The following is a 57,068-nucleotide window of genomic DNA, read 5'->3' as shown; positions in this document are numbered from 1 at the left end:
CTTTTGCCCGTTGCCTGTGTGGGCTTGAGAAACGGGCAAGAGGCTTGTTCTCGTTCGGAAGTAAAACATACAGCAACCGGCAGCGGCTGAAAATCTGCTATCTGGTTATGCAGGATGTCAATCATCAGCTTTTTACAGAAAGCGTTGAAGATGAAATCTCCATAAGCGTGGAACATACGGACGATGCTCAGCGTGAAGAAATAGTTGATGAGATCCTGCATGATATGGATTTAACTGCATTAAAAAGTATCCATCCCCTTTCGTTATCTGGCGGGCAAAAACAGCGCGTGGCGATTGGAAGTGCCATTGCATCAAAAAAAGAAATTATGGTTTTTGATGAGCCGACAAGCGGTTTGGACTATCGGCATATGTTGGAGGTTTCAAATTGCCTCAAGAAATTAAGCGCCATAGGGAAAACATCGCTGATTATTACCCATGACCCGGAATTGATTGCAGAATGCTGTGACTATTTCATTTTTATTGAGGATGGGACTGTGAAATGGTATGGGCCGTTTGATACACAGAACGGACAGCATGTTCAACAATTTTTCGGTTCTGAGGAAGGAGGGGCTTTATGAAGCAGAAAGAAGATAATCCAATAAAAACTCTTTTTGAGTTTTCCGGCGATGCCAAGGGAAAGATGCCGCTGTCTGTAATTTTGACAGTTCTGTCAGAGTTATTTGGTATGCTCCCCTATTTGACCGCCGCCATGCTTGCCAACGAAGTTTTCGCAGGTACAGCAACGATACATAGTACACTGATTTGGGCCGGAATTGCCGCAGCAGGTATCATTCTCAAAACTCTGCTCGGTATTGTTGCATCCAGCCGCAGCCATAAGATTGCATTTACCATTTTGTGCAATATTCGGTGTGCGATTGCAGAAAAAATGCGAAAGGTTCCAATGGGTGTCATGCTGGAAACGCCATCCGGCGTATATAAAAATCTCATCGTAGATAATGTTGCAAAATTAGAAGATGCGATAGCGCATTTTATCCCCGAAATCCCTTCAAATATCGCAGCTCCGGCAGCCTGCATTGTTTTGCTGTTTGCGTTGGACTGGCGCATGGGATTGGCGTCACTCATTACAATTCCTCTTTGCATCCCTTTCATTTTCGGGATGCTTCGCGGATATGGTGAGAAAATGGAAACCTATCTGCGTAGCGGAAACGAAATGAACGCAGCGCTGGTTGAATATGTTGGAGGCATCCAGGTCATAAAAGCCTTTGGCCGTACAGGAGCATCTTTTGGTAAGTTTTCTAATTCAGTGAACTTTTTCCATGACAGTACGCTTGATTGGTGGCGGCAATGCTGGTTTTGGATGGCTGCGGTAAAAGCAATTCTTCCATCGACAATGCTGGGAAGTCTGCCCATTGGTGCATACCTCTATATGAACCAGCAGATTTCACTTCCGATCCTTGTTGCGTGCATTATCATCCCCATTGGTGCGATTGCGCCTTTGATGAAGCTGGCAAGTGCCGGCGAAATGCTGACAACGATTACCGCTAATCTGAAGCCCGTCAAAGATTTCCTCGCAACGCCAGAACAAAAACGCCCGGATGCGAAAGTTGAATTTGACGGAAGTGCATATTCTTTTGAGAATGTTTCATTTTCCTATAACGATACCAAAGAAGTGCTTCATGGCATATCTTTCCAGACAAAACCAGGAACTATGACCGCTATCGTTGGGGCTTCCGGCTCTGGCAAATCAACGATTGCAAAGCTGATGGCTGGATTTTGGGATGCGACTTCCGGTATCGTTCGCTATGGTGGAAAGGACATAAAAGACATTCCATTCGATCAGTTGATGCAGGAAATCAGCTATGTGGCGCAGGACAACTTTTTGTTTAATAAGTCTATTCGAGAGAATATTCGCATGGGAAACCCACAAGCGTCTGATCAGGAAGTAGAGGCTGCGGCCAAAGCCGCAAACTGCCATGACTTTATTATGAAATTGCCGCAAGGGTATGATACCTTTGCCGGTGACGCGGGAGATCGGCTTTCAGGGGGCGAACGCCAGCGCATTACGATTGCAAGGGCTATGCTGAAACAGTCAAACCTTATCATTTTGGACGAGGCAACTGCCTACGCTGATCCCGAAAGCGAGGCTCAAATCCAAGAGGCTGTTGGGCGTCTTGTTCACGGCAAAACTCTTGTGGTTGTCGCCCACAGGCTTTCCACTATTCAAAATGCGGAGCAAATTCTTGTCGTTGATAAGGGAAATATTATTGCCAGAGGAACACAGAAAGAATTACTGGAACAGTGTCCACTGTATCATCGAATGTGGCAGCAGTATGTCGGAGCATCAAATCTGGAAAAGAAGGAGGGATAGGCAATGATTGCTATGATTAAAAGAATACTCAATCTGGCGGGAAAGCATAAATCAAAAATCTTGCTGGGCATCCTCTTTAATTTCCTGAAAAGCGTATGTATGGCAATGGTTTTATGGGCGGTTTATATTGTTGCCTCTGATCTGGACAGCCTGACAATGGATGTGATCTGGAAAGCTCTTGCTGTCTTGTGTATCAGTGTGTTGGGCCGTTTCTTTTTTCAGTGGCTTATGGATATTTCCATGAGTGCTAAGGGCTTTGATATATTCCGTGATTACAGACTTCATGTTGGCGCCCTCATGCGAAAAGCACCTATGGGATATTTTTCCGAGCAGCGTTTGGGAAGTATTCAGAATGTACTTACAACGACAGTAACAGAGTTGGAACAATATTCCATGATGGCGGTCACTGATCTGACCAGCGGAGCGTTGATGGCGCTGGTAATGATCGTATTCTTCCTATTTTCCGTTCCTGTTTTTGCAGTAATCACCCTTGCAGGTTCCCTTGTCGGCATCCTAATTCTTCATGCTATTGGACAAGTTGCAAGGGAACACGCACCGAAAGTATTGGCGGCGCAAGAAGATATGACGACTCAGGCGTTGGAATATATCCGGGGAATTGCGGTGCTTCGTGCCTTTTCCCAAGCGGATGGTAGCGAAAATGCCGTTTATGCCTCTTTTCGCAAAAAGAAAGAAGCTGATCTTGCACAGGAACACGCTTCTATGGCTTTGATGAAATGGTACTCTGCTGTTTACAAGATAACCGGCAGTGTTTTGATGTTAGCCGCCGTTCTTTTGTATCTGGCGGGAAGTTTATCGTTGCCGTGGTGCCTCATGGTGATTGTCAGTGCCTTTATCATTTTTTCCGAAATGGAGCAGATGGGAAATGGTGCGTTTCTTTCCCGTGTCGTCACCGCTGGCTTAAACCGCCTGGAAGAAGTTACGAACATCCCGCAGATGGACACAACATCAAATAAACTTGTCCCGAAACGGTTTGATATTGAGCTTCGGGATGTATCTTTTGGATATGAAAAGTCCAGAAAAATTATCGACCATGTTTCTCTGCTTATCCCACAGGGAACCACCTGCGCGATTGTGGGGCCATCGGGATCGGGTAAAACAACCCTTTGCAACCTGATTGCCCGCTTTTGGGATGTTCAAGAAGGTCAGGCTCTTGTGGACGGGCAGGATGTAAAAAATTACACTGCGGATAGCCTTATGCAATATATCAGCATGGTCTTTCAAAGCGTCTACCTTTTCAATGATACCATTGAGAATAATATTCGCTTTGGCAATCCTGATGCAAGCCATGAGCAAATCGTGGAGGCAGCAAAAAAGGCTCAATGCCATGACTTTATCGTATCTTTGCCCGAAGGATATAACACAAAGGTGGGTGAAGGTGGCTCTACTTTGTCTGGCGGTGAAAAGCAGCGTGTTTCCATAGCGAGAGCCATTTTGAAAGATGCTCCAATCATTATCCTGGATGAAGCAACATCCAGCGTTGACCCGGAGAATGAACATGAACTGTTGGCAGCGATTGAACAACTTACAAAGGGAAAAACACTGATTTCCATTGCACATCGCTTATCAACAGTAAAAAATGCCAATCAGATTGTCGTTATATCGGATGGCAAAGTGGCGCAAAAAGGAACACACGCAGAACTGATTTCTCAAGATGGAATTTATAGTCGTTTTTGGAAACAGCGTGAACTGGCAAGTGGCTGGAAACTAAAGTGATTTCTTTTGCATAAACATCAGAACCTATTATTCTTGAAAGGGGGCGTGCCAAGGTGTTTTCTTTGATTATTCGTGAAGCATGGGAAGAATTGCAACAAAAACAGGCAAAGGAGCGCAAAGAGTTTATGAAGCCCGTAATAACTCCGTCCGGGGAGGACTACCTGGAAACCATCCTTGTTCTCCAAAAGAAACTCGGTATGGTGCGCTCCGTAGATGTGGCCCGGCACATGGAGGTGTCAAAGCCCAGCGTGTGCCATGCAGTGGCTACCTTGCGGGACGGCGGCTTTCTTACAATGGACGAAGATCACTTTCTCCATCTGACCGATGTGGGCCGCGAGGTTGCTGAAAAAATCTATGAGCGCCATTGCTTTTTTACCGAGCAGCTTATCGCCGCAGGCGTTGACCCCAGGACTGCGGAGGCCGACGCTTGCCGGATTGAACACATTATCAGCGATGAGAGCTTTTCGCGGCTGAAAGAGGCAGCCGCACAAGAGCAAGAATAAAACGAATAAGACAAGCTATCCTGCCCCGCTAAACGGGGAAAGAAAAAACCGTTGCAGGGCAGGTAGCTTTGTGCGCCCATAATGGATTTTCAGGGTACTGCGGCGGTTTTGAGTAACATCAAGGCCGCCGTTCCTTATGCCCTCAACAAAGGAGTGACGCCTATACGCTGACACGGCGGCTTTAGGAGGGAGCCGCCATGAAACAAAGAGCGTTTCGACATAATGCGACAGGGCGCAGGCTATCAAAAAAGCCGCTTGCTGTTCATCGTGGCTTTACGCCCTTCACACTGAACTATCATGCCATGATTTACACGAACTAAAAAGAAACGCACTTGCTGTTGGGGCTGTTGTCTCATTCTGCAGGTGCGTTTTTCTATATAGAGGAACCCCATCATTTCCACGTTGTAGGGGGCCGCCTGACCAGTCTGAATTTCTCGCAATTCAGACTGATCGGAGGTAAAACAGCGTGGACGCTAATAAAAAAAGAATATGGATTCGCGGCCAATTTGTCGAGGTCACGGATGAAGTGTACCGGGCCTATATGCAGGGCGACCGGAAAATGCGCTATTTTGAGAACGATTTGAAAACCGAGCGATTCGTTCTCGGAAAGGAGGGCCAAGTGGTGCAGATCATCCCCAGCCGCGAAGATTCTTTGGACCGGCTGGTGGATGAAAATGCCCAGCAATTCTCCGATGAGCAGGAAAGTGTGGAGAGCGTGGTGCTTCACAAGCTGGAAGTGGACAGGCTACATACCGCGCTTTCCCTGCTGACTCCAGAGGAACGTGCGCTGATCCAGGCACTGTTCTTTGAGGAAAAGACAGAACGGCAATATGCAGACGAGCTTGGCGTGTTTCGTAATGCTGTTCACGTTCGGAAAATGAAGGTCCTCAAAAAGTTGAAGCTCTTATTGGAGAGTTAAATCTAATGCCCCTCGCCTGGATATTGTTGGGTGAGGGGCATTTTTGACTTTCTCAAATAGAAACAGCCTGTCATACAATCTCGTGCTATGAGGATATACAAAATTCAAACTCGCACACTTTTTCTGGCAACACAGTTCAGGTATAATATGAATAGAGAGGTTTTTCAAAAAAGGCCCCCTTCTCCACCTAAACTCCACCTTTGTATGTTACACTACCTTTGGAGGTGCAAGCGATGTCAAAAATGATTTTGATTATAGAGGATGAAGAATCCATTCAGAATATTATCAAGGCGTTCCTGGAGGACGCAGGCTATACGGTGGTTCTGGCTGCTGATGGCCTGGAAGGAATTGAACAGTTCCGGGTAAACAAGCCCGACCTGGTGCTTCTGGATTTAATGCTCCCGAAAATTGATGGCTTTGCCGTATGTGAGATTCTGCGGAAGGAGAGCCGGGTTCCCATCATCATGCTCACCGCATTGGATGATGAGGATAGCCAGATGAAGGGCTTTGACGCTCTGGCAGATGATTATATCACCAAGCCCTTTTCCATGCCGGTTGTGATGAAGCATATCGAAGCGGTGCTGCGTCGGGCTGAACAGGGCGGCGCTGCGCCCAATACCGTGATCCGCTATAAGGAAATCACGGTGGACACGGACAGCCTTACCGTCCTTGTTGGAACAGAAAGCGTTTCCCTGACCACCAGGGAATTTGAGATTTTGAAGCTCCTTCTGGAGAACCAGGGCCGGGTGGTGTCCAGGGAAAGGCTGCTGGACACGGTTTGGGGCTACGACTATATTGGCGATGAAAAAATCGTGAATACCCACATCAAGAACATCCGTAAAAAGCTGGGTGTGGACTACATAGAAACCATGAGAGGGGCGGGATATAAAATTGAGAAGGAAGATTAGTCAAAGCATTCAGGCCAAAACCTTCCTCAGTATGCTGGCGCTGCTGGTGGTCTGCTGCATTATCATTTACGGCATGGTGATGATTTTCCTGCCGAGGAATTACCATACGGAGCTGGAAGGCCAAGTCACTTCCGATTTTTATGACTTGGTGGCGGTTTTGGAGCGAAACGGCTGGGAGGCCAGTTCGGACAGTCTGATGGAATTTTCCATGACGAACAACGCCTCGGTGGAAATCAACGATGATTATGGGAATAATTTGTTCTCCGTGAATTTTGCCGATATGGAGAACATGGACACTTCTGCCCCCTCTATGAGCTGTTCCGCTACATTCCAGCAAGGCGGGCAGACCTACCATGTATTTGCCAATGCCGCCCTGGTTGCGGTGGCGCAGTCCTATGACATCCTGTTGAAGCTCATCCCCTTTATTGCCGTTGTGATTCTATTGATCTCCGTCATTGGGGCGGTAGTTTGTTCCCGGTACTACTCTAAGCCGCTGGTCAATATCAGCAACGTGGCAAAGCGGATGACCACCCTGGACATGACCTGGAAGTGTGAAGTCAACCGAAAAGACGAGATCGGTGTGCTGGCCACCAGCCTGAATGAGATGGCGGAGCAGCTCAGCAATGCGCTGGCCAGCCTGCGGTCAGCGAACTGGCAGTTGAAGAAAGATATTGAGCGGGAGCGTGAGCAGGAAAAGCAGCGCGTGGAATTTTTCACCGCCGTCTCTCATGAGCTGAAAACTCCCATTGCCATCATCAAGGGGCAACTGGAGGGCATGATCTATCAGGTTGGCGAATACAAAGACCGCGATACTTACCTGCGCCGGTGTATGAAAACCACCAATGACATGGAGGCGCTGGTAAAGGAGATTCTATCGGCGGCCCGGATGGGCGGCAGCGATTTCCACCTGGAGCGCACTGACCTGGACATCAGCCAAATGCTGCGAAAGGTCTGCCAGCAGTTCCGTGGCCGGATGGAGGATAAGCAGATCGAGCTTCGCATGGACATCCAGCCGGAATACCACTACCAGGGGGACCGGCGGCTTATGGAGAAAGTGTTCACCAATGTGATCGGAAATGCCGTGACCTATTCGCCGGTGGGGGCGGTGATTACTGTCACCCAAAAAGACGAGGTGTTTTCCGTGGAGAATACCGGCGTCCACATTGCTGAGGAAGATTTGGAGCGTATCTTCACTCCCTTCTATCGGGTGGACAAATCCCGGAACCGGAACAGCGGCGGCAGCGGCCTGGGGCTGTATATCACTAAAACCATCCTGGATCACCACGAAATTATCTATAACATGGTTAATACGGAAAACGGTGTGAAGTTTACAGCATTTTTGTGGTGATGGCACTATAAACTCTTATGAAAAAAAGCGTTGGGTGTGTAGCTAACAGTTACCATGCCCAACGTTTTATGGATTTCCCTACAGATTTAGAAGCGCTCTCTGGCGAGGATTAGATAATCTGTCCTGCCTTGCCCATCGACCATGCCGGGAAACCCCGAAATAGCGGGCTTTTCAGTGGCTTAAATGCGTAGACAGGCATAGTTTTCCGTTTAATTTTACGTATAGATATTCTATGCAATGGTTGACACTATGTAGTTCCAATGCTATAATAGAATAAACTACACAGCATCAATCAAAGGAGGCGCTTTATGGAGCAGCAACTTTCTATTTCAGAGTCAGAGTGGCGAGTAATGAAGATTGTTTGGAGTAATTCTCCACAAACACTTCCCGAAATATTAGACAGGTTAAAAGAAACAGGTTGGAGCAAGACGACTATTCAAACATACCTTGCCCGTTTGGTAAAAAAAGGAGCATTGACTACAAAACGTCAAGGAAAGGGATACTTATATTATCCAGCAGTATCAGAAAGTGAATGCCAGCTTGCGGAAAGCCGCAGTTTTCTAAGCCGCGTATATGATGGTTCCCTGTCTAAGATGGTAATGGGATTTGTCAAAAACGGCAATCTTTCGTCTGATGAATTGCATGAGCTAAAGAGCTTGATCGAGCAGCAGGAGAAAACAGATGCAGATACTCGGTAACATTTTCAATGCGATTATTTTTGTATCTGCTATTGGCGGTATATTTTGTGTTTTATCTCTTTTTATCAATCACATTCTGCGTTGTACGCTGCCGCTATGGTTTCCGCTTTGCGGTATGATCCTTTTTTGCGTTCCATTCCTTTCACCGGATGTGTTTCTCATATCACCAGAAACACAGGAATGGTTAAATGGATTTTATATTGCCTGTTGGGTATGGGTGTGTGGGTGCGGTATTCTTTTCGTCTATGATACGATACGCTCTATAATGGCAAAGCGGGCATTGAAAGGATACCAGATATGTAGCACTGAGCGTCTAAATGCTCTTTGCTTACAATGTGCGGAAATTGTCGGCTTAAAAAAAGTGCCTGCACTATATTGGGGGACTTTGGATAACCCCATTTGCGTTACCGGCGCAATCCGCCCAGCAATTATCATGAGCAAAACAGTTATAGAAAAGCTGACCGATGGCGAATTATCCGCTGTCTTTATCCATGAGTTGACCCATATTAAGCGGAAACATATTCTTTTGGAGCGTATCTATGATTATGTTTGCATATTAAACTGGCTCAACCCTTTTGCGTGGATTGCTAAAGGAGATTTTTCACTACATTGTGAAACGGATTGCGATTGCAATGCCTTAAAATTTTCGCAGGGAAAAGTCACAGAAACAGAATATGCTGCGGCTATTATCCGACTGCTGGAACTGTCTACGGTTCAAGCTACAAAACCCGGTAAAGGGATTGGCGCACTCAGTTTTGTGTTGACAAAACGTAGAATCAAACGGATCACCACAAAATCATCAAAGATCAGGGACAGGATGATAACGGCTATTCTGGCTGTTTCTCTGATACTTACGGTTGCTTTTTCCGTACAATTTAGCAGAGAACATTTCTATCCTTATCCGGCCTATAATACTGGTACAGAATATGGTGCGGGTTACAATGAGTAACCCGTATCATTAAAGCCTATAAATCTACGAATGTAGTTAAATGGAGGAGCGTATGAATACAAACATTGAGATTAGTCACATTACTAAAAAATACAAGAACGGCGTTACCGCCCTTGATGATGTCAGCTTTCGTGTTGGCAGCGGTGTTTTTGGCCTGTTGGGACACAATGGTGCTGGAAAAACTACGCTGATGAAGGCATTGGTTACGGTATTAACCCCATCAGCAGGCACAATCCGCATTTGCGGTTTTGATACCGTGAAACAGGGAAATGAGGTCAGAGCAAGAGTTGGATATTTGCCACAGGAACTTGCCATGTACCCCTCTCTTTCTGTATTTGACTTTGTAAATTACATGGCAGAACTCAAAGGCATTCATAACAAAAAAGCTGTCAGCAATGTGTTGGAACAGGTTGAAATGTTGGAATTTTCCAAACGCAAAATAGGTCAGCTTTCAGGCGGCATGAAACGGAGGGTTGGCATCGCGCAGGCGCTAATTGGCAATCCTCAAATTCTTGTTGTTGACGAACCGACAGCCGGTCTTGATCCAGAAGAACGGGTGAGGTTCCGCGGCCTATTGTCAAGATATGCAAGAGAGGGCCGCACCGTTTTGCTTTCTACACATATTGTCGAAGATATTCACCAGCTATGCGAAGAACTTGCTGTTCTGCGGAAAGGGCATCTATTTTATGCTGGCACATCTGCCACCTTATTGGAACGGGTAAAAGATAAGGTAAAAATCCTACATTTAGAAAATGAAAACCAGCTTATCGAGCTTCAAAAGAAATCGGTAGTATTATCGACGACATATGAGAGCCACGGATTGACTGCGCGAATAATGGACGAAAGCGGGCTTTTCTTACAGGCCACACCTGTCACGGCGACTTTGGAAGATGCTTATGTGTATTGTATGGGAGGGAAAGCCCATGCGTAAAATGTTTTCTGTTCTCCATTATGAATATAAAATGCAGTTCAAGCGTCTGGTTACATGGGGTGTACTTCTTGTAGCGACGGCACTTTCTTTACTTGACAATTTCCCCTCTGCTGGGAATTTAGCTCGGTTGGAGTTTTTGAATGAGCCAGCATACTTTGTTTATCGGATTGTGAGCCTCGACAGCCTTGTTTTATTGTTCGGTCTGATGTTCTTATTGGCAGGACGTATTCCGATAGATACTAAGACAGGAATGAAATCTTTGCTGATGTCATCGGCCTTACGAAAATGGCAATATGTGTTGGGAAAGCTGTTGGGCGGATTTCTATATGTTTTCTCCATGCAGTGTATTTTTCTTTTACTTAACACGACAATTTATTTTATTGCTGCGCCATTTGAAATTTCCCTGATTGAATGTATTGCCCCGTTGATAAAAGCAATCTTTGTTTCTTTAGTTCCAACGAGTTTATTTGTCAGCTTTTGCTCGATTGCCTTACCGGGGATGATTGACATTCGCTTATTCTATATTCTGGCCGCAATATTGTTTGGGTTTAATGCCACCTATGTAGGCTCGGCAGAGGCAATGCCATTTTACTTGATTACTTCCGGCGATTTAGTCCGTTTGATATGAGTGCATCCGAGATGGCCGTTTGTTGATATGGGGAGCGTTATTGCAAATGGATTTTTCCTTGTAGGAAGCGGTCTTGTGTTTGGCAGCCTGCTGTTTTTGAAACACAAGTTTTGGAGGTCAGAATGAAAGCGCGAATTGAAAGCGAAGTAAAAATTTTCGGGATAAATTTCTTTATCGTATCAGCGGCCTTTACGGTTGCTATGATTGTTCTTTCTATCATAGCCGGAAATCTGCTTGATTTTTATCCGGTCAGCTTTGAAGTGGTATTCCCGTTTTTTGTCACAATCGTTGTTGGTGAATGGGGAAAGACGAGAGCAGACAGTAATTTTGATATTATTGCCGCACAAAGCAAATCTCTTTTCAAATGGGTATTGTTACGTTATATAATCGCTTTTGCAATATCCAGTTTATTCGCGGTTTTTAGCATGGCAGGCGCGTCAGTTATGCGATACGAAATGCCAATATGGGAATTGATTGTGCTGTATTTCCCACCAACATTCTTTTTATCATCGCTGTGTGCCTTGTTAGGGATTATATGTAGGCAAGAACATATAGCAACATTAGTCTGTGGGGTTATATGGCTGATAATCTTATTGACGCGAAGCCTATTAAGATTTCCGGGGTTAGAATATGTCTATTTGTTTATCCGATTTGCCGGAGATCAAAATAATATTTGGCTATGGAACAAAGGAATTATTACTTTGGCAGGTCTATTTTTATGGTGTACCATTTACTGGAAATGCAAAAGAGTTGATTGAGATGTAAAAAAACGAATATCGCTTTAATCTGCCCCGCCAGACGGCAAAAGAAAAAAGCCGTTGCTCAGCAGGTAATCGTCACGTCCTACGTTTGACTATACGGCGGCTTTGAACCAATCAAGGCCGCCGATTTTTTACACCTTATCGCCAGCTCCACCAAAAAAATATCTCCACTCCACCTCAACTCCACCTTCGTAGTGTACCATAAGGGTGTTCCCGGCAGACGGGGACACCACCGGAGCGGGAAAAGCCCCGGCGAAAAACTACGTTAGGAGGTACACAAGTGAACCCACTGGTTTTACGACAAGGAAATGAGGTGGCCGTGAGATGAACCTGTGCAAACGAGCCTGCCTGTATTCCGTCCGCAAAAAGGGCAAGACCCTCACACTGCTGGCGTTTCTGCTGGTCATGGCTACGCTGATGCTGACCTGCCTTTCCATCCAATCGGCTACGGAAACGGCCAACGCCAATATCAAAAAAGCCCTGCTGGGCTATTTCACCATCAACGCCAAGACGCTGGAAAACGGCATCCCGGAGGATACGGTAAGCCAAATTCTTGCTATGGATGGCTTGAGTGGCAGGTACACCCTGCGCTCCTACACCTATGCTACTTATTTTGACGCAGACGGGAACCTTCTGGAGATCAACACCGAGGGTGCTGCCCAGGTGCCGGAGGGCTATGAGAACGCCGGACGGGTGGTGGCCAACTCCAATTCCCAGGAGGACAGCTATTTCACCGATGGCGGCTTTGAGATGGTGGAGGGCAACCCCATCACCACCGAAACCGGCAGCCAAGTGCTGGTCCATGAGAAATTCGCCCAGCGCAACGGCTTGTCTGTGGGCGACACCATGCTGCTGGGGAATGTGGAGGACAAAGATAAGACCATCCCCGTGACGGTGGCCGGGATCTTCACCAATACGGAAGAACAGGATTCCATCGGCATGGCCCCGTCCTATGACCTTTACGATAACATCGTTTTCACCGACCTCTCCACCGCCTCTTTCCTGCTCTACGGCACGGAGGGAACCACCAATGTCCAGTACGGGGATTTCTATGTGAACGACCCGGACGAGCTGGAGCGCATTATGACCGATGTGCAGGAATTGGATGGCGTGGATTGGGAGAGCTGCACCCTGACCCGCTACGACAACGACTATCAGAACGCCAAGGAATCCTTGGAGGGCTTGCAGAACATCGTCTTTATCGCCATTGCGGTGGTATCGGTGATTTGTTTCCTGGTGCTGGCCTTGTTCTTGACGCTGCGGCTCCGTGGGCGAGTCCATGAAACCGGCGTCTATCTGGCTATGGGCATTTCCAAAGGCTCGGTACTGCTGCAATACCTGCTGGAAGTGATTCTTGTGGCGGCCATCGCCCTTGTGATCTCCTTCGGCACCAGCACAGCCATTTCCCATCAGATCGGGAGCAGCTTGCTCTCTCAGGTGACAAGCGAAACCTATGAAACGGTGGACTTGACCGGGGAAAGCGAAGCGGCCCAAGAACCCACCGAGGATTTGGACCTTGCCGAGATCGAGGTGGCTGTTTCCGCCGAGGATTACGCACTGGTGTGGGCTTTCGGCATGGTGCTGTGTGTGGCTTCTACCGCACTGGCGGCCTATCCCATTATGAAGATGAAGCCCAAGAGTATTTTGTCGCAAATGAGTTAAGGAGGTGCAGGCGATATGAATTTAGGAATACGAGCGATTTTATATAGCGCACGAAAGTGGAAAAAGACACTGCTGGTGTTCTGTTTGCTCCTGGCCATTACCACTTTGGTGCTGTCCGGCCTTGCCATAGCTGACGCACAGGAAGAACAGGCTGAGGAAGTCCGGGGAACCACCGGGGCCAGCTTCACGGTGGAGCGAGACATCTCTACGGGCGGCTGGAACGGTAATTACAGCACACAGGAATTTATGTCCGAGGACATGATCCAGCAGATTGCCGCAGTGGATGGCATTGCGGGGTATGACGCCACTTTGATTACCCTGCCCCGTATCTTCAATGATAAGGGCGAGGAACTGGCCCATGAGAATTACAGCTTCTACAACTACGGCTCCTACAATTCCCAATACCATGAGCTGTTTCTGTCGGGCCGGTTTGAACTGGTGGAAGGCACCCACATCACCGATGATATGACCAATAGCATTATTATCAGCCGGGAACTAGCTGAGTGGAACGGGCTGAAGGTTGGGGACACCTTGACAGGCGTTTACTACCCGGAGAATAACACCCCGGAAGTGGATATGGAGATTGTGGGTATCTTCGATGTGGTGGCGGATAAGAACGACCAAGTGAATATGTATGATGATGCGTCCTATTACGCCTATTCCAGCTATGTTTTTTGCAGCATGGACGCAGCCGAGGGCCTGATTAAGGGCTGGGGCGAAGATGGCGAGGGCATTTCCGAAGCCTACTACTATGTCACGGACGCCGCCCAATTAGAGAATGTGATTCAGGAAGTGCAGAGCATTTCCTCGATCAACTGGAACAACTACAAGATCACCGCCAATGACGAGGTGTATCAGAATATCTCCAGCGCCCTTTCCGACACCGGGACTCTGATTACCACTCTCATCATTGTCATTACCGCTGTGAGCATGGTTTTGATAATTCTCATCCTCTCCATGTCCATCCGCAGCCGGAAACGGGAAACCGGAATTTTACTGGCGGTGGGTATCGCCAAGCCTGCGGTGATTCTCCAGTATGTGCTGGAAACCCTGCTGATCGCAGTGGTGGCATTCCCACTGGCCTACCTCTCCAGCAAGCAAGTAGCTGGCACACTGGGTACGCTGTTCGGCAAGGCGGCGGAGAATGTCATCGTCACGCCGGAACACTTTATGCTGGTAGCTATCGTGGGCGGCATTTTGCTGGTGGCGGCAGTGCTGGTGTCCAGTATCTCGACTATGCGGTTGAAACCCAAGCAAATCTTAGCGCAGATGGAGTAAAGGAGGACGCAATATGAATTTAGGAATACGAGCGATTTTATACAGCGCACGGAAGTGGAAAAAGACGCTACTGGTGTTCTTCCTGCTCCTGGCTATTACCACCCTGGTGCTGTCCGGGCTGGCGATTGCCGACGCCCAGGAGGAGCAGGCTGAGGAACTGCGGGGTGTGACGGGAACCAGTTTTACTGTGGAACGAAATCTATCTACTGGAGGCTGGACAAGCGGCAATGGCGGTTCATATAGTACGCAGGAATTTATTTCAGATGAAATGCTTCAGGAGATTGCCTCAGTAGACGGGATTGCCGGATATGATGCTTCGATTGTTTCCATGCCTTATTACTTCAAGGAAACGGGCGACAGCGTGGTTACAACGGGATACACCAACAGTTTTTATACCTATGGCTCTATCAATACGGAGTATAACGATTTATTCGTATCAGGACGATTTGAATTGGTTGAAGGGTCCCATATCACAGAGGATATGACCAATGGCCTTATCATCAGCCGGGAACGTGCTGAACAGAATGGATTGAAAGTCGGCAGCAAAGTTGTTGGAATCAATGACCCTTATACCGATGATCCCGAAGTGGATATGGAAATTGTGGGGATTTTTGAAGTGGTGGCTGACAAGAACGATGAGGCCACAATGTACGATGCGTCTACCATGTGGGATTTTTCTAACTATGCCTTTTGTAGCAAAACTGCGATGGAGGCAATGTGTGTAAATTATGGTGATGGCAACAAAATTCAAGAGGCAGATTTCTATGTAACTGACGCAGCACAGTTAGAGAGCGTGATAAACGAAGTACAGAGCATTTCTTCTATCAACTGGAACAACTTTATTGTTACAGCCAATGATGAAGTGTATCAGAACATTTCAAGTTCTCTCTCTGACACAACCGCTTTGGTTACGACGCTGATTATTGTCATTACTGCTGTGAGCATGGTTTTGATAATTCTCATTCTCTCCATGTCTATCCGCAGCCGGAAACGGGAAACAGGCATTTTGCTGGCGGTGGGTATCGCCAAGCCTGCGGTCATTCTCCAGTATGTGCTGGAAAGCCTGCTGATTGCGGTGGTGGCCTTCCCGCTGGCCTACCTCTCCAGCAAGCAAGTGGCTGGCACCCTGGGTACGCTGTTCGGTAAGGCGGCGGAGAATGTCATCGTCACGCCGGAGCATTTCATGCTGGTGGCTATCGTGGGCGGCATTTTGCTGGTGGCGGCGGTGCTGGTGTCCAGTATCTCCACCATGCGGCTGAAGCCCAAGCAGATTTTGTCGCAGATGGAATAAGACCATCCACCCCCTAAAATAACGAAATGAGGTAATCACTATGAGTATCATGGAAATCAAGCAAGTGGGATATTCCTACGATAATAAAAAGAAAGTCTTAAAAGGCGTCAACGCCGAAATGGAACAGGGCAAACTCTACGCCATCCTGGGGCCTTCCGGCTGCGGCAAAACCACCCTGCTCTCCCTGATCGGCGGCTTGGACAGCCCCGGTAGCGGCCAGATTTACTTTGACGGGCAGGATATTGCCAAGACGGGCCTTTCCGACCATCGGAAAAACCATGTGGCGTTTATCTTCCAAGCATACAACCTCATCGACTACTTGACTCCCACGGAGAATGTGTCGCTGACTTCCAAGCTGCCGCCGCTGCCCATTTTGGAGCGGCTGGGCCTGACGAAAGAAGAATCGAAGCGCAATGTACTGAAACTCTCCGGTGGCCAACAGCAGCGTGTGGCCATCGCCCGTGCCCTGGCAAGTGAGGCCCCAGTGATCCTGGCGGACGAGCCTACCGGCAATCTGGACGAGGACACCGCCCAGGACATCACGGATATTCTCAAAGAGAGCGCCCACAAGATGAACAAGTGTGTGGTGGTCGTTACCCACTCCAATGAACTTGCGAAGCAGGCCGATGTGGTGTTCCGGCTGAGAAAGGGTGAGCTGCAGGTGCTAGAGCGCGTTCAAGATGGAGCCGCCCAGCCTCAATCCCGCAGAAACAACGCTCCCCGCAGTGAAAGGAGGGCGCATTGATGGAGATGGACAGCAATCCAATCACAAAGCCCTCGAAAAAAGGGACTATCCTTTCCGTTGCATTTTATGTTCTTGCGGCGGTGCTGCTGATTACGGCTTTTGTTTCCCTGGTAGCCTGCCACCAAAATATCTCCCGGCAGCTTGAGCAGGGCGTTCCTGTGCAGGGAAATGAACTGGCCATTGTGAATCTCTATCTTACAAGCTGTGTGCAGTATTTCGCCTTTGCCGCCGCCATGGTGTTTTGCGGCAAGGCAGCCCCCAAGGTGCTGGCGCTCAAGAACGAGATGCCGGTACAGGTCACGCCCTATATGCTCAACGCCTCGACAGAGGCCCCTGACTCCACCTTTATGGAAGAGGTGGAGCCGGAGGAAGACGATACGGATTTTGAGGCTTGGGGATTCCGGGAAAAGGAAGAATAAATAAAAAAGACACGCCGGCGGGCTTGCAGAGCAGCAAGCCCTCGGCCATGTCTTGAAAACAGGAGAATGGAGGTGATTCCCATGCAGCAAACAGAGTGGGTTTATTGTCCCGTCTGCGGGAATAAAACCCGTGATCGAATCAGGGAGGATACGGTTTTAATCAATTATCCTCTCTACTGCCCAAAGTGCAAACGAGAGAGCTTAATCCAGGCGAAACAATTACATATCGTTGTCATCAAAGAGCCAGACGCATAGACGCAGAGCCGATGAACCTGTGAGAATTTCCCACGGGCATCGGCTCTTTTTCACTCTCTGGGCTGGCTGTCCAAGGCCGCCCTAACTGTCGCCTTGATGATCTGCATAGAACGCTCATCGCAGTTATACAGCATACGGACAAGGTTTTCCATTTCGGAATCCTCAATCTGCTTTTCTGGGAAGAAAATCTGATCGGGTAAAATGGACAGTTCCCGAATCAGCTTGTAGAGAATGTCGTAGCTGGGCTTTTTGCCTTCGTTCTCGATACGATATATAAATCTCTCGCCTACTCCGACCTTGGCGGCCAGATCTTCGACTGTAATATCTGCTTTTATGCGGGCATTCTTGATGATCTCACCAAGCGTTTCATGTTTAATCTGCACCTACAGTTCACCTCTCTTTCTATTTTACAGATTTATGCTAGATTTATAATGGCATAGCAGTTCAAATTTTAGAGAACTGACAGTGCATAGAAAAGTGAACTGACCCGAATCGTATAGATGGTCCTGCCAATAAAAAAAACGAGGTTTTGGCAGGGTGCTTTGTCATGCCCATCCCTCCAGACCACGTTTTTGGCCTGGAGGGATATTTCATGCGTTGGTCATCCTGCGCACCGCTGCTCATTAGAAGCAGCGAGTATGATTCTATGTCGTAGGCCGCCTGTTTGACGGTGTACGGTCAAAAAAACTTCCCGTTTTTCAACGGGATATTATGCCCTTCACACTGAACCATCATGCCATGATTTACACGAACTAAAAAGAAACGCACTTGCTGTTTGGGTTGTTGTCCCATTCTGCAGGTGCGTTTTTCTATATAGCGGAACCCCATCATTTCCACGTTGTAGGGGGCCGCCTGACCAGTCTGAATTTCTCGCAATTCAGACTGATCGGAGGTAAAACAGCGTGGACGCTGATAAAAAGAGAATATGGATTCGCGGCCAATATGTTGAGGTCACGGATGAAGTGTACCGGGCCTATATGCAGGGCGACCGGAAAATGCGCTATTTTGAGAACGATTTGAAAACCGAGCGGTTCGTTCTCGGAAGGGAGGGCCAAGTGGTGCAGATCATCCCCAGCCGCGAAGATTCTTTGGACCGGCTGGTGGATGAAAATGCCCAGCAATTCTCCGACGAGCAGGAAAGTGTGGAGAGCGTGGTGCTTCACAAGCTGGAAGTGGACAGGCTACATACCGCGCTTTCCCTGCTGACTCCAGAGGAACGTGCGCTGATCCAGGCGCTGTTCTTTGAGGAAAAGACAGAACGGCAATATGCAGACGAGCTTGGCGTGTACCGCAATGCTGTTCATGTTCGGAAAATGAAGGTCCTTAAAAAGTTGAAGCTCTTATTGGAGGGCTAAATTAAACCAAATGAGGAACCTCTTGCTTTGATAACGCAAGAGGTTCCTTTTATATCGTTTATACTTATTTTTCATATTCTTATTTAGGCGTTCATGTTTCTTGGCTTGTATTCTTCGAAAGAGCGAAGTATAATAGGTGCTGGAGGTATGTGCAATGGATTATATGACTTTAAGAGAAGCCGGCGAGAAATGGGGAATTTCTCCACGGCAGATCAATTATTATTGCTCCGAGGGACGCATTCCGGGAGCTGAAAAAATGGGAACGGTTTGGCTAATCCCCAAAGATGCCAAAAAGCCGGTGGACGGCAGGACGAAACAAGGGAGGGCCTTGAAACATGAATAGTGTTTTGATTATAGACGATGACAAGGAACTTTGTGCCTTGATGAAAAAATGCGTGGAACAGGAAAATTTGTCTGCGGTGGTGGCGTATGGCGGTTTAGAGGGCCTGCGGCTGCTGGAAGAAAACAAGGATGCCTGTTCTCTGATTATTCTGGATGTAATGATGCCGGATATGGACGGCTTTCAGGTATTGCAGAAGATCCGGGAGAAACATAATGTGCCGGTGCTGATGCTGACCGCCAAAAGCGATGAGGAAGATAAAGTTTCTGGCCTGCGGCTGGGGGCGGACGATTACCTGACAAAACCTTTCAGCATTAACGAGCTGATGGCTCGCGTCAATTCCCTGATCCGGCGCTATACCACCTTAAATCCCGTGGCCGGGAACGAGGCCGCCACTATGCTGCTGAAAGATATGGTGATTGATAAAGTCAATCGGACGGTGACAGTTCAAAATCTCCCGGTAGAGCTGACCGGCAAGGAATTTGACCTGCTTCTGTTTCTGGCGTCCAACAAAGGCCGGGTGTTTACCAAGAAGCAGATTTACACGCAGGTATGGGCGGAGGAATATGCCTTTGACGACAGCAACATCATGTCTTTTATCAGCAAACTGCGGAAGAAAATTGAGCCAAATCCAGAACAGCCGTTTTATATCCAGACTGTCCGGGGTGTGGGGTATCGGTTCAATAAGGAGGCATGAGCATGGAGCTGAACATTTATCTGCTGCTGGCCTTATTGATTGCCCTGCTGGTGATTGCTTACCTTTTGGCAAAACTTCACCGCGTCCGGGGCCAGCTTTCCCTTATTAAAGATGCCCTGACGGATATAAAGAACGGAAACCTGAACCGCCGTGTGCTGGCGCGGGAAAGTGACCTGACAAAGCAAATCTGTTATGACATCAACGAAATTGCTATGAGCAGCCAATCCCGGCTGATCCAGCAAAAGCAATCCGAGCAGGCTTATAAACGACTTATGACAAGCCTTTCCCATGATGTAAAAACGCCGCTTGCCTCTCTGGTGGGCTATTTGGAGGCCGTGGAAAGCAAGATCGTAACAGGGGCCGAGCAGGAAGAATATATTCGGGTGGCTACGGAAAAAGCCCATCACCTGAAAGACTTTGTGACCGCCCTGTTTGAATGGGTGAAGCTGGATGCTGGGGAGCAGATTTTTCATTTTGAAGTCTGCGACCTGAACGAGCTTTCCCGCAACATTATGGCTGACTGGGTGCCGCTGCTGGAAAATCACAATCTTTCCTATGAGATAGAGATACCCGAAACAGAATACATGACAAGGGTTGATCCCACCGCCTACACCCGTATTCTCAATAACCTGCTGCAAAATATCCTGACGCACAGCGACGCAAGGCAAGTGTCCCTGACCATAACCGAAACGGAGCAGCAGGCAAAAATCATGGTGGCCGATAACGGGAAAGGGATTTCCGCCGCTGACATCCCCCATATCTTTGAACGAATGTATCAATGCGACCACTCCCGATCTGCCAAAGGGAACGGGCTGGGCCTCTCCATTGCGAAGGAACTGGTAAGCGTCCATAAAGGAACCATCACGGCAGCCAGTGTCCCCGGAGCTGGTACAACCTTTACCATCATACTTCCGAAAGCCCTGTGACCGCGCAGGGCTTTCTTGCGTTCAAAGCAAGGTTAAAACAAGATTTCGGCAAGGTTATGGCAAGGTTCGTCCCTTATAATGGGAACCATGAAAGGAGGAAACCGCATGACGATCATTGCAACTGAAATCCAGAAATGGAAGCGGAATAAGATTGTCTGGTGTATTTTGGCCCTGACGCTGCTGTTTGGGGCGTTTGCGATTGAGCGGGCTTGCAGCATTGCAAGGAGCAGCCCCTACATGGATAGCTTTGGCGACCTCTACACACTGGCGTTTAAGAACCTGTCCAGCCTGTTCCTGCCGATTGTGCTGGGAATGTTCGCCACAACCTTATTTTTTGACGAACACAAGAACGACACGCTGAAAGAACTGCTCATCATTCCTATCACAAAAGCGCAGCTATACTTTTCAAAAGTTGCTGTGGTGATCCTGATGTCCGTGGGACTGTGCCTGATTACCTTTCTTTTATGTGTTGTCGGCGGGCTGATTGCTGGGGGCTTTCCCGATCTGAATGCCCAAACACTAATGGTTGCTGGCCTTTTGTATCTGACGGGCGGGCTTCTGATCCCCATAGCCATGCTTCCGATTGTGTTTCTTGCCACGCTGTCAAAAGGATATATCCTGCCTATTGGCGCAACGCTGCTTTATCTGGTTCCCGTAGTCATTGCCCCTGCCTATCTTACGGGAATACACCCGCTGGCAAGCGTGATGGGGATTTATCCCCATATTTCCGAAGCAGCCGCAGCTATGGTAGAAAGCCTGATGCAAGGCGTTTTGCCCCATACTTCGCCGCTTGTCTGTGCAGGTTCGCTGCTTCTGATCGGTGCCGCATTTGCCGCCGCATCCGTTGTGGCTCTAAAAAAGCAATCTTATTGAAAGGAAAGACCTATGAAACGATTGATTAGTTTATTCCTCTGTGTTCTGTTCGCTTTTTCGCTTTGCGCCTGCCAGCAGGCCGCCCCATCTTCCAGCGAAGCCCCCGACCAGCAGGCCATTACAGAGGAAGCTACCGAATACTTTAACCAGATGATGGATGGAGATTTTGAAACTTTCTTCAATGCGCTGCCGCAGGGCGTACAGGACAATACTTCTGCGGAGGCGATACAGGAAACATGGAAGGAAGAAGCCGATAAGCTGGGCGGGCTGCCGGAGAACGCTTCCCCGGAGGTGTCCTGTTATGTGCCGGAACACTCCGACCAAATCCGTGTTGAATTTGTCATTCCCTGTGAAAAGGGCGATTTCAAAGTGTTCATCAACTATTCCCCGGATGGCAGCCTTTACAACTATGTCATTTGGAAAAATGAAGCAGAATAAGAAAGAGAGGCATCTTTATGAGTGACTTTGTGATTGAAACCAAAAAGCTGACGAAGATTTACGGCGAGCAAACCGCCGTCAGCTCTGTGGATATTCATGTGAAGCCGGGCCGGATTTACGGGCTTTTGGGCCGAAATGGAGCCGGTAAGACCACCATTATGAAAATGATTTTGGGCCTTACGCCAATCACTTCCGGCGAAGTGGATGTGTTCGGCCAGAACATCAAAGGCCATGAGAAGCGCATTTATCCCCGCATTGGGGCTATCATCGAAACTCCCGGCTTTTACCCGAACCTGACCGGCACAGAAAACCTTGAAATCTTTGCGAAGCTACGCGGGACGCCCCGGCCCAACGCCGTCAAGAACGCACTGGAAGTCGTGGGGCTTCCTTACCGGGACAAAAAGCTGTTCAGCAAGTATTCTCTCGGTATGAAGCAGCGTCTCGGCATTGCCAACGCCATCCTGCATGACCCGGAGCTTTTGATCCTGGATGAACCGACCAACGGGCTTGACCCCATCGGCATTGCCGAAGTGCGGAATTTTATCAAGGATTTAAGCGTGGATCGCGGCAAAACCATCCTGATTTCCAGCCACATTCTTTCCGAAATCGCACTTCTGGCGGATGATATTGGCATCATCGACCACGGCGTACTGCTGGAAGAAAGCAGCATGGAGGATTTGGAAAAGAAAAATCGGAAATACATCCAGCTTCAGGTGTCGGATGTCCCCAAAGCCTCACTGATTTTGGAACGGCAGTTCCATGTGACGGATTATGCGGTGCAGGACGAACATAACCTGCGACTCTATGACACCGCACTGGATATGGCGGCAATCAACAAGGCCCTTGTGGTGCAGGATGTGGCTGTTATCAGCTCCCAAATCTGCAATGATACCCTTGAGGACTATTTCAAGCAGATTACGGGGGGAGAGGGCATTGCTTAAACTGATACAGATTGAATTTCTAAAGCTGCGCCGGAGAAAGTTTATCTGGCTCATGCTGCTGGCAGCTCTGTTTATGCCGCTGGCCGCCGTGTTCTACTTCGCAAGCGTTAAGGGAACCGGCGTGGAACCCATCGAGTTTTACAAGTGGACGGCGTTCAGCTATACCCCGTGGATTATCCTGCCGGTGGTGCTGGGGATGCTGTGTACCATGCTGATGTATAACGAAAACCAATATGATATGCTCAAACAGCTCTGGATTGTGCCGGTCAATAAGATGGCGTACTTTTTCAGCAAATTTGCTGTGGTGCTGGTGTACTCGGTCTGCTTCATGCTGATTACCGCAGCCGCGTCCATCCTTACCGGCGTCCTGCCCGGCTATATTGCCTTTGACAGCGGGAGCGTCCTTTATCTTCTGCGGAAGTGTATGGAAATCTCTCTGCTGACCGCCTTTGCGGTGCTGCCAATACTGGCGGCTGCCGCAGCGCAGAAGGGGTATATTCTTCCCGTCTGCCTGACGCTGGTTTATACATTCCTCGGCTTTATCCTCTTGATGGTGAATATGTACCTGCATCCGCTGTCCAGCATGACCGCCATTGTTATGCGGGATATTCCGGGTGTCGTAATTACCCAGCCACTCAATATTCCGGGGGCATTCCTCTGCATAGGCGTGTGGGGCGTTGCTTCTGTCCTGCTGGCTGGGGCTGCTTTGAAAAAGAGAAAGTGAGGTGCATTTGAAATGGAACTTTTACTTTGGGCGGAGCGCCGGAAACTCCGCCGTTCCAAAATCTTGTGGATTGCCGGTTTTGCAACGGTCATGGTGGCGTTGATTGTCTTTGCACAGGGTCAGTTCACGTTCTATGAAAGCCGCTATATTGACGGTGCCGGATGGTTTATGACAGCGGCCCAATCCCTTGCCACCTTTTATGTGCTGCCTGCGGTCATTGCCCTGCTGGGAAGCTATATGATCTGCCGGGAGGAACAGGAGGACACCCTGAAATCCCTGCGGCTCATTCCCGTGGATGAAGTGAAGCTGACGCTCTCCAAAATGGTGCTTGCTCTGGTGTTCAGCGTCGTAATCTATCTTCTGCTTTTTGCGATTACCTTTCTCGTTGAGGCCGTTTTGCACTTTGAAGCTCTTTCAATTGGCCTTGTTTTGGGAAACCTGAAAACATATCTTCTGGACGGGATCGGCGTGTTCTTTGCCATTTCTCCGATTATCGCTTTGGTGGCCCGGATGAAAAAAGGTTACTGGCTGGCGCTGGTATTTGCAGAAATTTATTCGTTTGCTGGGCTGTTCGCAAGTATGTCCGAACAGCTAAAGACGGTATATCCCATGACGGCCGTTTTCAATATCTCCGGCTATTACGATGCAAGCATGGTTCAGGTCTTAATTGGTATCATAGTTCTGCTGGCCTGTCTGTTCTGGCGCTGTTCATTCTGAAAGGGCTGAACAGGAAAGTAAAATAATTCTGATTTTCTAACCACCAATCAGATAAGAACATAATAAGGAGCTGATAGAAGGGGGAAGTTAATGAGAAAATTGCTTGTCATAGACGACAATTTGGGTTTTTTAGGTTTTTTGACCTCTGCTTTAGAAAAATATTTTGAGGTTTATACAGCAACAGGGGTAAAAGATGCGTTGCGATTGCTGGAACATCAAAAAGTCGAAGCAATCTGTTCTGATTATAATATGCGGGATGGCACAGGACTGGATTTGCTCGAAGAAATTCGTCAAAAAGGGATCACTGTCCCTTTCCTGCTTATGTCTGGCGACGATGATTTCCTGATTGAACAACAGACAAAATTTTATGGCGGCGTTTTCTGCTGCAAAACCGACTGTGATTTCATTGCGAAAGTAAAGGCATTAGTAAATCCTGAACCTAAAACATAATATTTTCATTATCTGCCGGACGATGGCAAAAGAAAAAAAGCCGTCGTGCAGCAGACTTATTGACACGCCCATATTACTTTTTCGGCGGCTTTGAGAAAATCAAGGCCGCCGTTCTTTATGCCCTCATACTGACGACGCCCTGACGCTGGCGGGATCGGCGGCTTACGGAGGGAGCCGCCATGGAGGAAAAAGCGTTTCGACATAATGCGACAGAGCGCAGGCTGTCAAAAAATCGCTTGCTGTTCACCGTGGCTTTACGCCTTTCATACTGAACCATCATGCCATGATTTACACGAACTAAAAGGAAACGCACTTGCTGTTGGGGCTGTTGTCCCATTCTGCAGGTGCGTTTTTCAATATAGAGGAACCCCATTCCCACGTTGTAGGGGGCCGCCCGACCAGTCTGAATTTCTCGCAATTCAGACTGATCGGAGGTAAAACAGCGTGGACGCTGATAAAAAAAGAATATGGATTCGCGGCCAATATGTTGAGGTTACGGATGAAGTGTACCGGGCCTATATGCAGGGCGACCGGAAAATGCGCTATTTTGAGAACGATTTGAAAACCGAGCGGTTCGTTCTCGGAAAGGAGGGCCAAGTGGTGCAGATCATCCCAAGCCGCGAAGATTCTTTGGATCGGCTGGTGGATGAAAATGCCCAGCAATTCTCTGATGAGCAGGAAAGCGTGGAGAGCGTGGTGCTTCACAAGCTGGAAGTGGACAGGCTACATACCGCGCTTTCCCTGCTTACCCCAGAAGAACGTGCGCTGATCCAAGCGCTGTTCTTTGAGGAAAAGACAGAACGGCAATATGCAGACGAGCTTGGCGTGTACCGCAATGCTGTTCATGTTCGGAAAATGAAGGCCCTCAAAAAACTTAAAAAAATTTTGGAATAATCGTTGTGCAACCTCTCACCCTCAACGGCAAATAGGGTGAGAGGTTCTTTTTATGGCCTCACGGCACCTTGAAAACTGCATACCCATTCATCAAGCACATTCCCGCTGTTTTGGCGAAAGCCAAAGCCCAGGTAGCGGCTGCGCGGTGATCTGCCGGGAGAAAACAACGAGACACCACCGAAAAAAGAAATTGTAGGTCTTTGGTTTGTTCTTCCCAGCAAGGAGCGAGAAACAGCAGGCTGCCAGTACCGGGCGGCTCCCGGTACGGCCATGACCAGCAGCGGAGCGATACTCCCGTCCAGCCTAACGTCCGAGCGTTGAAGCGGTTTGCTGCCGTGATCCGTCGCAGGCAATGGGGGCGGTTGCGTGAGAACCACGCGAGGGGTGAGATTCCCCGTGGAGCTGGTGAGCTGCCAGCCGTTTGATGACTTCCCGCAGTGTTCCGGGGTGTCGAGGACAAATAGGAACGCTTTGAAATATGAGCCGTACAGCAGGACGGGCCAATGAAAACAAGAGGATTGTTTTATCTCTCCCCGGTCTTCATTCTGTTCTGCTGTCCGGTTCTACATAGGCGGCAGCAGCCGCCTGCATTTCAAAGGGAGGTCATAAAGCATGAACAGAACATATCATCGCGGCGATATGTACTATGCCGATTTGGGCCGGGGAATCGGCTCCGAGCAGGAAGGTTATCGCCCGGTCCTGATTATTCAGAATGATACTGGAAACAAGCACAGCCCCACGGTCATTGTGGCAGCCATATCCAGCAAAGTGGACGCCAAGGCCAAGCTGCCTACCCATTACCTTCTCAAAGCAGAGAACGGCCTGGAGCTGCCTTCTCTGGTGCTGATGGAGCAGCTCCGCACCATTGATAAAAGGCGGCTGGAAACGTACATCGGACATCTGGAGGAACAGCATATTCGCCGGCTCAACCGCGCCCTGGCTGTCAGCGTGGGATTGATCGAAGAAACACCCCCAAATTTAATCATGTGCCTTTGTCCGGCCTGTGCCAACAACTTCTACGGCACAGGCTCTTATTATTTGCGCAGGGTTCACCCTGGCCGGGTGGAAAAGGACATCTGCACTTACTGCGGCCAGCGGCCCGGTTTTGACTATGAAGTGGTCAAGAGGCACCAATGAGTAGGGGGCAGCCTATGGAGATCGTATTCCATACCGGGAAAGACAGCGAGCAATCCCTGCGCCAGTTCGCTGAAAAACGCGCCGAGTTCCTCGTTCGTGAATTGAGGGACTTTAGCGCAGAAGAATTAAAAGCATTGCTTTCTACATTGAAAGAAGATAATCGCACCTTTGAGCAAAAATGAGGACGTTCCTATAATAATGGAGAAAAGGGCGGTTTTCTCACCGTCCTGGAAAGGAGGATATTTGAATATGAAACGCAAAGCAAGAATCCAGATGGGAATTGATGATAGATTGGTGGCCATATATGCGAGAAAATCCCGCATTACAAATAAGGGAGATAGCATTGGTGTTCAGTTTAAGCAAAGTGCCGACTATGCTATCAACCAGCTTTCTCTATCGGAAGATTACGAATTTGCCCGGTATGAGGACAAAGGCTTAAGTGGTTACTATTCCGACCGCCCAGATTTTCAAAGGCTACTCCGGGACATTGAGATGGGGAAAATCAAGGCTGTGGCCTGTTACAAATTAGACCGAATCAGCCGTAAAACTTCCGACCTCATGCGGCTTCTGGAATACTTTGAGCGTCACGATGTGACGCTTTTGGTCTGCTCCAACAATATCAATACGCGGATCAGCACATCCAAAATCATCATCCAGGTGCTGGCCATTATCGCAGAATTTGAACGCGATATTCTAACTGAACGTATCCAGGATAACTTGATGGAGCTGGCAAAAGATGGGCGCTGGCTGGGAGGCAAAACACCGACCGGCTTTTCTTCCCAACGTGTGACAACGGGAAGTGGAAAAAATAAGAGTGCCATTAGCTTTCTCGTCCCTGTGCAGGAAGAAAAAGAGATTGTATTGGAAATCTACAGCACCTTCTGGGAGACACGTTCTCTCTTGCAGACGGCAAATATCATCAGTGAGAAATATGAAACGAAGCATGGCGCGAAGTTTACCACATCCACCATCCGGCTGATTCTGCGGAATCCAATCTACTGCGTGGCAGATGAATATTCCTACAACTATTTTCTGGAGCATGACGGGAACCTGTTTGGAGAACCGTCCGACTTTGATGGTCAGCATGGGCTTACTGCTTATAATAAGACCGACCAGATGAAAGTTGAGGATGAGGATTCCACCTTTTTCAATCCCAAATTCTCACAGCTTCTTACCAGGAAACCCATTAGTGAATGGATTGTTTCTGTGGGTCGCCATGAGGGATTTATCAGCTCCCGGAAATGGGTGGAAACACAAAATATGCTGGATGAGATTGCAGAAAAGTATAACCGGCCCCATAGAAAAACCAATGCTTTGTTGTCCGGCTTAATGTATTGCCCTATTTGCGGAAAACGGCTGCGTGTACTGCCAGAATCCAATCGCTGGACGAATGGCAAGCCCCGCTTCAAGTATGCCTGCCCTGGGGTGAGGGCAAAGGAATGTACCTTCAAAGGGGTTGAGGGTGTAACGCTTGATGAATTTGTTATCCACTCACTCTCCAGCCTGCAAGAAGAACATTCCGACTATTACCGGCAACTTTTGGAGAACAGGGTTGCCAGCATGATCCGTACTGACCAAAGCGAGAAAGAGTACCAGGAAACCAAAAAGGCTATTGAACGCTTAAATGCGGATATTGCCGCACAGGTACGAAATCTGCGTGAGGCAGATGACGCCCTTAAACGCTTCATCCAGGATGATATAAAGGAATTGACGGACGAGCTGGCAAAGTGCGAAGCTGCGCTGCGCCGAATGGAGGATACTCAATCTGAAAATCAGTATCTCGTCCATGAACTGAATGGCATGAAAAAAAGGCTGCTGTCCTTTGAGGAGTTTGCAAAGGACGCACAGCCTGAAGCTCTGTTTACTTTAGTTCATTCGATTGTTGACCGAATTTATATTACTACTGATGGCACCAAACAGAAATGCCAGGTATATATCAAAGGCTGCGCCACGGAGGATTATTCCGACGTACTCGGCGCAGCCGGGTACATAGAGGAAGAACCCCTGTTGCCGGTGGTGTCGTATATGCCGCCAATGTGTGATTTAGATTACTATAGCATTTACCATATAGTCATCTACTCCAGCATAAAACCCTTTTTGTTTAGAAGAAAGATCATCCAATGCTGTAATAAACAGAATTGGCACATTCGGATTCTGTTGACGGATTTCGCTAGCAAAATCGAACCCGTTAATCTTCGGCATCATAATATCGGAAATAATCAGGTCATAGCTTTCTGCAAAAAGCAGGTCATACGCCTCCACAGGGTTACAGCAGCCTTTCGCATTATAATTATTTTTCGTAAGATAGGTACAGATAATCTGGTTCAATTTTTCGTCATCTTCCACTACAAGTATGTTAATCATAAGGCCCTCCTATCGTTTTCCTTTAAGGTTTAAGCGGGTCAATATCTGCTCCGGGGATTTCTTCTTTTAAAATGCTAAGATATTTTTCATAAGCTTTCGTACAGGCTGTTATTTCGTCCATGCTTAGCCTGGACATAGCTCTTTGTTCCGCCGTAAAAATTGGAAGAACAATACTTTCACCGTACTTTCTTCCTGTATCTGTAAGCCGGATTACTTTTCGGTTACGTGTGCCGGGAACCGCTTCCAAAACCGCATAACCTTTTTTAACCATTTGGGAAACAATTCTGTTTACGGTCTGCTTTGAAAGAGACCATGCAGAACATATACTCTGCTGAGATTGCTCGCCCTCCACAACGATTAGGGAATACCATATCCAAAATTCGTTATCGGTGACTTCCGTATGAGCGATAGCGGTATGGTAAAGGGCGGATATCGCATTGATCTGGCGATAGATGGTTTCAATTTGTTCTTTGGCTGTATGCCTCATAAAGCTTCTCCTTCAAAATAGGTAATCCAATATAGATACAGACCAAATTGAATTTACAAAGACAATAGAAAGTAGTTGCTCATTATCTTCACAAAGAATCCCATTTGGTACTTTTCAAGTATAGTCTCAAATGGGACTCTTGTCAATGGCGCAATAAAAACAATGAGTACAAACTGGTTATTAGGAATTCACGATACTACCGGCAAGCAATGCAATCTTCCGTAAGATTGCGTATTTTAGGCAGGAAACCGTTCCCGGTATTCCTGCCTAAAATGCTTGTTGGTGACATATCCCCAAACCCCTGAGATCATCGCCTGCGGCGATGGCTGCGCGTTCCGCTGGAACGCTGAAACCGAAAGCAGAAGGAAACTATTGTCGCGATTTCTGCATATCCCGCTGTGGTTCCTGTCCGGCGGGAAATTCCAGAAGATAATCCACATTGGCCTTGACATTATGAAGTTCCTTCATTTCTGCTCTGGCCTGCTTATAGGCAGCATAGGTTTTCCGCTTCTGTTCCAGAAGTCCGGCATATTCCTCCCGTAAGGACTTGACTGAGGGCAGCTTTGTAATTCCCAGGCTGTCAAAATGCTTCTTAGCCGCCTGGTGCAGAAGGATTTCCGCCTCGTGCTCAGAACGGAATTTTTTGCTGTAACCGGCCTTGCGGTATTCGATATAGACCGCCCGTGTTTTCACATAGTTCACGATCTGTTTCTGCAATTCGCCGTTGGCCGTCATCCGTGATTCCATGTCTTTAATCTGTGTGGACAGTGCGTTAAAACGGTCAGTAACCGCAGATGTTCTTTCCTGCAAATCCTCATAACTCATATTGCCATGCTCTTTGAGATAGATTACCGCCTGGGATAGCTGTTTCAGATTAAACACCTTCGCCCAGCGTTCATATCCCGGACCTTTGCCGGCCCGGATTGCCGCCTCAATATCCACCAGCAGACCGACTTTGGAAACCGGTTTTGTGGGAGCAGTACGCCGGGGCTTTACAGTACGGGTTCCGGCAATCCGTTCTTTTATGGCCTGCTCGGTATAATCTCCTTTGAGCGTATCGCACCGGGTATATTTCTCCTGACCCGGTACACGGAAACGGAGATGCTTTCGTTCCCGGTTAATTTCAATACCGACAGCTTCCAGCTTTTTCAAAAGTTCTTCAAAATCCTTCGGCTTTTCTTCCATGGCCGCGTCGATTGCCCGGCGTATCTGCTCCTGGAAGGAGGGTTGGTTTTCACTGCCCAGCCATGTGCCATAGTGGGTCCGGCTCGGTTTCGGGTCCTCTACAATCGATAAGCCATGTTCCAGACAGAGCTTGTCATTCATGCGCCGGATTGCCCAGGTGGAGCCCCAGAAGTTGCGGAATTTCTTCTGACAGTCCAGCGTCGTAGAATTGATTATGATGTGGTTATGAACATGGTGTTTATCGATATGGGTGCAGACGACAAATGCGTGATTGCCTTTTGTGAGCTTCAACGCAAGCTCCCGCCCAATCTGATTCGCTTCTTCCGGCGTGACCTCGCCGGGTTTGAACGCCTGCCGGAGATGGTAGGCAATCACATCGTCCGCGCCCTGACTCCTTCCGGTCTGGTTAAAATACTGTCGCTTGGAAAGAAGAAATTCCGCATCCGCAATCCTGGTATCGCACTCATACCCATAAATGAATTTTCCAAAATCCGTTTTCTGCGGATTTTCCACATAATCAATGACGTCTGCAATGGCCGTGGAAATATCCCGGCCTTTTCCAATATGCAGTGGCATCAGCCGTGTGGTCGCCATCCCATCACCCCCTTAATCAAATTTCAACGGTCATCGTTCCGGCTGTCTGTGCGGTTTCGGTTTATCGCTGTACGCCTTCTGCCTGCTGCCCCTGTTCAGACTGTCACGGACAGAAGTTTTCTTCTCCTGGGCCTGTGCATACTCCCGTCTGGCCTGTGTGAGAAATAAATCCGTAAGCCCTGGGTGGCTGCGGTCCACCACAAAGTAAATATTACTGTCACGGACAGAGCTGCCCGGATTTTCATAAACCGGAATCGTTTTCGCCCAGGCTTTATTATCACGGGAAATGCGCCCGTCCCAATCTTTTTGCCGGACTGTGACCGCAAGCACATAAAACATCCGGTCATAACCAAACTGTTCCAAGACCTGATGTACTGCCTCCGTGCCGAGGCGGTTATCATGGTAGTGAGCGGCAATGGCCTGCTCGATTGCCTCCTTGCAGGCGATATTGGCTCTATAGGAAACGCGGTACTGATCCAACTCCCCATGCTCACGCGCATAAGACGCAGAATAAGGATAGATAGCTGTATTGTCTTTCAATCTGATACCTCCGAATATAAGAAAAGGGCGGGACACCGAAATGTCCCGCCGCAAAAGTTTATGAAAAAATGAAATCCTTGAGCGCGTAGTTTATGCCGCCGATTTTTCCAGTCAGCCAGGCCGCCGCCATCGGCAGACCGTAGGGGCTGATCAGAAATGCAATTACCAGCCAAGAAAGCCCCGCCCACAGGCCCGCAGCAAAGAACAGAACCAGCGACGCCAGAAAAACAATGCCGGACAGGATTCCCAACACCGCCCCGGATGTAATTACCAGAAATTTGCACACCAGATAGAGGATTCCCGTAACCAGGACAAAGGGTAACGCTAATATTTTGAACACCAGCCGCATAAGCCAAGCCTCCTTTCGTGGGAACATGATCTGTTCCTCTATCAAAATTTTACTGTGGCCGGTTCGGAAAAGCAACGGTTTTTCTTTCTGTTTATGAAATGTTCGCAAATCCCCGAAGCAGCTTTTCCATACCATCCCACAGGCCGTCCAGTCTGGCGCACAAATCCTCCACATCGGCGGCATAGACGCTGCCGGTCTCATTGGCCCGCCGGGTGTACTGGTTTAAGTTATTGGAGCAGATACGAAGGAGCCGTATCATTTCCTGAATATCGCTCATATCCAGATGGATGATATAGCCGTCCACCGCCATCTTGCGCAGATATGCGGAAAGATTTGTAATTCCCAGCTCCGCCATGCGCTCTTTTATGAGAACCGCCTCCTGCTCGGTAACGACAAATTCTACCCGTACCGAGTGCTTGTCACGCTTGCCTGTCATCGTTCCGGCCCGTTCTTGTGGCGGGTAGTTTTATGAGAGACAGCAGACGGTTGCAGCTCCTTCAACTGACCGCGCACAGTGCCTTTCTGCAAGCCGTCAATATACTCTTTTATATTTCCGGGCTTTGCATGGTAGGAACGCTTAAACCGCTCCCGTTTCAGAATCATGGCAAGCTCCTGCTCACTTCCGGGGCTGTAGAGCATAAATTTGGGATTCCCATGCTCCGGCGAAAGCTCATTGATAAATCGTCTGCGTGTCTCATACGGCATGGTAACAACAGCGCCATCCTCGAAAGTAACCGTTACCTTTTCAATCGGGCAGGTCAGCAGCTTTACACGCTCCACATGGTCGGGATAATCCAGCGGATAAAGATTCCCCATCACTTTGCCGTCCTGAATCCCTTTTATGGAGAGGGCAAAGGCAAGAACCGGGTCTTTGGTCTGCTCATGGTAAAATTTCCATACATTATTTTCATAGCTGCCATCCAGATAGACTTCCCGCTCCCGCAGGGTATAGGTGCCGCAGGGCCTTGACATCCAGAGAAGGCGCCTGTCCTCCGGGTCCGCTGATTCTGCCAATTTGGGGATCAGTTCTTTATCCATATCAAAGTCATCTTTATAGTGCTGTGTATGCAACTCCATAATCTGACCTAAAGCATCCAATATATCTATATTCTCGAATTTTACTCCCATTTATCACCGTTCCCTTTCCAAATCAGGCGGTACGATCTGCCTGGCATCGCGCTCCGGGCGGTCCGCTTTCAGGCGTTCCATAAGGGACGGTTTATCCCCCGGCAAAGTCTCTGGGGCAAGCTCTTTTATTTCCTCATAAGTCTGTCCGTCCGTCAGGTCGGGACGGACAGGGGGCTCATTGTTCAGCCTGCCGTCCAGCATATTATAATTTCCCGTCTGGCCTTCCTCGTAAAGCTCCGCATTACGCAGATAGCTTTCGGGCGGCTGGAAGGGCTGCCCCGCAAACAGGATTTCCCTGCTTAGCGTAAACTGCGACAGCACTCCGTCCCGAAGTCTGGCAAATTCTTCATACTGCCGCATGGTAAGTCCCCGGTTCAGCATTTCGTCCTGGGTATGCACCCACCCCTCGCCATAAAGAAAATAATACATATCCGGCTGGTCGCAGACAAAGCACAAGGAACCGTCCTGATTGTCATAATAGGAGGGCTGCATATCCTCATAGTGGCAGCGTTCCTCTTTTCCCAGATATACTCGGTTATCCGCTCCCATCATAGCGACCATGCCCGCATAATTGCTGTGTACCGCAGACCGGATTTCCACCAGCGGGTCCGGCTCCGCTATAATCTGCCTGCCGGGAATCTCATTTTGTTTTTCCGCTGCTTCATTCCGCGGCGTGGTTTCAGCGTGAGCGCGGGCATCCAAATCCGGCTGAGCGGCACGCTTTTTCACCGCGCCGGGTTCCGGCTCTTTGTTCCTCACATAGTAATGCACATTGGCCGTTGTCCTGCTGCTCATTTCTCTGGCATAGGTTTCGGCAGCCTCACGGCTGTCAAATTCCAAAGGCTTGCCGTCCTCCTTGCACCAGCTTTCCGCATGTCCAAAGATAGAGGCGGCGCTTCGCACCGCCCATACACCGTATGTCTGTTCCATATTGCATCCTCCTGTTATCGTTCCTGCTGCCGGCCCGGTTTTACATGACCGGACGGTTCTACGGATTTGGTTTCCTTCAAGTGCTGCCGGACAGAGGGTTTCCGCTCTGTCTCTGGCTTGGAATCGGTGATATTGACATACTCGCCAATGATACAAAGCGCCTCTCCATAGCTGCCGGAAGCAAACACCCGGTCTGTCATTTCCTTTGCCTGATCCTTCCGGCCATATTCCCGGAGAGTACGGGCGGCAATTCCTACCAGGTTAAAAATATTCCCGTCCTGTCCGATCAGAGCGCAATCCGGTTTCTCCGGTTCCGGCGAAGGTTCTCCGATAAAGCCGCCCAAACGGTTGGGTACAAAATCAGACAGCCATGTGCCGCCAAAATTCTCATGGGTCTGCAAACGCCACATGGCAAGTTTTCCAATATCCAGATTCACGCCCTCAAAAGGATAGAGCAGACAAGTCATGCCGTCATACTGGAAAGCGGAAACATCCTCAAACCTGCTGCCGCCTTTCAAAATCCCCGATTCCGTGAACATCTCATTGATTCCGTCCACCCATTCCTGTAAGTCTCCGCCGCAGCCCATCAAAATCAGACCTTCTTTGCTTTCCATGCAGAGCAAATCATCTGTTGTAATCGTGCTGATACTCAAAAAATCGCCTCCTATCGTTCCTGTTGATTTTCCTTATTCTGCCGGGCAGCTTTCCTTTCCGGCATTTTCTTTAGCTGTTCCCGGACAGAGGGTTTCCGCTCCGCCTCCCGGCAATCCGTGAGAATATCGGATAGAGGCTGCTCCCAGCGGTTCCCGAATCCGCGTATGACCGTCCCCGCCAGCGCGCCGTTGTCCCGAAACATCTCCAATGTGTCAAAAGCCCGTTCAAACAGCTTTATGTTCCTCGCGTCCACACAAGGGGCAAAATGAATGATTCCCTTTGGATAGTCCCCGCCAGTGCCAATCCAGCCGCGGATAAAATGATCAAAATTCTTTGTAATCCCGGCGCCGGCCAGCTCTGCCGCATGACTGGAATTCACAAGGTCCGTTTCCGCATACTGCCGGCCTAAAATCAATATCCCTGTATCTGGGTCGAACATAAAACGTCGGTTATCAATCTGCTGCATATCAACGGTCTGCGTCCCTGTATCAATCCGCATAATATCTGCTGTAATCGGTATTTTTTCTATAAGCATCCCTCCTGACTGTGTTTGACAGCGGCACAGCCGCGCAGCCGTTCCCGAAGGGGACGATCTGCCAGACCTGCAAAGGTCTGGCGTCATCCCTGGGAAGACAAAAAAATAAGCGCCTCCCAAAGCGCCTTTGTCCGCAGCTTAGCCCCATTTCAGAGACCATGAGTATTCTAATATAGGCGCCTGTCAAACCGGCTCTCGAAAGCCTTACAAATCAAGCCCTTTTTTCATTAAGTTGCGGACACATTACCCTGATTCTGCCGCTTTCTGCGCTTGCGTTCCCGCTCGGATTTCCGTCTCGCAAAAGTGCGGCAGGCATCGGAACAATATGCCTGGCTGGTTGTCGGAAGATAAGCCTTCCCGCAGACCGGGCATATTTTCTGTTTCATAGATGTGTCCTCGCCCGTAATGGCAGATTCTAAAGACGGATCGGTTGGAAGCACCGCCTTACGGAAGTACCGGCACAGTGAGCCGGTCCACCATTTATTCAGCATATAGCAGGAACAGTCTAAGGGTAGGCAGAGCTTATCCCGGTCATCATAGTTGGCACAGAAATATGTTACCAGCCTTCGGATTGCCGCGCGTTCAGACCGTGTTAGTTCACGGCAGGGCGGCCCGCTCACTTTTTGCCGCCTTTTCTCGCCGGAAATTCCAGCTTGAAATTGACATATTTACCGCCGGTATCGTCCAGAATTACCTCCGCATCATAGTTTCTTCCGGTCTTTTCACTGTAAAGCCCGGATATGGAAACGCGGCCTTCTTTCAGAAGTGCAGCCGCCACAGATTTTGTAATGGTCTTTTTCTTACTGGAAAAAAACCTGTTATCCTTCCAGAGCGCAAAAGAACAATCCCGGTTATCGCAGAAAAATCCCTTTTTGCCCTCATACACGGTTCCTCCGCAGCGAGGGCAGGTCCCGACAGCCTCACGTCCATTTCCTTTCGCATCCGGGAACAATCCGGCAAACCGTTCCTCCGGCGCAGTATGTTTTTTTACAAGCGCACGGCTCATATCCGCAATCCCCTCCATAAAAGCCTCCGCAGAAACTTCGCCGCGCTCCACCTGTTTCAGCATGGACTCCCATTCCGCAGTAAGCATAGGCGATTTGATATTGTCTGGCAGGACCAGAATCAGATTCGTACCTTTTTCCGTGGGAATAAGCTGTTTTTTCTTCCTCTGCACGAAACCGGCAGAAACCAGTTTTTCCAGCGTGGCCGCACGGGTGGCCGGCGTACCTAAGCCCTTACGCTCGGCATCCTCCGGCATATCCCCGGCGCCTGCCGTTTCCATAGCTGCCAGTAGGGAATCTTCGGTATAATGCTTCGGCGGGGAAGTTTTGCCTTCCCGGACGCCCGCAGATACCTTTTCAAAGGTCTGGCCCTCCTGCAGCGGAGGCAGAGCAGCGTCCTCGTCCTCTTTTTCTTCTGCCTTATCCTGTTTCAAGCCCATGCGGTAAAGGCGTTCCACCTCCTTCCATCCGGCCTGCAATATGGTCTTTCCCTTTGCCGTAAAGAAATAGCCTTCACAGTCCAACACAGCCGTTACCGTTTCAAACTGGTTGGCCTTGGCTGTTGCGCAAAGAAGCCTTGCAGCAATCAGCGTCAGTACATTCCGCTCCCCGGAAGGAAGCTCCGACAGATCTGTCCGGGCAATCTCCACCGTAGGAATGATAGCGTGATGGTCGGTAACTTTGCTGCCATCGGTCACGCGGTCAATATCCGGTTCTCCGGCACAGCCTTTTCCAAAAGGCATATGTTCCCGCAGCCAGAGGATCAGGGAAGCAGCGGTGGCCTGCATATCCTCAGTCAAATACTGGCTGTCCGTCCGGGGATAGGTCGCCAGCTTTTTCTCATAAAGAAACTGTATATAGTCAAGGGTCTGCTGGGCCGTATATCCATAAATGCGGTTACATTCCCGCTGTAAGGTCGTCAGATCGTAGAGGCGGGGAGGCTGGACTGTTTTGACCTGTTTTTCCACGGACAGCACCGCAGCGTCCTTCCCGTCACATGCTATACGGATTTCTTCAGCTTCATTTTTCCCGGACAGCTTTTCGCCAGAAGCTGTAAATCCGCCGCAGGTAATTTCCGGTATATAAAAGGGCTTGCTCGTAAATGCCTGAATCTCCGCCTCCCGCTGTACCAGAAGGGCCAGCGTAGGGGACATGACGCGCCCAACATTGAGCGTGACGCCATACAGGACAGAAAAAAGGCGAGTGGCGTTAATGCCGATCAGCCAGTCAGCCCCGGCCCGGCACACAGCGGCATCATACAGCCGGTCATACTCATGGCCGGGACGCAAATGCTCAAAACCGTCCCGGATTGCCGCATCCTCCATACTGGAAATCCAAAGGCGTTCCATCGGTTTGCCGCACCCGGCATACTCATACACCAGCCGGAAGATCAGCTCACCCTCGCGTCCGGCGTCAGTGGCGCATACAACCGAATCCACCCGTTTGTCCTTCATCAGCCGGCAGAGAAGGCCAAGCTGCTTTTTCTTATCCTTCGGTACTTCATACTTCCATTCCTCCGGCAGAATCGGCAAATCTCCATAGCGCCATTTGGCATATTGTTCTCCGTAGGCTTCTGGCTGTGCCAGCTCCAGAAGATGGCCGACACACCAGCTTACCAGATACCCGCCGCCTTCCATGTAGCCGTCCTTTTTCTCATTCGCACCCAACACCGCCGCCAGCGACATAGCGACAGAGGGCTTTTCCGCAATTACCAACTTCATTCTCGTAACCTCCATTTCTTGAAAACAAAAGGGCAGCCGGATAGCTGCCCTTTACAAACATGGTTCCTGTTTCACAGTACGCCTTTCTTCCGGCATCTTTGCCGCCATTTCCCGGACCTGCGCTTTGTTTTCGGAAAGACGTTCCAAAAGCCCTTTTTCCTGTTTCCGTCCCAGGGTTTTTGCTGCCCGGTCATAATACTGTACCTTATCCGAAAGTAAATCCTCCGGCGCCACCTGAGTAGCATTAACCTCCCGAACCATATCCTCCAGCTCTTTTGCCTGCGTATTTCCATTTTCCGGTACGATCAGCACCTCATGGACAGACGAAGGGAGGACATAGAAATTCTTTCCGACCAATTCACCGATTTTATCCAGTACCCCGTCCCGCGCAATTACCCCAGCGCCATCCTGCCTGCCAGGATTTGTCAAGACATACATGGGTGTAAAATCGGTATCTACAGGCTCCGGGCTGTCAAAAAGGTTTTTCGGCTCAACGGAAAACATAAGCTCTGACATTAAATCCTCCATGCTGTAAAACATAACAGGATTTTTGGCATTTTCCGCATGAACTGTATCACGATGAAGCTGCTCCGGCGTAATCCCCCACAAATTCAGCATACTGTCCGTTACTGCGACAGAAGCGACTCCTTCCTCGTTCTCCATGACCTGAATCCGGTAAGTTGCCGCCAATTCCCCGCAGATGGTATAGGGCTTTCCTTTGAGATATTCCTTGTTCTTTTCCGGGTCACACAAGCGGATCATAAGCATAGGTCTGACTATTTCATAATCTTTCAGGTCATCCACATGAAAGAGTTTTCCCACACTATTTTCCATTCTGATTTCTGCAATCTGCCGCATTATATCATCCAACGGACGACCTTTTTTGTTTTCTGCCTCAAAAGGTTCCAGATAGATTGTCGGGACAGTCATTTCCCCGCCTTTTCGGATGATAAGTCCGGTAAGTGTCCGGTCATTTCCCTTCGTAACTTCTTCCAGGGTTATATCCGCGTCATTATAATCCTGAGACAGATATTCCCGGATATGGCTTTTGATATATTCTGCAAATTCCTGATTCATTCCATGTTCCTCCTATCCAGTTCCTCCATCTGTTCGTCAGCCTGCTTTCCGGCCTGCAAAAGACACATCAGTACAACGCCGGCAGACATTCCCCCTGCAAAAGTCAGAAAGTGTGTTATCAGGTTCCACATAAAAAATCCCTCCTTTTCGGCATAAGAAAACGCCCACTATCAAGTGAGCGTCAATAAAAGTTACCATGATTTAATTCTACAGTCTTGGTACGCGGATTTCTCCCACAGGAATCTCCCGCAATTCCTTCTTCATATTATGGGTAAGTCGAATCGTATTTACCGTTCCACCTTTTTCCCGCCCGTCATAGACGGCGATCACCCGGTCAGAGTGTTCCACCATGTACCGGTTGCGCTTGGCGTAGACATTGGGCCTGTATTCCTCCTGAATGACAACGACATCCGCGCAAGCATGAAGCAGCGCCTTTGTCTGCTCTCTGGACTCTAAGCTGTCCATCCGTTTCCGATAGGGAAGCACCGCAATCAGACGCAGGTTGGGAAAATCCTCTTGCAGCTTTACGACCATTTCCGCAAAGTATTGGTCCGCGCCATCCGCAAAACCGGTCATAAACCCGGTATAGCCATCCGAAACCGCCTTTATAATTTCACGCCGCAAAGCATATTTTACGGTATCTATCTGTTCAGCCGGTATATCTCTGTGTCCTGTAACACAACAAGTCTTTTCTGCCATCTCTTTTCTTCCTCCGATAGATTGAAACTTTTATCCCACTCATTTTAATAGATTTATTTTAGCAAGTCAACCGAAACGCCCTCTTGTATTTTGCGAATAAAGGAGAGGTGTGAGGTAAAATCTATTACAGAATGGGAGGTGATGTTGATGTACGAAGATTTTGTCCCGGAACGGCTGGCAAAGCTGAGGACGCAAAAGGGTGTATCTGCACGCGACATGTCGCTGTCGTTGGGGCAAGCGAACAACTACATCAATAACATTGAGAACAAAAAATCACTTCCCTCCATGCAGTCTTTTTTCTACATCTGCGAATATCTCGGCGTAACCCCTTTGGAATTCTTTGACGAAGGAAACGCATACCCGGAAACCCTGCAAGAGTTCGTTGCAGAGGCAAAGCGGCTCGATCCTAAGTCAATGGCCTATATTCTCGGCATTATGAAAGAGCTGAACAACAGGAAGTAAAGCGGTCATTATTGGCCGCTTTTTTTAGCTTGGATTGGCCTACAGAGATTGAAAACCTCCTGCTTCCAGCATATCCCAGGGAACATCCTTCTATACCGGCAATAAAGTAAGATCATTCGCCGGTACTTCCAAAATTACCGGTTCCACGCTCTGCTCCCAACTCCGAAACAAAATCCGCAATCACAACCGGGGTAATCACAAGTTGTCCTACACGCATACCTTTGAAAAGTTCCTGGGTTTTATTGCTTACATTACTGATAATCGCATGGATTTCACCGCGATAGCCGGAATCTACCGGAGGCAGCTCGCAGACCAGCCCCTTTGCCGCCATGCTGCTTCGTGGGAACACATATCCTGCATATCCGTCCGGCACCTCAATCCCAAAACCCAGCGGAACCTTTGCAATCTCGCCCGGCTGCAATGTACAGTCGTAGGGCATATACACATCTGCGCCGGCATCGTTCCCATGTGGCCGATAAGGTCTCCGGTTTTCCGGCACGCCAAAATCAATCAGCTTAATCTTCATAGGGGCCGCCTCCCGTAAGCAGCGGATAATCTGCCGCCAAAATCTCGCCGGGTGTCATACCGCCCGCAATCTTTCTTCCGCAGGTCATTTTCCCCTCCAGGCATTTGTCCCTTTGACAGAATGGACCGGCAAGAGCAGGGGCGAACAGCGCCGGGCTCAATATATAAAGCTCTCGCCAGATTTTCAAAAGCACGATCCTGGTTTCGTCCGTATTACGCCGGCACACCCTCTGGCCGATGATATGTTTCCATTGAAAGGCGGTGGCGCTGATAATCAGCACATTCCTAAGGCCCTGGGGCGTGGCATACCCGGCTGCATCGTGTCCAATCCCGGCTGCGCACAGTTCTTCATAACAATCCATATCAGATTTACAGCTTTTCAGGTACATTTCCTGGATTTCTTTCGGCGCAGCCAGAACTTCATAGGGGATGGCAAAATCCGCCTGCCCTGTGTAATTGCTGTACTGTAAGGATGCGCTCATAAACTTTACTTCATTTTGGTGCCTTGTGATCTGCGCCAGAAAGCGCCGGCTTGCTCCCACAACCGCAACGGTGATTACCGCAAATTTCTGTACTGTAGGGTGCGGAAGGCTGCCGATAGCCGCCACAGTATCAGCGCTAAATGACTTTTCATAGAGGGCCGTCAGGTCATCCATTGTAGTAATCCGGTGGCCCCTTTGGGTAAGCCTGGCAGCAAAGACCATATGTTTTTCGGTCTCCTGTACCGCCTGGCAGTTCAAAATCTTCACTTCAATTCTGTTGATTGGTATGTCCCTCCTTTACAATGGCTTTCAGTAAAAACAGATAATTAAGACTGTCTGTAATCTTTTCATCCCATGTGTCCATGCCAAAGCTAACGTCATCGGCAAAACACATATCATACAGGGAAATAATGTGCTTTGCCAGCATCCCGGCAAGGGCCCGTTCCGGCGAACAGTGCTGCAAAGCAGCCGCAGCCTTGAACGCTCCCAGGCGGTCCGTATCATCCCCGGTATATTCTTTGGTTTTCTTTTGCAGGATGTCGGCACAGCGGCGCACCTGCTCGTCAAATACGGCATTGACTTCATTTTGTGTAATATGGCATCCCTCCCTTGAAATAAAAAACCAGCTATCCTAAGCAATTTTAGAATAGCTGGCAATATAATCTGTGCGCTTAAAGTGTATTGATTTCTTTTTCCAGAATCTTGACGGCCTCCATAACGGTTCCAAAATCCGGTACATCGCCATAGAGCATATCCCTCATTGATTCATAATCCGCCTCCAGTGCTGCGAACCGATATTCCGGAGGAATCAGTTTCAACGTGCCCGGCACAGCTTCCGGGTACTTCGCCCATGTTCTCGGATAAAACTTCATTTTGAAGTCCACGACTTTCTTCAGCAGGTCGAGCCGGGTAAAGGCCATCTCTTTAACCGAAGTCATAGACATACGGTACAAATCATAATAATGCCTGGAATAACGCTGCGGCATTTCCAGATGTTCCGGCCTGTTCGCCTCATGGTGCAGAATCGTGGCTTTCTCCCAAAAGGTACGTTCCGGCGCCACAGTCAAAATGTTTGTACTTTTCTGCGTAAAGACATCCGGGTAATATTCTGCTGCATACGGAACAATTTCAGCCGCTGTCGCCGGCGTCCATGCTGCCAAAGCGCCAATCTCCAGACGGATTACCTGCAAAGTGCCTGCATTACTGAACAATTTTGGATAGGCAAAAATGACTGTCTGCTTTTCTTCGCCATCCATGTGGATGTCTGCATCACAACCAAGCTCCTGAGATAATCCTTCTTTAATTGCCGGACAGAAGGTTTCTGCTAAAAAGACCTCCGCCCGTGCATTAGCTTCTTTATTGAAAGCGTCCTGCTTTGTGTTAGAGCGTTTCTCCCAGGGTTCATCCTTGCCATATCCCAATATACGCCAATCCAGAATCAGGTCTATATCCTCTGAAAACCGGCTGATTAAGTTAAAGGCTTTTGATAAGCTGGTACCGCCCTTGAATGTAATGGCATCTTTCCAGGGTGAGCGGTGAAAGAGATAATCCAACGTAAAGCATACCCAAAAATCTTTTTCTACAATCGCATCGTTCAAGCCCATTTTATCTGCTGTATTTCTAAACAGCCGCCGCTTATCATTATCTGAAAATCTTGCAACCTGTATCATTTCTCTCGTACCTCCCCAGCAATCTGCCGTATCGTATCATAGACCCAATCTGTAGATTCTGCTGCCTCCTTTAACATAGCCGCCTTATCACTTTCACTTAATCGTGATTGCAGCGCCTGGATCGTTTTGGAAGTCACATTCGATTTACCCAAAGTTTTCAATGCCTGAATAACAAGTATCGTCATGTAGGAAAGCCCGGTGATTTCTTTATTGGTCCTATGCTTAAATTGCAGCTTTGTGGCGTTCCATTCATAGGTTTTATACGGTCCGTCACTGATGTAGGACCATACCGCCGTTACCTGCGTAGATAAGCCAAGCAGATTCAACGCTGTATTCCCACATGGGGCAATGGTCCAGTGATAACTTCGGGCCAGCGCCTTTGCTACAGCGTCCGGGTCTGCCGCTACATATTCTTTCAGCATCTCGCTGTATTCCGGCTTTTCATAAATGCCTTTCAAAATCCGGCGTAAAACACCGTCCTCTACAAGCCGGTACAGGGCTGAGCGTATCGTATTCGCATCAGCAATATCCGCAAAATCCGAAGCGGCAAAAACACTCCCGTCAGCCGCAGCCGCAACCCTTTTTCGTACTTCTTGAATATATCCTTTTGCCATTTGGAATCTGCCTCCTTTGCAACGAATATTATATATTATTCGTTGCATTTTTTCAACTGTCCAAAGAGTCTTATTTTTGGTATTTCCAAATGTCTGCCAGATTATTCAAGCCAAAGGGCCTTCGGCCATGTTATTTGCAACGAAATTTATATACTATTCGTTGCATTTTACGCACTCGGCAGATAAATCCAGTCGTGCATCAGGCACACGCTCGGTTCGTCCTCCCTGGGAACCAGCCGGTAAGTACATTCTCCGTACACCGTCCGTTTGTCCTCGATCTCCATTCCATACGCCTTGTAGAAACGGTATTCAAGGTTGGAAATGATACACCGCAGCGTTTGCAGCGCCTCCCGCTGGGAGGTCACGATCAAATCCCGGTCAACGCTGCGCTTCATAAACAGCAGCGACTTGTAAAGCTGTACCTCCGTCCGGTAAGGGCGGCAGTCCATCGTCTCCAGCCAATGGCAGAAGGCAACAGGCCCGCTCTGGATCAGCTCACGTTGCGGGTGGTAATACTCGTAGCAGTCCAGGTTGGCCGTATTCAAAAGATACAGCATTTCCCTGACCTCATTTTCCGGCATATCATAGAACCGGAGAAGGGAGCGGTACAGATGAACATAACCAGGTATCGAAACAATGGCATTTACCATAAAAATCCTCCTAAATAGCAGGTGCGGGAGCATATGCCCCCGCACCGTTTTTTTGATTTGTTCAGTTGTTTACTTCCACCAGCTTTGCCATGACAATAAACCTGCTGGCTCCGCCCGGCGTACAGGTGGAAAGGGTAAGCACCTTATCACTGGAAGTCACGGTAACATCCGTTTCTATGACAGAGCGGTCCGCCATTGCAGACAGCCATGTGGTATAGGCCCCGTCATCCTTCCAGCCAAGCCTCCAGGGAGAAGTATCGCTGCCAGATTCGGAAGGCTTTGCTACAAATGCCGTGAAAATCTCGCAGAGATAACCGCCATCCGGGGTCACAAGATACATCTGCGGGTGCTCGTCAAAATAGCTCTGCTCATTATACTCATTCAGCGCGGCAAACATGGAACCATCCCGCATATTGTGACCGTAGATAATGGTATTGCGGTCTGAAAAATCTGCCTGGTTCTCATAGTCCGCAAACAGGCAGCCCGTCTTATTATAGGTACCGTCATACAGATGGCGCAGGTAATATTCGTTGTCCTCAGCCTGCGTAACCGGATAATTGATAACCGTATCGGGAAGGTTGAGCCATCCGATAATGTCCGGTCCGGTCTCCCAAAGAGTTTCAAAGTCTACCACTGGGAGGACGATAGAAGGGTCCTGCCCGGCAGCTTCCGGTTCATCTGGAACCGCCTCGGTTTCACCGTCCTCCGGCAGCTCTACAAGGGAAGCAATGTCGTCATAGGCTCCGGCGCTCTCCTGGTACTGGCAGATGTCCCGTACCATCAGAAAACCGCTGCACAGGGCCAGCGCCGCGCAGAGGGAAACGACTGTAATGCCGGCAGCCTTTGTCTTAGGTGTCCTTCTGCTGTATTTTCCCTTTTTGAAATAGGAAACAGCGAACAGCCCTCCGCCAATCACAGACAGCGCCAAAAGACCCCCATACAGGAAAATGAAGTTGTCATCCCCGGTCTGCGGTACAGCCTTATCAGGATTCGACGGCGTGGAAGGAGTGGAAGGCGTAGACGGCGTGGTCGGGTTTTCCGGATTCTCCGGTTCCTCCGGTTTCTCATTGAAGAACTGGACCGTAGCTGTTTGATCCGCCTTGATTTCCACCGTGGCTGCGTCAGGAATGATATAATCCTTGCTGGCACGGTTCGCTACCTCTGTTACCGTATAAATACCGGCACGCAGCCCCTTAACCTCAATCACGCCGGATTTTGGAGTGGTAAAGGTTTCGCAATAGGAGCCGTCTGCGCTCTTGACCTCAATGGCGAACCCATCCTTGCGTCCGTCACTGGAATCCTTTGTGATCTTCAGGTTGCCGCGGTACGCCTCGTTGGTAAAGCCGCGTCCAGCCTCCCCATTTTCCACAACTACCGTCTGGCCGTCCTCGGTAATTTCAAAGTAGTAAGCATTTTCGTCAAGCTGATAACCCTCCGGCGCTTTGCTTTCCTTCACAAAATAGCCCTTTGCCAGAAGATTTTCCGCCGTATGGAATCCGGCGTCCGTCTCCGTAAGCGTTCCCAGCAGCTTATCCTCACTGTCAAACTCTTTGTTGCCGTTGGCGTCCTCATACAGTTCAAATTCCGCGCCGGAGAGGAACCGCATAAAGGTATTATTATCCTCGTCCTCTTTCTCCACGGAAGAAGGCTCGTCAACCGCTTCGGTCTTTTTGACCTGTACGTTGCCGCGGATCAGGGTATCATCCACACGGATTTCAATACTCTGGCCGTCCGCACCGATATAGATATGATGTTCTTCCGGGCTGACGGTATAAAGCACCGGAGCGGAGATTTCTTTTACGATCCAGTGGCCGTAAGGGATATTCTCAAAGGCAAAGCTGCCATCCTCGCCGGTAGCAACGGTAAGCAGCGCGTTTTCCTCGGTAAATTCCTCCGTGTCAGGCTGAAACAGGCCCATGACCGCACCGGCCAGCTTTACCGCCTCGCCGCCGTCTGCGTCCTCACCGTATTTCACACCGTCTACACGCCCGCGGAGCAGGTCGTTGGAAATGGCCTCGCCGTCATTCACAAGAATCTGTACCAGCGCCGTCTCCTGGCCCGCGTATTCAAATACTACCGGATATTCGGTATCAGAAAGAACATAGGCGCTGTTTGTGGTGCGCTCCTTCACAAAATAGCTGCCAAAAGGCAGGTCAGAGGCAAAAGAAGCGTCATAACCACCTGCCTCATTTGCGGAAACGGAAACTACTTCCAGAAGCCCGCCCGCCGGAATCACGCTGCCATCCGCAGCCGTCAGGTCAGCAGAAGCATAAAGGCCAAAGGAAATATCCTTGTATTCTTCGCCAAAACCAATGCCAAAGCGTTCATCTGTTTCCAGAGCTTTGAAATAGGGTAACATCGACCTTCTGGCGCTCGTCATAAAGACCGAGGGCGGTCTGCGTGATTTCCACCGTCTCACCCGCATAGGTAAGCTCCGCATATTCCGGGGTAGTATTTATGACACAGCCCTGCGGCGCCTGGCGTTCCTCCAGACGATAGCGGCCCAGGTACAAAAGCCCGCTCTGCGCCGTTCCGTCATCCCCCGTAGTAAGGGTTTCTACAACCGTATCCTTTGCCGCGCGAAGTGTGCCGTCTCCGGTATAAATATCCTCGTCGGCAATCACATCATAGACCGCACCGGGCAATCCCATGACTTCATAAACCGGCTGATACAAGCCTTCGTTTTCCTGAACAGAAGCAAATACCTCTCCGGTCTTAGTGATCGTAAGCTGTCCCTTCTGCGGCATATTGTACTGTGTGACCGTGACAACGGCCTCGCTGCCGTCAATGCCGAACGGCACCGGCTCACCGGAAAGGACATAACCATAAGGAGCCGCCACCTCGTAAAGCTCATAATCGCCGGTGTGCAACGGCTCCGGCAGCATCAGCCAGCCTTCATCCGAAACATAGAACGTATCAAGGGTTTCCGGGTTCGGATAGTAGATTTCCTGCGTGACAAATTCGCCGGTAGACAGGTCTTTGATCTGGAACCCGGTACCGGTCATAGGGATAATATTACCGGTCTCGGCGTCACACTTCTCCACGCGCAGCCTTGCGGTGATGGTGCGGTTATTCAGGATATAGCTGTAAGTCTGACCGTCCGCGGAAATAAATACCGTAAAGTCCGGAATAAAAGCCTTTCCATCTTCGCCGGCAACCTGGTGGACCGTATAGTGTCCATAAGGCAGCATCTTAGACGCCGCAAAGCCATCACCATCCGTAGTAAGCAGGTCACGCTCACTTTCTTTCGCCGCGTCATAGCTGCCGGCAGCTTTCAGATAAATCTCAAAGACGGCGCCGGCCTCCGGTCTTTCAATGGTTCCTTCGTTCGGTTCCTCCGTATTTTCTTCCTCGGACACATCCGGGTCAGGGTCATCCGTATGCTTGACAAGCTGAATGTTGCCGTAAATCACAGTTTCCGTGACATTGTTTTCCGTAGTGTTCAGCTCCACTTCGTACAAAGAAGGGGAAGCGCCCACCTCATAAACGGTATCATTCAAAAGATAACCGGTACTTGGTTCAATCTCACGGAGCGTCCAGTTATCGCCGCAGACATAATAGCGGGTCATAAAACTGCCGTCCGGTCCGGTGGTGTAGGTATCTACCAATTCGCCGTTGTTGAACAGTCCATAGGTTGCGCCTGCAAGGGTAGCGTCGCCCTGGGCGGTTCCGGTATCTGCGTCGCTCTTTACTGCATGGACGCGGAATTTCTTCAGAATATTACTGAAATGGACAGTAGCGGTCTGACCGCTCTCAACCGTCACATACTGCGCGGAAGGGGTCACATAGCGGTCTACCGGAATCTCGGTCACAAGATAAGTACCGGGAAGGAGCTTCTTAGCGATCTGCCCGTTTTCCCCGGTGGTAACATCCTCGTTGACTTCATTTCCCAAAATATCGGTGCCGGAAATGTGAAAGGAAATCCCGGACACAATGCCGTCCTCACTGGTCTTGACAATCTTTGCGGTGCCGTAGGTCTCCGTCTTGATTTTTACGAAGAAGGAAACCGGGTCACTGGCACCGGTCATCATGGTCTGATAACCAGGCCGCCCCCAGATTAGCATATCGTTTGCAACCGGAATATCCTTGCGGAATTCAAAGGTCACAGGGTCCATAATCATATTTCTGCTGGTAAAGGTGTATTTGTTGCCGTTTCTGGTAACGGACACGCCGCTGCCGGCAAGGTTTTCCAGATCGATATTCAGGTTGTTGGTATCGGTAACAGTCAGGGTATAAACCTTTTTGTCCGTGTCCCATTTCAGTTCCAGCTCCGGGGCCTCGCTTTTCTTGGAGGAAGTAAAGGACGGAACCGTGGAATGGGAAGCGACCTGCGAAAGAATCCAGTTATAGGCTTTCTCCGCAGGACGCCCGGCAATCACGCTGTAATACTGGTCTGCGGAGGCATGGCCGTTACCGTGGCGGCTGTAAGGGTCGCTCCGGAGCTGCTGCTGGTATTCCCAGAGTATAATCTGGGTCGCCATCTTATAATCATCCTCATTGATTCCGGAAACAGGAAGAGAGGCGCCGGGTTTCCAGCCGTAGATTGCCGTCAGGGTAATCCCCCGTCTTGCTTCGGCGGGGAGAAGGTTTAAGTATTGGCTGTTCGTCCCACTCTCTGATGTATAGGTATTATCAGAAGTAGTATAGGGAATCCCGCTCTCCACACAAAAGACCTGATGGCTAATGCCGTCCGAATCCGTCAGCATATAGTGCCGGTAGGCGCTGCCCCCGGAACCGGAACGCTGCTCTGTGGTACCATCGGAATTATAGGCAAGAAACTTGGTCGGCGACGGGGAATAATAATGCTGCCCATCAGAGCCCACATACTGGTCGCCCAGCCAGGAACTTGCTTTCTGCCCTGGTTCCATAGCAAATGCCTGCGCGGGAATCAGCCCAAAAAGGCAAACCGCGCAGAGTAAAAATGCCACAAGCCTGTGAAAGCCGCGGCGGTGTGTGTTTGTTCTCATATAGAAAGACCTCACTTTCATAAATAGTGAAGGACGGCTCCTTATTCGCCGTCCTCCTGATTGCCTTCCGAAGTCCTGTCGTCAAAATCATCCTCCGACAGATAATCCGGCTCACCGTAAGCCTCGTCCGGGTCAAAACCTTCTCCGTAAGCCTCATCCTCGTCAAATTCTTCGTCATCCTCCGCCTGCTGCTTCGGACGCACGATCTTGACATAGTAACCGACTCCGCCGACAGCAAGCAGGGCGACCACAATAAAAATGATCGTGCCAACGCTGCCACTGTCTTTTTCCGGCTGTTCCGGTTCGTCTGGTTCTTCCGGCTCCGTGACCGCCGCTTTTCCCGTACAGCCATTCAGGTCATTCTTACAAAGCGGACAATCCGTATTGACGTTTCCGGCCTCGCACTTATCCGTACAGGTGCATACCTCCGTTTCCGGGATCACGCTCACGCTGCCGTCGCTCTTTTCGGCTAAGGCCATCAGGTCAGCCTCAGTAACGCCGTTCAGAAAGTAAACATTGTTGCTGTCACGTTTCCCGTCAATAATGAGGTAGAACACATTTCCCGCTTCGGTTGTGATGGTATAAAACTGTTTGTCGTCTCCCTCGCCGGTAGCCTCATCCAGCACCGTACCGGTGCCTTCCGGGGTAAATGCGCCCTCCGGGATAGAAGAAACAGATTCCGATGAATCGGAAGAACTGCTGCCGGAGTTTTCTGTACCGCCGTTCCCGCTGCTCTGGGTAACAGTGCTGCTCGAAGCGAAACCTGTACTGGATGCACCGCTGCCGGAATTACCGCCTTGGGCGCCGGTACTGCCGGAAGAAGATGCCTGGGACTGCACAGACTGTACAGCCGGTGTCTCCGCAGGCTCCGGTTCCTTATAATAGGGATTATCAAACTTTACCGCATCTGAACGGTTTCCGGCATAGTCCACCGCATAAACGCTCACTTTTTTGTCCGTACCGGCATAATCCTTCAGCGCGACAGAGGCTTTTCCATCCGTAAGGGAATTGACGCGGTTTTCGTCAATATAGACCGCCTCTACCCCGGAATTGTCATCGCTGCTCTCAATCTTTACCGTTTCGCCGTCCAGCACCGCCGTAAGCGTAGGGGGCGTGGTATCTTTGCCCCCGGCGGCAAAGGCCGTCATGGGTAAGCTCATGGCACTTATGAGAAACACAAGTGCCATGAAGAAAGAAATCCGTTTAATCCTCATTCATGTCCTCCTGTTCCTGCGGCGATGTCTCCTGTGAGGGTGCCATCTGCCGCGTCTTTAAGAATTCGGCCAATTCCTGGGGTGTCAGGTGGTAGCTGCGGGCCACCGCCACAAAATCGGTGTTCTCCAGCTCCGTTTTCTGTTTCTCCAAATCGCGGAGCTTGGCCTGCAGCTCCGCAATCTTTGCTTTGGTCTTTTCAATGTCTTTTGCCAGTTTTTCAATTTTAGGGTTCAATTTGTTACCTCCAATCTGTTATGGCAGACGCCCAAAGGTGTAAAAATGCTGCTGCCAGTAACTTGTATTGATATTTGCGTAGGAAATCGGGTCTCCACAATGGATCATCATTCCATTGCCTACATAGATTCCCACATGGCTTGCGCCGCTAGTGTTGTAAGTACCCTGGAAGAAGATCAGGTCGCCCGGTCTTGCGTCCGCGCTCGATACAGGCGTACACACACCCAAAAGTCCATCCGCAGTCAGCCTTCCCACGTTCCAGCCCACACCGCAGTTATTGATTACCCACGATACATAACCGGAACAGTCAAACGAAGTGGAAGGGCTTGCACCGCCCCACACATACGGATAGCCCAGGTATTTTTCCGCCTCCGCAATCATAAGCGCAAACTGTTCATCCTCCAGAGCCTCCGGCGGGATGTCATAGTCAAAATAGCTGCCCGTACCGCCTGCGCCAGCCGCCGGCAGGTGCCGCTCACTGGTATCGCCGGTATCGGCAAAATACAAAGGATTCAGGTATTGCCCGTCAACCAGCACCTCCAGGTGCAGGTGAGGCCCGGTAGAATTCCCGGTACTGCCAACCTTTGCAATCACATCCCCGGCCTTTACCTCCTGGCCTGCCGACACAAGAACCTGCGAACAGTGCCCGTATTTTGTTGTAAGGGTATGCCCCTCGTAAGCCTCGCCCTCAATGGCAACGCACAGGCCATATCCGCCTGCTTCGCCGGCCAGCGTGACCGTTCCGTCATGCCCGGCAAGGATTTCCGTACCCTGGGCCATGCCAATATCAACGCCGGTATGGTAATTCTTTTCCCCGCTGATCGGGTGTACCCGGTAGCCGTAGTAGCTGGTAACATAGGGCAGCCAGTTCGTGCCAAATACATTTTTCACATACTGGCGGTTTCCTTTGGTCTGCAAAAGGATTTCGCAGATTTCTTTCTGGTCGGCGCTCATGCGTGAGACGATCAGGTTTTCCAGAGGGGCAGATGTGAGCGTTACATTCAGAATGTGCCACTCGTAAGGCACTTCTTCCTCGGTTTCCTCGCCAGTCTCCGGGTCCACATGGGTTTCTGTCCGGTACCGGATTTCCGTTTCCTCCGTAAAGGATAAGGAATACTGCTCGCTAAAAAGCTGCCGCAGGACGCCCTCAATCTGCGTATAAGTAAAGTTCTGATAAGCAGAGGTAAGATACCCCATTAAAACATAGGGGTCATGTTCAATGGCGCCGATATTATAGCGGTACTCGTCATAACCGGGCCGGTCCGTCTCCACACGGTTGATCTGCATTTGCAGATCCGTTTCCCATTCGGTATAGTTAAGCTCCGCATTGTTGATGTCCGCATCGTCCGCCAGGTAAGTAGAAGCCGCCAAACTCCCCAGCCCTCCGGTCCCCAGGTTGGAAAAAGAAGAAAACAGGGAGGTGATCAGGAAAAATACCAAAAGGAGCAGGACCACAATTCCGCAGATAACCGGGTGGCGCCTAATGGCGTGAACCACTCCGGCAGCGATTTTTTCCGTGGTAACAGCGGTGTCCTTTGCTCTATTTCCCGCTTTTTTCGCTTCTCTGGCTGCTTTGGCATACTGTCGCTTTAGTTTCTGTTTCTGCCACATCCGGGCAAGAAGATTTTTCTTCAGCTCCGGGTTGTCCTGTAATACCTGCCAGTAAGCAAGCCGGGCATTGGCTCTGGCCGATTTCTGCTGTAACTTTGTTACCCTGCGGTACGGTGCGGTTTTGTGGCGCCGGTACAAAGTGCGTACCCCGGCCTCGCCTGCAAGCTCGATCCGGTGCGCCGCTTTCGTACCTACATTTTCTTCCTCCACCTGATACACCTTTCTGTGGGCGTACCCGATTGCAGTATTTGCGCCTGCCTTCACCGGGCGTAGGGGCAGAGAACCCTTTACATGGGCGCGTTGGGATTTTACCTCTTTTTCAAATTTCAGCCTCTTTTTCGCTTTGCCGGTCTCCGGGTCGGAAGCTGTTTCCATCCGTAGTTTTTTCCGGGAAGGCAGACGCGCCTCGGCGTCCTCCAGCTTCTTTTCCACACGCTCGGCTCTGCGCCTTGCCTGGGTCAGCTTTTTATCCGCTGTCTCCGGCGGCAGCTCGTCAGCGGTAAACTCCAACTTGGAAGGGCGCTTCGGTTCTCCTTCGGCTGCTCCAGGCTGTTTCTCCTGTGGTTCCTCAGCCTTCGCCGCCTGCTGAAAACGCTGCTGGTACTTGTTGCCATACTGGTGCATCCGACGGCGGCGTTCTGTCTGGCCGGAATGGGCCGTGTCGCTGGATTCCTCCCGCACCGGGCGTCCTGTGTCAGAATCTCCGCTGAAAGAATCTTCATGCCGGCGATCCTCATATCCGAAATCCCTCCGGTGTGTTTCCGGTGTTGTGGACTCCTGAACAGAAGTGCCTCCCACATCGGATTCCCTTTCAGGCTTATGATCCAAATCCCTGCCTTCCGGTTCCTCCGGTATGGAAACATCTTCCCGCTGCGGCATATCGAAAGCAGACTGCTGTAAATCCTCCGCTGCCGGCTGCGCTGCGGCGCTATATTTCCGGTTCCGGCCAGTACCCGCAGAGGAAGGAGCATCCCGCGCACGTCGAAGGTCAAAATCCGGCTCTTTTTGCCGGGTGCCTGCAATTTCCTCCGCATGGGAATCACGGACCGGCATCCGGGTATCTTTCTTTTTCCTTTGAAATTCCCTGTCCCGTGGCATTGTTATCACCTCCTGTAAATCCATAAGGGACTCCAATATAATCCAGCACTTTTCCGCACCCTAAGCGATTGATACAAAGGTCATATTGCTTTGGGTGAGTCAATGCCATCTTTTCAAACCGGTTGGGCCGCCTTTCCAGGTGTACGCCGAACATACAGAACATACATCCGGTGCGTTTAGCTCCGGTGGTAACGAGTTTTCCGTTTCCTTCCACAATGTCGCCGTAAATACCAGAAGCGTAAGGAATCCCGGTCCGTTTCAGGTATCGCAGCACGTCCTGTTCCATCCAGAAAGACATAGGCTGCGAAGATGGCTGTTTCTTGGTAAAAGCATTACAGCCGGTAGACAGATATGCTCTTTGGCGGCGTATGCTCTCACAGGCCATCGTACCGATAATAGGTTGTAGACCCGTTTCTTTGGTAAACCGGTCCAAAGGCCGCTCCTTCATTACCGCACAACACTGATCCGAGATCAGAAAAGGCGCATCAACCAGATGCGCCCACTTTACATACCGCTGTGCAAATTTTGAAGAAGAACCATCCCGGTTCATTCCCTGCAACTGCATAATCGCCCAAAGGCTGCCCCTGCGGGCATAATAAATACGCCGCGCCACTTCTTTTGAAATGACAGGATAGCCATAAGTCTCTATTACCTTATGAAACGGCATCTCTGGGCGCAGCCATGTGACATTTGGAACCGTCCTGACAAACTCCCGGATTTCCGGGTATTCCAGTCCGGTATTGACAAAAGCCGCCTGAATGTCCGGGTAAGCCCGGCGCGCCAAATCCAACAGCACCGTTGAATCTTTCCCGCCTGAAAAGGAAACCGCCACTTTGCCGTCAAAATGCAGATACCACTCAATAATCTTCGTCTGTGTGACCTGTATTTTTCTCTCTAACGGCCACCCCTGCATGATACTTAAATCCTGTCTGGTATAGACGCTCATGCACCGGTCTCCGCAACTTCATCCGGGCGCGTGGTAAGTACGCTGTACAGCAGGGTGTCTTTCGGGAAGTGATCGACAAATGGAATAATCACATTTCCAAAGAACAAAAGCCCTTCGCCGGGTCCTGAATGGGTCACATAAGAAAGCTGGTGCGGGGAAATCCCCAACTGTTTCGCCAAAATCTGCCGGTCTCCCTGCGCCTGGTTCAGCATGTAGATAAAGTCTGAGTTTTCAAAAATATTCTCAATCTCACGGGAGGCCAGCAGATCCTTTACATTCTGCGTCAGACCGCTCGGTATGCCGCCCCATTTTCGGAACCGTTTCCAAATCTCAACACTGAAACTTCCCGTCTGCCCCTTCAAAAGAAGGTGGAATTCGTCGATATAGAACCATGTTGTCTTATGTTTGGAGCGATTGGCGGTAACGCGGTTCCACACCGCGTCCTGCATAATCAAAAGGCCAATCTCTTTCAGCGCCTTGCCAAGAGACTTCAACTGGAAACAAAGGACCCGGTGGTTATTCATATCAATGTTGGAACGATGGTTAAATACATTCAGGGAACCGTTGACGTAAATTTCCAGCGCCGTTGCGATATTCTGCGCCTCCGGCTCGGACTGTTTCAAAAGCAGCTCGTACAAGTCGCCAAGTATCGGCATCTTCTCCGGGCAAGGGTCCTGCAAATAATCCCGGTAGACCAGACGGGTACAGCGGTCAATGATCGTGCGCTCAATCGGGGAAAGCCCCTCCTTACCGCCAATGATAAGGTCACACAGCGACAGGAGAAAATCACTTTTCAGCGTGATCGGGTTCTCGTCATCCGAATAGTCCAGGTTAATATCCATCGGATTGATGTAGTTGGTGGAAGTCGGGGAAATATCAATGACCTGCCCCTGGGCGCCAAACTGCTGTACCAGCGGCCCGTACTCATTTTCCGGGTCCGCTATGATAATGTCGTCCTCCGTCAGAAGGAATACGTTGACAATCTCACGCTTTGCGGAGAATGATTTACCGCTGCCCGGCGTTCCCAGGAATAGGCCGTTGGGATTTTTCAGCGTCTTACGGTTTGCCATAATCAGGTTGTTACTTAAAGCGTTCAGCCCATAATACAGGGCTTCGCCTTCCTGAAACAGCTCACAGGTAGTAAACGGTACAAAGATTGCCGTGCTGCTGGTCGTAAGCCCCCGCTCAATCTCAATCTGATTCCGGCCCAGGGCGAGGGAGGACATAAGCCCCTGTTCCTGTTGGTAATCCAGGCGTTTTAAAGCACAGTTATATTTCTGCGCCACACCGGAAGCCGCAAAAATGTCATTGAACAGCTTTTGACGCTTGAAAGCGATATTCTCCACCAGAACCGTCACAAGGAACATCCTCTCGTTTCTGCTCTGTAAGTCCTGCAAAAGATTCTTTGCTTCTTCGCCGTAAGTGGCAAGGTCCGTTGGTATGATGTCCATGTCATAGCCGGAGCGGACCGCTTTCTTTTGTTCCTCAATCGTCATTTTCTGCAAATCGGACATCTTGCGTTTGATATTGCGGATTGCCTCTGCCTGGTCGATGGACTGGATATGAAGGTTTACCGTTACCGCGTCATTCAAATCCAGAAGGTCCGCCAGCAGCCGGTCCGTCAGCTCCGGGGCTAAAATCTGCAAGAAGGAAACCGCCCCGGAGTGGTCGCCCACCCGGAAAGTCTTTCCATCATTGGAAAATGACAGCCCGGAAGGAGCGATATAGTCCTTCGTGGAAAGCCCGGTTTTCGGCAGGTCGCTCCATTCAAAATGGAACTTCTCCTGGCCGTCCGGGTGAAGCTGGCTGTGAAGCAGCTCCAGACGTTCCAGGCCATTTAACGGCCTTGCCTGGACACCCAAAGTCTTGAAGTTTGCCAGCACATCGGTCTCAATCCGTTCCAGACGCATTTTTGCAGTTCGAAGATCGTCCGCCTCAATTCCAAAGGTGATATATTTGCGTTTGGTAAGGCCGTTGTTTCCCTTCTGCAACTGGCTTTTGAGCATATCCCCATATTCCCGGCGAATCCCATCGTATTCATCGCCGCGGATGGGAATATCGATGCTGCGGGCGAAATCCTGCATATTTGCCCGCTGGTTGATAAAAGTAAGCTGCACATGAATGGAAGCGTCAAAGTAATTGAGGAAATCACAATATCCCTCAAATATCTGTGCCTTATCATCCGCCTGTGCAAGCTGATAGTTAATGTCAAAGAACTGTACCGTCTTGGTATAAAAATTACCGCTCAACCGGCAGATACCGTCCCGGTACATCTCCTTATAAGGAATACTCTGCTGGACCGTCTGCGGGGCATCCGCTTTCAGCCCGGAAAAAAGGCCGCCCTTCTTAGGCGGTCTCCCATGCAAGGCAGATTTACGTCCTGCCTTTTTTGCTTCGGCGCGGGTCTTTTTGGCCTGCTTTACATTTCTTTGCAGGCGTCTTTCCTGCGCCTCCTGCTGCTTGGTTTTTGGCAATCT

65 protein-coding genes (2 of these 65 cut by a window edge) are annotated in these 57,068 nt (G+C 49.6%); 34 read left to right on the top strand and 31 right to left on the bottom strand.

Annotated elements, in window-relative coordinates:
- The 19 genes from C1712_RS10665 to C1712_RS10580 all read left to right on the top strand — a co-directional run.
- On the top strand, positions 1–578 hold the 3' end of the coding sequence (locus C1712_RS10665) for an ABC transporter ATP-binding protein (RefSeq protein ID WP_075877488.1). It extends 907 nt beyond the left edge of the window; the window shows 578 of its 1,485 coding nt (coding positions 908–1,485); its start codon lies beyond the left edge, outside the window; the stop codon is at positions 576–578.
- A complete protein-coding gene (locus C1712_RS10660; protein ID WP_102269082.1) occupies positions 575–2,329 on the top strand; it encodes an ABC transporter ATP-binding protein in 1,755 nt (584 codons plus the stop codon). The genes C1712_RS10665 and C1712_RS10660 overlap by 4 nt, the downstream gene beginning before the upstream one ends.
- 3 nt (positions 2,330–2,332) lie before the next feature.
- Positions 2,333–4,063 carry an ABC transporter ATP-binding protein gene (locus tag C1712_RS10655; RefSeq protein WP_102269080.1) on the top strand — a complete coding sequence of 577 codons (1,731 nt, stop codon included), beginning with the start codon at positions 2,333–2,335 and terminating at the stop codon, positions 4,061–4,063.
- 125 nt (positions 4,064–4,188) lie between these two features.
- The gene (locus tag C1712_RS10650) at positions 4,189–4,566 is read left to right on the top strand and encodes a metal-dependent transcriptional regulator (RefSeq protein WP_075877661.1); all 378 of its coding nucleotides are present in this window, start codon (positions 4,189–4,191) and stop codon (positions 4,564–4,566) included.
- A gap of 197 nt (positions 4,567–4,763) precedes the next feature.
- Complete coding sequence (locus C1712_RS13130; protein ID WP_268874593.1) at positions 4,764–4,886, top strand: hypothetical protein; 123 nt, start codon at positions 4,764–4,766, stop codon at positions 4,884–4,886.
- A gap of 146 nt (positions 4,887–5,032) precedes the next feature.
- Positions 5,033–5,485, top strand: coding sequence for an RNA polymerase sigma factor (locus C1712_RS10645; RefSeq protein ID WP_102269078.1), 453 nt, complete (start codon positions 5,033–5,035; stop codon positions 5,483–5,485).
- A 233-nt stretch (positions 5,486–5,718) separates the two neighbouring features.
- A complete protein-coding gene (locus tag C1712_RS10640) occupies positions 5,719–6,393 on the top strand; it encodes a response regulator transcription factor (RefSeq protein ID WP_102269076.1) in 675 nt (224 codons plus the stop codon).
- 31 nt (positions 6,394–6,424) lie between these two features.
- Positions 6,425–7,741: a sensor histidine kinase gene (locus C1712_RS10635; RefSeq protein WP_075877660.1), complete on the top strand. Its 1,317-nt coding sequence runs from the start codon at positions 6,425–6,427 to the stop codon at positions 7,739–7,741.
- Positions 7,742–8,049: 308 nt separating this feature from the next.
- Positions 8,050–8,439 (top strand): BlaI/MecI/CopY family transcriptional regulator, encoded by a 390-nt coding sequence (locus C1712_RS10630; RefSeq protein ID WP_072849258.1) that lies wholly within the window; start codon positions 8,050–8,052, stop codon positions 8,437–8,439.
- Positions 8,423–9,388, top strand: a complete 966-nt coding sequence (locus C1712_RS10625) for a M56 family metallopeptidase (RefSeq protein ID WP_075877483.1) — start codon at positions 8,423–8,425, stop codon at positions 9,386–9,388. The genes C1712_RS10630 and C1712_RS10625 overlap by 17 nt, the downstream gene beginning before the upstream one ends.
- Before the next feature lie 52 nt (positions 9,389–9,440).
- Positions 9,441–10,319, top strand: a complete 879-nt coding sequence (locus C1712_RS10620) for an ABC transporter ATP-binding protein (RefSeq protein ID WP_075877482.1) — start codon at positions 9,441–9,443, stop codon at positions 10,317–10,319.
- On the top strand, positions 10,312–10,947 hold the full coding sequence (locus C1712_RS10615) for a hypothetical protein (protein ID WP_102269074.1): 636 nt from the start codon (positions 10,312–10,314) through the stop codon (positions 10,945–10,947). Before C1712_RS10620 ends, C1712_RS10615 begins: the two co-directional genes overlap by 8 nt.
- Before the next feature lie 122 nt (positions 10,948–11,069).
- Positions 11,070–11,705 carry a hypothetical protein gene (locus C1712_RS10610; protein ID WP_075877480.1) on the top strand — a complete coding sequence of 212 codons (636 nt, stop codon included), beginning with the start codon at positions 11,070–11,072 and terminating at the stop codon, positions 11,703–11,705.
- Between the two features lie 327 nt (positions 11,706–12,032).
- A complete protein-coding gene (locus tag C1712_RS10605) occupies positions 12,033–13,370 on the top strand; it encodes an ABC transporter permease (protein WP_102269072.1) in 1,338 nt (445 codons plus the stop codon).
- 15 nt (positions 13,371–13,385) lie between these two features.
- Entirely contained in the window at positions 13,386–14,648 is a 1,263-nt protein-coding gene (locus C1712_RS10600; RefSeq protein WP_102269070.1) for an ABC transporter permease, read from the top strand.
- A gap of 13 nt (positions 14,649–14,661) precedes the next feature.
- Positions 14,662–15,939 carry an ABC transporter permease gene (locus C1712_RS10595; protein WP_102269068.1) on the top strand — a complete coding sequence of 426 codons (1,278 nt, stop codon included), beginning with the start codon at positions 14,662–14,664 and terminating at the stop codon, positions 15,937–15,939.
- Between the two features lie 40 nt (positions 15,940–15,979).
- Positions 15,980–16,684 carry an ABC transporter ATP-binding protein gene (locus C1712_RS10590; RefSeq protein WP_075877476.1) on the top strand — a complete coding sequence of 235 codons (705 nt, stop codon included), beginning with the start codon at positions 15,980–15,982 and terminating at the stop codon, positions 16,682–16,684.
- Entirely contained in the window at positions 16,684–17,103 is a 420-nt protein-coding gene (locus tag C1712_RS10585) for a hypothetical protein (protein ID WP_202613459.1), read from the top strand. Before C1712_RS10590 ends, C1712_RS10585 begins: the two co-directional genes overlap by 1 nt.
- 66 nt (positions 17,104–17,169) lie before the next feature.
- The gene (locus C1712_RS10580; RefSeq protein ID WP_425436013.1) at positions 17,170–17,358 is read left to right on the top strand and encodes a cysteine-rich KTR domain-containing protein; all 189 of its coding nucleotides are present in this window, start codon (positions 17,170–17,172) and stop codon (positions 17,356–17,358) included.
- Between the two features lie 50 nt (positions 17,359–17,408).
- Here C1712_RS10580 and C1712_RS10575 read toward each other — a convergent pair whose 3' ends face one another.
- Positions 17,409–17,741, bottom strand: coding sequence for a helix-turn-helix transcriptional regulator (locus C1712_RS10575; RefSeq protein ID WP_102269066.1), 333 nt, complete (start codon positions 17,739–17,741; stop codon positions 17,409–17,411).
- A 295-nt stretch (positions 17,742–18,036) separates the two neighbouring features.
- Positions 18,037–18,195 (bottom strand): hypothetical protein, encoded by a 159-nt coding sequence (locus C1712_RS12775; protein ID WP_180963129.1) that lies wholly within the window; start codon positions 18,193–18,195, stop codon positions 18,037–18,039.
- Positions 18,196–18,260: 65 nt separating this feature from the next.
- Between C1712_RS12775 and C1712_RS10570 the strand changes: the two genes are divergently transcribed.
- From C1712_RS10570 to C1712_RS10520, 11 genes are all read left to right on the top strand, one after another.
- Complete coding sequence (locus tag C1712_RS10570; RefSeq protein WP_102269064.1) at positions 18,261–18,713, top strand: RNA polymerase sigma factor; 453 nt, start codon at positions 18,261–18,263, stop codon at positions 18,711–18,713.
- 154 nt (positions 18,714–18,867) lie between these two features.
- Positions 18,868–19,056 (top strand): helix-turn-helix domain-containing protein, encoded by a 189-nt coding sequence (locus C1712_RS10565; protein ID WP_075877473.1) that lies wholly within the window; start codon positions 18,868–18,870, stop codon positions 19,054–19,056.
- Positions 19,049–19,750: a response regulator transcription factor gene (locus tag C1712_RS10560; RefSeq protein ID WP_075877472.1), complete on the top strand. Its 702-nt coding sequence runs from the start codon at positions 19,049–19,051 to the stop codon at positions 19,748–19,750. Before C1712_RS10565 ends, C1712_RS10560 begins: the two co-directional genes overlap by 8 nt.
- 2 nt (positions 19,751–19,752) lie before the next feature.
- Positions 19,753–20,676, top strand: a complete 924-nt coding sequence (locus tag C1712_RS10555) for a sensor histidine kinase (RefSeq protein ID WP_075877471.1) — start codon at positions 19,753–19,755, stop codon at positions 20,674–20,676.
- Positions 20,677–20,781: 105 nt separating this feature from the next.
- Positions 20,782–21,549: an ABC transporter permease gene (locus tag C1712_RS10550; protein ID WP_075877470.1), complete on the top strand. Its 768-nt coding sequence runs from the start codon at positions 20,782–20,784 to the stop codon at positions 21,547–21,549.
- A 12-nt stretch (positions 21,550–21,561) separates the two neighbouring features.
- Entirely contained in the window at positions 21,562–21,987 is a 426-nt protein-coding gene (locus C1712_RS10545) for a DUF3887 domain-containing protein (protein WP_075877469.1), read from the top strand.
- 17 nt (positions 21,988–22,004) lie between these two features.
- Positions 22,005–22,928 carry an ABC transporter ATP-binding protein gene (locus C1712_RS10540; protein WP_071433747.1) on the top strand — a complete coding sequence of 308 codons (924 nt, stop codon included), beginning with the start codon at positions 22,005–22,007 and terminating at the stop codon, positions 22,926–22,928.
- Positions 22,921–23,652: an ABC transporter permease gene (locus C1712_RS10535; RefSeq protein ID WP_075877468.1), complete on the top strand. Its 732-nt coding sequence runs from the start codon at positions 22,921–22,923 to the stop codon at positions 23,650–23,652. Before C1712_RS10540 ends, C1712_RS10535 begins: the two co-directional genes overlap by 8 nt.
- 12 nt (positions 23,653–23,664) lie before the next feature.
- Positions 23,665–24,369 (top strand): ABC transporter permease, encoded by a 705-nt coding sequence (locus tag C1712_RS10530; RefSeq protein WP_180963128.1) that lies wholly within the window; start codon positions 23,665–23,667, stop codon positions 24,367–24,369.
- A 90-nt stretch (positions 24,370–24,459) separates the two neighbouring features.
- On the top strand, positions 24,460–24,819 hold the full coding sequence (locus tag C1712_RS10525) for a response regulator (protein ID WP_075877466.1): 360 nt from the start codon (positions 24,460–24,462) through the stop codon (positions 24,817–24,819).
- A 444-nt stretch (positions 24,820–25,263) separates the two neighbouring features.
- Positions 25,264–25,713: a sigma-70 family RNA polymerase sigma factor gene (locus tag C1712_RS10520; protein WP_075877465.1), complete on the top strand. Its 450-nt coding sequence runs from the start codon at positions 25,264–25,266 to the stop codon at positions 25,711–25,713.
- A gap of 50 nt (positions 25,714–25,763) precedes the next feature.
- On the opposite strand, the gene C1712_RS12770 is transcribed toward C1712_RS10520, so the two are convergent.
- Positions 25,764–25,985 carry a hypothetical protein gene (locus tag C1712_RS12770; RefSeq protein WP_143404395.1) on the bottom strand — a complete coding sequence of 74 codons (222 nt, stop codon included), beginning with the start codon at positions 25,983–25,985 and terminating at the stop codon, positions 25,764–25,766.
- A gap of 340 nt (positions 25,986–26,325) precedes the next feature.
- On the opposite strand from C1712_RS12770, the gene C1712_RS10515 reads away from it, so the two are divergent.
- The 3 genes from C1712_RS10515 (at position 26,326) to C1712_RS10505 (ending at position 29,247) form a co-directional block, all read left to right on the top strand.
- Complete coding sequence (locus C1712_RS10515) at positions 26,326–26,850, top strand: type II toxin-antitoxin system PemK/MazF family toxin (RefSeq protein ID WP_075877464.1); 525 nt, start codon at positions 26,326–26,328, stop codon at positions 26,848–26,850.
- 14 nt (positions 26,851–26,864) lie between these two features.
- A complete protein-coding gene (locus tag C1712_RS12765) occupies positions 26,865–27,032 on the top strand; it encodes a hypothetical protein (protein ID WP_154666060.1) in 168 nt (55 codons plus the stop codon).
- Between the two features lie 67 nt (positions 27,033–27,099).
- Complete coding sequence (locus C1712_RS10505; protein ID WP_219718861.1) at positions 27,100–29,247, top strand: recombinase family protein; 2,148 nt, start codon at positions 27,100–27,102, stop codon at positions 29,245–29,247.
- Here C1712_RS10505 and C1712_RS10495 read toward each other — a convergent pair.
- The 14 genes from C1712_RS10495 to C1712_RS10430 form a co-directional block, all read right to left on the bottom strand.
- On the bottom strand, positions 29,237–29,701 hold the full coding sequence (locus tag C1712_RS10495) for a MarR family winged helix-turn-helix transcriptional regulator (RefSeq protein ID WP_102269060.1): 465 nt from the start codon (positions 29,699–29,701) through the stop codon (positions 29,237–29,239). The genes C1712_RS10505 and C1712_RS10495 overlap by 11 nt on opposite strands.
- A gap of 369 nt (positions 29,702–30,070) precedes the next feature.
- Positions 30,071–31,480, bottom strand: a complete 1,410-nt coding sequence (locus tag C1712_RS10490; RefSeq protein WP_102269058.1) for a relaxase/mobilization nuclease domain-containing protein — start codon at positions 31,478–31,480, stop codon at positions 30,071–30,073.
- A 30-nt stretch (positions 31,481–31,510) separates the two neighbouring features.
- Positions 31,511–32,020: a DUF3849 domain-containing protein gene (locus C1712_RS10485; protein WP_102269057.1), complete on the bottom strand. Its 510-nt coding sequence runs from the start codon at positions 32,018–32,020 to the stop codon at positions 31,511–31,513.
- A gap of 58 nt (positions 32,021–32,078) precedes the next feature.
- Positions 32,079–32,369 (bottom strand): CD1845 family protein, encoded by a 291-nt coding sequence (locus C1712_RS10480; RefSeq protein WP_102269055.1) that lies wholly within the window; start codon positions 32,367–32,369, stop codon positions 32,079–32,081.
- A gap of 91 nt (positions 32,370–32,460) precedes the next feature.
- Positions 32,461–32,805 (bottom strand): plasmid mobilization protein, encoded by a 345-nt coding sequence (locus C1712_RS10475; RefSeq protein ID WP_102269053.1) that lies wholly within the window; start codon positions 32,803–32,805, stop codon positions 32,461–32,463.
- Positions 32,802–33,497 carry a hypothetical protein gene (locus C1712_RS10470; RefSeq protein WP_102269051.1) on the bottom strand — a complete coding sequence of 232 codons (696 nt, stop codon included), beginning with the start codon at positions 33,495–33,497 and terminating at the stop codon, positions 32,802–32,804. Before C1712_RS10470 ends, C1712_RS10475 begins: the two co-directional genes overlap by 4 nt.
- Before the next feature lie 3 nt (positions 33,498–33,500).
- Entirely contained in the window at positions 33,501–34,427 is a 927-nt protein-coding gene (locus C1712_RS10465) for a DUF4316 domain-containing protein (protein ID WP_102269049.1), read from the bottom strand.
- Between the two features lie 14 nt (positions 34,428–34,441).
- Positions 34,442–35,080 (bottom strand): hypothetical protein, encoded by a 639-nt coding sequence (locus tag C1712_RS10460; RefSeq protein WP_102269047.1) that lies wholly within the window; start codon positions 35,078–35,080, stop codon positions 34,442–34,444.
- An 11-nt stretch (positions 35,081–35,091) separates the two neighbouring features.
- On the bottom strand, positions 35,092–35,580 hold the full coding sequence (locus tag C1712_RS10455) for a hypothetical protein (RefSeq protein ID WP_245858133.1): 489 nt from the start codon (positions 35,578–35,580) through the stop codon (positions 35,092–35,094).
- Between the two features lie 263 nt (positions 35,581–35,843).
- Positions 35,844–36,236 (bottom strand): cysteine-rich VLP protein, encoded by a 393-nt coding sequence (locus C1712_RS10450; protein ID WP_102269043.1) that lies wholly within the window; start codon positions 36,234–36,236, stop codon positions 35,844–35,846.
- Complete coding sequence (locus tag C1712_RS10445; RefSeq protein WP_102269042.1) at positions 36,233–38,341, bottom strand: DNA topoisomerase 3; 2,109 nt, start codon at positions 38,339–38,341, stop codon at positions 36,233–36,235. Before C1712_RS10445 ends, C1712_RS10450 begins: the two co-directional genes overlap by 4 nt.
- 51 nt (positions 38,342–38,392) lie before the next feature.
- Positions 38,393–39,418 carry a DUF5688 family protein gene (locus C1712_RS10440; RefSeq protein ID WP_102269040.1) on the bottom strand — a complete coding sequence of 342 codons (1,026 nt, stop codon included), beginning with the start codon at positions 39,416–39,418 and terminating at the stop codon, positions 38,393–38,395.
- Complete coding sequence (locus tag C1712_RS10435; RefSeq protein WP_102269038.1) at positions 39,415–39,549, bottom strand: DUF3789 domain-containing protein; 135 nt, start codon at positions 39,547–39,549, stop codon at positions 39,415–39,417. Before C1712_RS10435 ends, C1712_RS10440 begins: the two co-directional genes overlap by 4 nt.
- A 76-nt stretch (positions 39,550–39,625) precedes the next feature.
- A complete protein-coding gene (locus tag C1712_RS10430; protein ID WP_102269036.1) occupies positions 39,626–40,117 on the bottom strand; it encodes an SLOG family protein in 492 nt (163 codons plus the stop codon).
- Positions 40,118–40,264: 147 nt separating this feature from the next.
- On the opposite strand from C1712_RS10430, the gene C1712_RS10425 reads away from it, so the two are divergent.
- Positions 40,265–40,579 (top strand): helix-turn-helix domain-containing protein, encoded by a 315-nt coding sequence (locus tag C1712_RS10425; protein ID WP_102269034.1) that lies wholly within the window; start codon positions 40,265–40,267, stop codon positions 40,577–40,579.
- Between the two features lie 112 nt (positions 40,580–40,691).
- On the opposite strand, the gene C1712_RS10420 is transcribed toward C1712_RS10425, so the two are convergent.
- The 14 genes from C1712_RS10420 to C1712_RS10360 form a co-directional block, all read right to left on the bottom strand.
- Complete coding sequence (locus tag C1712_RS10420) at positions 40,692–41,105, bottom strand: dUTP diphosphatase (RefSeq protein WP_102269032.1); 414 nt, start codon at positions 41,103–41,105, stop codon at positions 40,692–40,694.
- On the bottom strand, positions 41,095–41,853 hold the full coding sequence (locus tag C1712_RS10415) for an FAD-dependent thymidylate synthase (RefSeq protein ID WP_281254636.1): 759 nt from the start codon (positions 41,851–41,853) through the stop codon (positions 41,095–41,097). The genes C1712_RS10420 and C1712_RS10415 overlap by 11 nt, the downstream gene beginning before the upstream one ends.
- Before the next feature lies 1 nt (position 41,854).
- The gene (locus C1712_RS10410) at positions 41,855–42,142 is read right to left on the bottom strand and encodes a hypothetical protein (protein ID WP_102269030.1); all 288 of its coding nucleotides are present in this window, start codon (positions 42,140–42,142) and stop codon (positions 41,855–41,857) included.
- 115 nt (positions 42,143–42,257) lie between these two features.
- Entirely contained in the window at positions 42,258–43,256 is a 999-nt protein-coding gene (locus tag C1712_RS10405) for a nucleotidyl transferase AbiEii/AbiGii toxin family protein (RefSeq protein WP_102269029.1), read from the bottom strand.
- Positions 43,253–43,870: a DUF6088 family protein gene (locus C1712_RS10400; RefSeq protein ID WP_102269027.1), complete on the bottom strand. Its 618-nt coding sequence runs from the start codon at positions 43,868–43,870 to the stop codon at positions 43,253–43,255. Before C1712_RS10400 ends, C1712_RS10405 begins: the two co-directional genes overlap by 4 nt.
- Before the next feature lie 167 nt (positions 43,871–44,037).
- Positions 44,038–44,520, bottom strand: a complete 483-nt coding sequence (locus C1712_RS10395; RefSeq protein ID WP_102269026.1) for a hypothetical protein — start codon at positions 44,518–44,520, stop codon at positions 44,038–44,040.
- Between the two features lie 61 nt (positions 44,521–44,581).
- On the bottom strand, positions 44,582–46,945 hold the full coding sequence (srtB, locus tag C1712_RS12920; RefSeq protein WP_219718860.1) for a class B sortase: 2,364 nt from the start codon (positions 46,943–46,945) through the stop codon (positions 44,582–44,584).
- Entirely contained in the window at positions 46,845–49,388 is a 2,544-nt protein-coding gene (locus C1712_RS12915) for a SpaA isopeptide-forming pilin-related protein (protein ID WP_219718859.1), read from the bottom strand. Before C1712_RS12915 ends, srtB begins: the two co-directional genes overlap by 101 nt.
- A gap of 140 nt (positions 49,389–49,528) precedes the next feature.
- Positions 49,529–50,701 (bottom strand): DUF4366 domain-containing protein, encoded by a 1,173-nt coding sequence (locus C1712_RS10385; protein WP_102269024.1) that lies wholly within the window; start codon positions 50,699–50,701, stop codon positions 49,529–49,531.
- The gene (locus C1712_RS10380; protein ID WP_102269022.1) at positions 50,691–50,936 is read right to left on the bottom strand and encodes a DUF4315 family protein; all 246 of its coding nucleotides are present in this window, start codon (positions 50,934–50,936) and stop codon (positions 50,691–50,693) included. Before C1712_RS10380 ends, C1712_RS10385 begins: the two co-directional genes overlap by 11 nt.
- Positions 50,937–50,954: 18 nt before the next feature.
- Positions 50,955–53,645: a CD1108 family mobile element protein gene (locus C1712_RS10375; RefSeq protein WP_102269020.1), complete on the bottom strand. Its 2,691-nt coding sequence runs from the start codon at positions 53,643–53,645 to the stop codon at positions 50,955–50,957.
- Entirely contained in the window at positions 53,587–54,591 is a 1,005-nt protein-coding gene (locus C1712_RS10370) for a phosphoadenosine phosphosulfate reductase family protein (RefSeq protein ID WP_219718858.1), read from the bottom strand. Before C1712_RS10370 ends, C1712_RS10375 begins: the two co-directional genes overlap by 59 nt.
- Complete coding sequence (locus C1712_RS10365; RefSeq protein WP_425436027.1) at positions 54,588–57,026, bottom strand: VirB4-like conjugal transfer ATPase, CD1110 family; 2,439 nt, start codon at positions 57,024–57,026, stop codon at positions 54,588–54,590. The genes C1712_RS10370 and C1712_RS10365 overlap by 4 nt, the downstream gene beginning before the upstream one ends.
- Positions 56,965–57,068 carry the final stretch of a PrgI family protein gene (locus tag C1712_RS10360; protein ID WP_102269018.1) on the bottom strand. The gene runs 331 nt beyond the window's last position, so only the last 104 of its 435 coding nucleotides appear in the window; its start codon lies off the right edge, out of view; it ends in the stop codon at positions 56,965–56,967. The genes C1712_RS10365 and C1712_RS10360 overlap by 62 nt, the downstream gene beginning before the upstream one ends.

The sequence above is a fragment of the Massilicoli timonensis genome (assembly GCF_900199515.1).
Taxonomy (GTDB): Bacteria; Bacillota_I; Bacilli_A; order Erysipelotrichales; family Erysipelotrichaceae; genus Massilicoli; species Massilicoli timonensis.
The sequence above is the reverse complement of the archived record's forward strand: the minus strand, read 5'-3'. Positions and strand labels throughout refer to the sequence as shown.

Coding starts and splice junctions, on each gene's coding strand:
- srtB (WP_219718860.1), bottom strand. CDS start 46,945: ATGCGGGTGAGACGGTGGAAATCACGCAGACCGCCCTCGGTCTTTATG.
- C1712_RS10465 (WP_102269049.1), bottom strand. CDS start 34,427: ATGGAACAGACATACGGTGTATGGGCGGTGCGAAGCGCCGCCTCTATC.
- C1712_RS10625 (WP_075877483.1), top strand. CDS start 8,423: ATGCAGATACTCGGTAACATTTTCAATGCGATTATTTTTGTATCTGCT.
- C1712_RS10615 (WP_102269074.1), top strand. CDS start 10,312: ATGCGTAAAATGTTTTCTGTTCTCCATTATGAATATAAAATGCAGTTC.
- C1712_RS10370 (WP_219718858.1), bottom strand. CDS start 54,591: ATGAGCGTCTATACCAGACAGGATTTAAGTATCATGCAGGGGTGGCCG.
- C1712_RS10610 (WP_075877480.1), top strand. CDS start 11,070: ATGAAAGCGCGAATTGAAAGCGAAGTAAAAATTTTCGGGATAAATTTC.
- C1712_RS10395 (WP_102269026.1), bottom strand. CDS start 44,520: ATGGTAAATGCCATTGTTTCGATACCTGGTTATGTTCATCTGTACCGC.
- C1712_RS10650 (WP_075877661.1), top strand. CDS start 4,189: ATGAAGCCCGTAATAACTCCGTCCGGGGAGGACTACCTGGAAACCATC.
- C1712_RS10515 (WP_075877464.1), top strand. CDS start 26,326: ATGAACAGAACATATCATCGCGGCGATATGTACTATGCCGATTTGGGC.
- C1712_RS10605 (WP_102269072.1), top strand. CDS start 12,033: ATGAACCTGTGCAAACGAGCCTGCCTGTATTCCGTCCGCAAAAAGGGC.
- C1712_RS10630 (WP_072849258.1), top strand. CDS start 8,050: ATGGAGCAGCAACTTTCTATTTCAGAGTCAGAGTGGCGAGTAATGAAG.
- C1712_RS10475 (WP_102269053.1), bottom strand. CDS start 32,805: ATGACAGGCAAGCGTGACAAGCACTCGGTACGGGTAGAATTTGTCGTT.
- C1712_RS10420 (WP_102269032.1), bottom strand. CDS start 41,105: ATGAAGATTAAGCTGATTGATTTTGGCGTGCCGGAAAACCGGAGACCT.
- C1712_RS10600 (WP_102269070.1), top strand. CDS start 13,386: ATGAATTTAGGAATACGAGCGATTTTATATAGCGCACGAAAGTGGAAA.
- C1712_RS10385 (WP_102269024.1), bottom strand. CDS start 50,701: ATGAGGATTAAACGGATTTCTTTCTTCATGGCACTTGTGTTTCTCATA.
- C1712_RS10425 (WP_102269034.1), top strand. CDS start 40,265: ATGTACGAAGATTTTGTCCCGGAACGGCTGGCAAAGCTGAGGACGCAA.
- C1712_RS10550 (WP_075877470.1), top strand. CDS start 20,782: ATGACGATCATTGCAACTGAAATCCAGAAATGGAAGCGGAATAAGATT.
- C1712_RS10580 (WP_425436013.1), top strand. CDS start 17,170: ATGGAGGTGATTCCCATGCAGCAAACAGAGTGGGTTTATTGTCCCGTC.
- C1712_RS10595 (WP_102269068.1), top strand. CDS start 14,662: ATGAATTTAGGAATACGAGCGATTTTATACAGCGCACGGAAGTGGAAA.
- C1712_RS10495 (WP_102269060.1), bottom strand. CDS start 29,701: ATGAGGCATACAGCCAAAGAACAAATTGAAACCATCTATCGCCAGATC.
- C1712_RS10375 (WP_102269020.1), bottom strand. CDS start 53,645: ATGCCACGGGACAGGGAATTTCAAAGGAAAAAGAAAGATACCCGGATG.
- C1712_RS10545 (WP_075877469.1), top strand. CDS start 21,562: ATGAAACGATTGATTAGTTTATTCCTCTGTGTTCTGTTCGCTTTTTCG.
- C1712_RS12915 (WP_219718859.1), bottom strand. CDS start 49,388: ATGGAACCAGGGCAGAAAGCAAGTTCCTGGCTGGGCGACCAGTATGTG.
- C1712_RS12770 (WP_143404395.1), bottom strand. CDS start 25,985: ATGGCCGTACCGGGAGCCGCCCGGTACTGGCAGCCTGCTGTTTCTCGC.
- C1712_RS10455 (WP_245858133.1), bottom strand. CDS start 35,580: ATGCGGATTGATACAGGGACGCAGACCGTTGATATGCAGCAGATTGAT.
- C1712_RS10620 (WP_075877482.1), top strand. CDS start 9,441: ATGAATACAAACATTGAGATTAGTCACATTACTAAAAAATACAAGAAC.
- C1712_RS10405 (WP_102269029.1), bottom strand. CDS start 43,256: ATGATACAGGTTGCAAGATTTTCAGATAATGATAAGCGGCGGCTGTTT.
- C1712_RS10585 (WP_202613459.1), top strand. CDS start 16,684: ATGGAGATGGACAGCAATCCAATCACAAAGCCCTCGAAAAAAGGGACT.
- C1712_RS10555 (WP_075877471.1), top strand. CDS start 19,753: ATGGAGCTGAACATTTATCTGCTGCTGGCCTTATTGATTGCCCTGCTG.
- C1712_RS10525 (WP_075877466.1), top strand. CDS start 24,460: ATGAGAAAATTGCTTGTCATAGACGACAATTTGGGTTTTTTAGGTTTT.
- C1712_RS10400 (WP_102269027.1), bottom strand. CDS start 43,870: ATGGCAAAAGGATATATTCAAGAAGTACGAAAAAGGGTTGCGGCTGCG.
- C1712_RS13130 (WP_268874593.1), top strand. CDS start 4,764: ATGAAACAAAGAGCGTTTCGACATAATGCGACAGGGCGCAGGCTATCA.
- C1712_RS10430 (WP_102269036.1), bottom strand. CDS start 40,117: ATGGCAGAAAAGACTTGTTGTGTTACAGGACACAGAGATATACCGGCT.
- C1712_RS10565 (WP_075877473.1), top strand. CDS start 18,868: ATGGATTATATGACTTTAAGAGAAGCCGGCGAGAAATGGGGAATTTCT.
- C1712_RS10640 (WP_102269076.1), top strand. CDS start 5,719: ATGTCAAAAATGATTTTGATTATAGAGGATGAAGAATCCATTCAGAAT.
- C1712_RS10660 (WP_102269082.1), top strand. CDS start 575: ATGAAGCAGAAAGAAGATAATCCAATAAAAACTCTTTTTGAGTTTTCC.
- C1712_RS10655 (WP_102269080.1), top strand. CDS start 2,333: ATGATTGCTATGATTAAAAGAATACTCAATCTGGCGGGAAAGCATAAA.
- C1712_RS10490 (WP_102269058.1), bottom strand. CDS start 31,480: ATGGCGACCACACGGCTGATGCCACTGCATATTGGAAAAGGCCGGGAT.
- C1712_RS10590 (WP_075877476.1), top strand. CDS start 15,980: ATGAGTATCATGGAAATCAAGCAAGTGGGATATTCCTACGATAATAAA.
- C1712_RS10530 (WP_180963128.1), top strand. CDS start 23,665: ATGGAACTTTTACTTTGGGCGGAGCGCCGGAAACTCCGCCGTTCCAAA.
- C1712_RS10560 (WP_075877472.1), top strand. CDS start 19,049: ATGAATAGTGTTTTGATTATAGACGATGACAAGGAACTTTGTGCCTTG.
- C1712_RS12765 (WP_154666060.1), top strand. CDS start 26,865: ATGGAGATCGTATTCCATACCGGGAAAGACAGCGAGCAATCCCTGCGC.
- C1712_RS10480 (WP_102269055.1), bottom strand. CDS start 32,369: ATGCGGCTGGTGTTCAAAATATTAGCGTTACCCTTTGTCCTGGTTACG.
- C1712_RS10445 (WP_102269042.1), bottom strand. CDS start 38,341: ATGAAGTTGGTAATTGCGGAAAAGCCCTCTGTCGCTATGTCGCTGGCG.
- C1712_RS10540 (WP_071433747.1), top strand. CDS start 22,005: ATGAGTGACTTTGTGATTGAAACCAAAAAGCTGACGAAGATTTACGGC.
- C1712_RS10505 (WP_219718861.1), top strand. CDS start 27,100: ATGAAACGCAAAGCAAGAATCCAGATGGGAATTGATGATAGATTGGTG.
- C1712_RS10470 (WP_102269051.1), bottom strand. CDS start 33,497: ATGGGAGTAAAATTCGAGAATATAGATATATTGGATGCTTTAGGTCAG.
- C1712_RS10435 (WP_102269038.1), bottom strand. CDS start 39,549: ATGTGGAACCTGATAACACACTTTCTGACTTTTGCAGGGGGAATGTCT.
- C1712_RS10440 (WP_102269040.1), bottom strand. CDS start 39,418: ATGAATCAGGAATTTGCAGAATATATCAAAAGCCATATCCGGGAATAT.
- C1712_RS10635 (WP_075877660.1), top strand. CDS start 6,425: ATGCTGGCGCTGCTGGTGGTCTGCTGCATTATCATTTACGGCATGGTG.